Origin of the sequence: Chitinimonas sp. JJ19 (assembly GCF_036961565.1) — a bacterium.
GTDB lineage: Bacteria > Pseudomonadota > Gammaproteobacteria > Burkholderiales > Chitinimonadaceae > Chitinimonas.
The window spans coordinates 339693-397363 of record NZ_JBAMDD010000001.1; the positions used below are offsets into that span (position 1 = coordinate 339693).

The window sequence follows — 57671 nt, forward strand, 5'->3', positions numbered from 1 at the left end:
CAAACCCTGCCAGCCAGCCCGGCCCACTACCTGCCGCTCAAGGCACCCATGCGCACGCGAGGCGTGCTGGCACTGCAGGCGACCGATCCCACGCTGCTGGACGAACCCGAGGACAGGCGGCTGTTGGAAGCCTGTGCCGCCCAGGTGGCATTGGCGCTGGAGCGGGTACATTTCGTGGAAGTGGCGCAGGATGCGCTGGTCAGTATGGAAGGCGAGCGCCTGCGCAATGGCCTGCTGACCGCCGTCTCGCATGATTTACGCACCCCCCTGACGGCATTGGTGGGGCTGGCCGATACCTTGGGGCGCGAGGGACTGAGCGAGGCCAGCCGCCAGGAGCTGACGCTGGCGGTGGGCGACAAGGCCAGGGGCATGGCCGAACTGGTAGGCAAGCTGCTGGACATGGCGCGTTTGCAATCAGGCGCGGTAGAGCTGCGGCGGGATTGGCACTCGCTGGAAGAAGTGCTGGGTTCTGCACGGCGCCAGCTGGACGTGGTGCTGGCAGACCACAGGGTCGTGAGCCAGTTGCCGCCTGATCTGCCGCTGTGCGAGTTCGACCCGGTATTGCTGGAGCGGGTGCTGGTGAACTTGCTGGACAATGCCGCCAAGTACACCCCTGCCGGCAGCGAAATCTGCATACGGGCGCAGCACCGTGGCGATCTGTTGCGGGTGGTGGTGGAAGACAACGGCCCAGGTCTGCCTGATGGGCGTGAGGAGCGCTTGTTCGGCAAGTTCGAGCGTGGCGACAATGAGTCGGCACTGCCTGGTGTGGGGCTGGGTCTCGCCATATGCCGCGCCATCATTGAAGCACATGGCGGCCGCATCCATGCTGAGAACCGCTCGGAAGGCGGTGCCCGTTTTGTTTTCACCTTGCCGCTGGGCACGCCGCCATCGATGGCGGAGGCCGAGCTGGCACCCAATTGAGCTGCCTATGAGTGCGCAACGTCTGCTGATTGTTGAAGATGATCCCCATATCCGGCGCTTTGTCCGTACCGCGCTGGAAACCGAAGGTTTTACCGTGTTTGAGGCAGAGACCGTGGCCAGGGCGCTGATCGAGGCTGCCAGCCGCCAGCCCGAGCTGTTTATCGTAGACCTTGGCCTGCCCGACCGTGACGGCCGCGAACTGATACGCGAACTGCGCAACTGGACGCAAGCGCCGGTTATCGTGTTGTCGGCACGCGACCGCGAAGAAGAAAAAGTAGCGGCGCTGGACGCTGGCGCCGACGACTACCTGGTAAAACCTTTTGGTGTACCGGAACTGCTGGCCCGCGTGCGGGCGCAACTGCGCCGTAACAGCGCCAATATCCAGCCCAGCATCCCTGTGGTGTGCTTTGGCGAGATCAGCGTGGATCTGGCCGGCCGCGAAGTCAGCCGTGGCGGCACGGCCGTTCACCTTACGCCCATCGAGTACCGCTTGTTATCGGCCCTGATCAAAAGCCATGGCCGGGTCATGACCCATCACCAACTCCTGATGGCGGTATGGGGGCCTAACGCCAGTGGGCGCGATCACTATCTGCGCGTCTATATGGGCAATCTAAGGCAGAAACTGGAAGCGGACCCCAGCCAGCCCAGGCATTTTGTGACTGAGCTGGGGGTGGGGTACAGGCTGGTGGGGGTAGGGCATGAAGGCACGGGCGCCCACGGTGTCTCTCGCTCTCAAGCAGGCTAGCCGCAGCCGCTACCTGGCGGGTTTGGCGCACCGCGGCGCGCTTGCCGTGGATGCGCCATCGGACAGCAGGATCAAACCCGCTTTACGCAATCTTTAGCTGCGCTGCACCGTTCTATATGCCTTCTTTACGTCCAGCCACATAAACTTTCCTGGCGATACCGGATGTCGCAACGCTCGCAAGCATAAGCGCAATCCACGCACTTCCATCATCCGGTATCGCCCCGCTGTGGCCTCAGGGCGCGGGTTTGCAAGCCCCGGCCGGACGTAGGGAATAAGCATGAATACCTTGGCCCGAATGTGTCCTGTAGAGGACATCCTGCTTGATGCGAAGGTGCAGAACAGGCACCAGTTGTTTGAGTATGTGGCGCGGCACCTGCAGCGGCGCTATGGCCTGGCAGCCGAGCCCATCATCGGTAGCCTGGAAGCGCGGGAGCGCATGGGTTCGACCGCATTGGGGCAGGGGGTAGCCATACCCCACGCCCGCTTGTCCGGCCTCTCCGCCCCGCTGGCGGTGTTCATCCGCCCCGAACAGCCCATTGCCTTTGATGCGCCAGACGGCAAACCTGTCGGCGAGCTCATCCTCTTGCTGGTTCCCCAGCATGCCAGCCAGGACCACCTGCAAATTCTCGCCGATGCCGCCCGGCTGTTCTGCGAGCGATCATTCCGCGCCCTGCTGCGCGCGGCCGCCACTCCCTTCGATGTGCGTCGTATCCTGCTCGAAAGCCAAGCATCATGACCCCCAATGTCCGTCATTTCACTGGTATGGCGACACCTGCCAAGGTAAACGCCCAGCACTGTCTGCAAGGCCTTGATGCCGATCTGCTGGCGGGATCGCTGCCGTTTGTCCAGGCATTACAGCGGCAGACAGTGGTGGTGGTCTTTACAGGTACGGCCAGCTACGACCCCGCCATACGGCATACCTTTGCGCAGGACATCAGCCTGCTCGCCATGATGGGCGCCCAGGCCGTACTGATACATGGTGGTGCCCCTGCCTTCCATGCTGCCGGGGGCGCCAGCCTGGTCGAACGGGTAGCGACCCAGGTGACGAGGACGGCCCTGGCTGAAATCAATCTGGAACTGGTGCGGCTGATCAATCAGCACGGCCCGAGGGCAATCGGGCTTGCCGGGCAGGATGGCCAATTGCTGCGCGCCAACCCGCCCACTACGGCTGGCCGGGCCGCGGAAGTTGCCGCGCTGGATGCAAGCCTGCTGCAGACCATGCAGGCCAATGGCTTGTTGCCTGTGATCATGCCGATGGCGCCCGACGCGGATGGCAATGATCAATTGCTGTTGCCGGAAACAATCGGCAGCCTGCTGGCGCAACGCTTGAAGGCCAACACACTGGTACTGATGGTGAACGGTGATGTGCTGCATGCGGTGGATAGCCACGACGGCTTGAACAGCCGTGCCCAGTTGGAGGTCTGGTTGGGCGAGCACTCGGAAGCCCTTGGTGCCACCACGGTACGCGCTGCCCTGGATGCGCTGGACCATGGGGTGAGTACTGTGCACTTGGTGGAGGCAGGTGTACCGCATGCGCTGCTTAGCCAGCTGTTGACGGAAGAGGGCTGTGGCATGGCCTTATGCCGCCGCAGCGGTGCCAGCCTGTTGGCGGACAGCTCGCGATACTTTCACGATTGCGACAGCTTGCTGCGGCCGGATTTCCAGGTTGAGCGCAAGCGTGTTGTGCGCTTCTGAGGTGCTGGGCATGGACAGACCATGGATGCCCCCAGTCTTGCTGCGGCCTTGGCAGGGCAAGGACTCTGCCGAGGTACTGACGGGACTTTTGCACCGTGCTTTCGCCCCTATGGCGCGTATGGGCCTGGATTGTGCCAGCGCTCGGCAACGGCCAGCCGCTACCGAAGCACGCCTGGCGCGTGGGCAAGGCTTTGTGGCGGAAGTGAACGGCCAACTGGTCGGCACACTGACGGTATATGGGACTTTGCCCCATAGTGATGCCGATGCCTACCGGGAGCCCGGTGTGGCCAGCGTACACCAGTTTGCGGTGGAGCCAGACTGGCAACGCCGCGGGGTAGGGGATGCCTTGCTGCGCATGGCAGAGCGATGGGCACAGGGACAGGGCTGCCATGCCCTGGCACTGGATACACCCCAGCAGGCGCGCCACTTGCTGGCCTACTACCTGCGCAAGGGCTACATCCTGGCCGAGTCACTGCGCTTTACCGGCCGCAGCTATCAGAGCCTGGTTCTACGCAAGTCCATTGCGCCGGCGATCCAAACGGTGAAAGCTGGCCACCCGCCAGAGAGTGTTCATGCCGTGGCTTGCAAGAGCGACATGCGACACGGCTAGAAATAGCCATGCCTGCCCAGCACCGAGCTGGGTAGGCGCAGAAGTTTGCCGCTTGGGAAGGTGACTGATTTGGCTTGGCGGTGTCCGCTAAATCCTGGAGCTTGCCGAAGAGGCGGTCTAGCTGAAACGCTTACTTGCTTGTTTTTGGCAACTGGGTTTCATAGTAGAAATCCATCTGGCAGGGCTTGCCTGAACATTTGGCCGGCTTGAAGCGGGTTTTCATCAACAGGCCTACCACAAAGTTGCTGACTGGTATGTCGGGGGCCTTATAGATACTGACGGCGAGCGGCATACCTTTGCTATCGACCTGTACTGTGGCGATTATCTGACCATCCTTGCTCTGGCCCAGTTCGTCCTCCTGAATTGAGAGCAACTGTATCCGAGCATTGATGTCTTTCATGCCATAGAGCGGGTATGGAGGCTCGTCACCAGGTTGGATGGATTCATAATTGGCGTGCAGCGCTTTTTTCTCTGCCACCGACAATTCGGCGTAGGCCTTGACTTGGCTCACACTTGTTTGCGGGTCGGTATGGGTTGGTGCGGCAGTCGCTGGCACGTTGGCCATGGCAAGGCTACCCAGCAGTATCCAGGAGATCAGGGGAAGGAGGGTGGAGCGTTTCACTGGCTTCCTGTCTAAGTAAGGGCGAGTAGGAATCTAGGGTAGGCTGGCTGCGCGAGATTATCAGCCGCAGTCTTGCTCAATGCCAAGCTGGGGGTTAGTAGGCCATCGCTGACGTTGTAAAAACAACCGTATCAGCTTGCTAGGATTAAAAGTAGTCACGCAGCCTGTACCAAGCCATGCCCAGCACCAAGCTGGGCATGCGCAGCAGTTTGCCGCCAGGAAAGGGGTGGTGGTTGATCTGGCTAAACAGGTCCAGGCGCTCATTCTGGCCGGCAATGGCCTCGGCGATCAGCCGGCCAGCGAGGCCGGTCACGGCAACGCCGTGGCCGGAGAAACCCTGGCAGAAATAGACATTGGGAGACAGCCTGCCCCAGTGCGGCGCCCGGCTCATGGTGATATCGACAAAGCCACCCCATGCATGGTCTATCCGCACATCGGCGAGTTGGGGGAATACCCGCAGCATGTCGCTGCGCATGGCACTGGCCAGGTTGGGTGGGGGCAGGCCGGAGTAGCTGACCTTGCCGCCAAACAGCAGTCTATGGTCGCGGGTGAGGCGGTAGTAATCCAGTACGAACTGGGTGTCGGCGACGGCAAAATTCGGGTTGATCAATGATTGCGCACGGGCTTCACCTAGTGGCTCGGTGGTGATGACATAGGTGCCCACCGGCATGATCTTGTTGCCCAAGGCGGGCGCCAGATCACCCATGGAGACATTGGCCGCCAGGATCAGTTGCTTGCAGCTCACTACACCGCTGGCGGTGTGGACCTTGGCCTGGGCACCTTGCTCGATACGGGTAACGGGGGTGTTCTCGTACAGACGGGCGCCAGCAGCATGCGCTGCACGGGCCAGCCCCAGGGCGTATTTGAGCGGGTGGATGTGGCCGCCGAGGGCGTCGTACAGCCCACCGCAGTAGCGTGGGCTATCCAGATGCTGGCGCAGCTCGGCTTTGTCCCACAGCGTGTAGTGGCGGTAGCCAAAGCGGCGTTCTGCCTCGGCCTGCCATTGCACCAGTTCTTCGAACTTGGCGGGTTTGACGGCGGCCAGGGTGTGGCCGCGCTCCCAGTCGCAATCAATCTGATGGCGCTGTATGCGCTCTTCAATAATGTCTATGGCCTCCAGCGACATGTCCCACATGGCCTTGGCGGCAGTCTCGCCGGCGGCCCGGCTGAGGGTATCCATATCGCAGGCATAGCCGTTGATGACCTGGCCGCCATTACGGCCTGATGCGCCATGGCTGAGGCGGGAGCCCTCCAGCAGCACCACGCTGTAGCCACGCTCGGCCAGATTCAAGGCGCTGGACAGCCCTGCCAGGCCACCGCCGACCACGCAGATATCGCACTGTGTGCTGCCGTCGAGTGCGGGGTAGCTGGGGATGTCGGGGGTGCTGGCGACGTAGTAGGAGTCGATATGCGGCTGGCGATCGTACTTCAGCATGGCGGGTTTCCGGACGTGGTCGAGGTACTGGCAGCAAGCTAGCACTGTTGAATATGCTTTACAAGCCGATGCGGATATTGCACGGCCGGCAAAACGGATTGCGCTTATCTACACTGTTTGCACAAGCACAAACCCGGAGGTCTCCATGAGCAAGGCAACACGCGCCATCCCTGATGGCTATTACAGCATCACGCCCTACATCACCGTCCATGACGGCCATGCAGCCTTGGATTTTTATCAGCGTGCCTTTGGTGCAACAGTGGTACTGACCATGCCGGACGAAGCCGGCAAGATTGCGCATGCCGAGATACAGTTGGGCAATTCCAGGGTGATGCTGTCGGATGAGTTCCCCGCTTGGGGCGCCATCAGCCCGCATACCCTCAAGGGCCGCACCAGCACCCTGATGTTTTATGTGGAGGACGTGGATGCCGTGGTGGCGCAGGCAGTGGCTGCCGGAGGCAAGCTGGACCGGCCGGTGGCCGACCAGTTCTATGGCGACCGGGTGGGTAGCGTGTCCGATCCGTTTGGGCATAGCTGGCATATCGCCACCCATCTGGAAGACCTGACCGAGGCCGAGCTGCAGGAACGCATGAAAACCTGGTCTGCCGAGAACCCATAGCCACGAGCATCACGATGTCCGGAGCGCCCTACCTTGCCCAAACGATTTCTATCTTTGCTGATTGTCGCCATGAGCCCGACCATGAGTATGACCGCTGCCGCCGCTGAATTGGACCACAAGGTGGACCCCAAGGTGGACCACGTTGCCTTGCAAGCGCAGGTGGCTGATGCAGAACGGTCTTTTGCCAAATCTATGGCAGATCGCGATCACGCGGCGTTCTCCCGTTTCTTGTCGGACGAGGCTGTGTTTTTCGGGGGCGGCAAGGTGCTGCACGGCAAGGCAGAGGTGGCTGCGGGGTGGAAGGGGTTCTTCGAGGGCGCGGCTGCGCCTTTCTCCTGGGAACCCCAATCGGTGGAAGTGCTGGCCTCGGGCACACTGGCGCATAGCAGCGGGCCGGTGCGCGACCCTGCCGGCAAGATCGTGGCGACCTTCAATTCAGTCTGGCGGCAGGAGGCACCAGGCGTTTGGAAGGTGGTGTTCGATAAGGGCAACCCAGCATGCGATTGCGCCAAACCATAGAGTAGGGTGGACACCATGAAATTGTTGCCGTTGCTAAGGGGCTGCCTGCTGGTGCTGCCATTGCTGAGCTGGGCGGGTGATGCCAAGCAGACGCCTGCCGATACGACCAGCGCTGTCGATGGCTTGGCCTGGCTCAGTGGCTGCTGGCAGCACAGCCAGCGCGAGCCGGGTTCGGTCGAGATATGGTCACAGCCCGCTGGCGGCATGCTGCTGGGCGTATCGCGTATTGTGGTCAAGGGCCAGACGCGGGAGTTCGAATACCTGCGCATCCATGTGGCGGATGGTCAGCTGGCTTATACCGCCAAACCTTCCGGCCAGGCGGAGGCCACGTTCAAGTTGCTGAGGGCGGAAGGGCGTTCGCTGGTGTTCGAGAATCTGGCGCATGATTTTCCGCAGCGCATCCTGTACCGCCTGCAGCCTGATGGCAGTTTGCTGGCCCGGATAGAGGGCCAGATCAAGGGGCAGGCAAAGTCGCGGGATTTCCCCATGGTCCGTACGAGCTGTGAGGCGCCATCAGCGCCTTGAGCCGCTTGGCTTACCCCCATTTTTCTGGCTGGACGGTGCGCCGCACAGGCCAGGTGGTATTGCTACTGCTGCGTTATCGTTTCTAGCTTGCCTCGCTGGGCCGGGCGATGACCAGTTGGTCGCGACCCTGCTGCTTGGCCCGATACATGGCGGCATCTGCGCGCCGCATCAGGCGCTCGAAGCTTTCGCCGGGCTGGGCCTCGGCTGCGCCCATGCTGAAGGCGATGACCAGCTCGGCAGGCAGGTCTTCTTGTGGCGCCTGCAGGTGTTGACGCATGCGCTCGAACACCAGGGGGACTTCGCTGCTATGGGTAGCGGGCATGATCAGCAGCCATTCTTCGCCGCCTACCCGGCCCAGCCTATCGCCGCGCCTTAGCGTGGGCTGGCAAACCTGGGCGAAGCGCCGCAGCACGGTGTCACCGACTTCATGGCCGTAGCGGTCATTGATGGACTTGAAATGGTCCAGATCAATCACCGCCAATGAGAATCGCAGGCCTTCTTCGCGGCAGGCCTGCAATTGTCGCTGGCCATACGCCAGGATATGCCGGCGATTCGGGGCGCCAGTCAGTTCGTCATGCATGGCGAGGGCCGCATAGCGCTGCTTCTGCCTGACCTGCCGCAGCAATACAAAGGCCAGTGTGGCAATGGCGATGACGCTGCATAGCAGGCCCAACAGCAATAGCAGGCGGCGGCTTTTGCCGGCTTCCAGTTCGGCCGCTTGGCGGCGGCGTTCGGATTTCAGCAGCGCGTTGTCAGCTTCCTTGCGCTCGCTGTCAAACCGGGCTTGCATCTCGGTGGTGAGCTTACGGTTGAACTGTTCGTCATTGGCCTTGTTCGCCTGTACCCAGGCTTCCAGCTCGGCCAGCGCCTCCCGGTAGCGGCTTTGTTGCTTGTAGACCAGGCTGCTGGTTTTGTGCAGCATCAGCTTGCGGGGGGCGGTGGGGTTCTGCTTGAAGATGGCCTCGGCCTCGGCCATCGCCGCCATGGCGGCACGGACATCACGCCCGGCCAGTGCCTCGGCTCGCGCCAACTGCGTGCCAAACAGCATGTCTTGAAGATGGGTGCGGCGGAACTCCTGCAAGGCGAGATCAAGCTGCTGCAAGGCGGCATCAGTTCGCCCTTGCTTCAGGTCGATGGCACCCAACCTGAAGCGGGCATAGGCTACGCCGGTCGCGTCGTTCAGCGCTTCGGAGTGGGCCAGCGCTTCGCGCAAGGTGTCGCCAGCCTCTTGCCACCGCTCCAGGCGCGACAGGCTGACGCCAATATTGTATTGCCGTACCGACAAGGCGTGGCGATCCCGCGCCGGGTTCAGGCCCACCAGGCTGCGGCGGTAATAGTCCACCGCCTGGCCTTCATCCCCCAACGTGCTGTAGGCATTGCCAATGTCGTTGAGCACGCCGCTGACATCTGCCGTCAGCTTGAGGCTATCGAACAGGGCGTGGGCGCGAAACAGCAGCGGCAATACCTCGTTGAACCGACTCTCACCTTGCAGCAAGCGGGCTTTTTCCTGCAGGGCGGAGGCCAGTTCGCGCTGTCGCTTGTTACGTTCGGCCAGGCTGATGGCGGCGTCCAGGTCTCGCATGGCCTCGGCTTGTTTGCCGCTTTGTGCCAGCAAGCGCCCACGTAGCGACAGCAGGGTGGACTCACTGCCGGGCTGCTTCAGCTCCCGTGCCAGCATCAGGCCGCGCGCCAGGATAATGTCCAGATCGGCGTAGTGCTCCATCTGGGCAGAGGTGATGGCCAATAGGCGCAGCGCTGCCAGCTCCTCCTGCTTGTCGCCATTGGCCTGCAGCTCACGGCTGAGCTTGAGTGTTTCCTCGCGCACCTTGATGGGGTCGTCGGCCGCCCGTTGTTCCATGGCGGTCCAATCCACACCGCCTTGTACCCCAAGGCTGGCAAGGGCAAGCAGGCCGGCTAGGAAGTAGTCCAGACGGTGTTGGCTGCGTTGATTGGGCATGGTTGCAGGGTGAGGGGGCACACACTAACCATATGACACTCAATGCGGGCTTGCTGGTTCGAATCGGTTTGTCATGCCAGCGCGGTATGCGTGCCGATGCCGATCAGGGAAATTGAGCTTTCGGGGCATAGCCTTTAAGCTTCGCCTGCGGGCCTTGTGGGCCTGCGCAGCCTTCACGCGTCGGCTGTTGAAAGATGGATGGGAGCCGTCGGCGGAGTGCCAAGCACTCGTGCGGCGCATGGGTGCTGCCAGTGTCAGCTTCCCTTTGCACAGGACCGGCAATACCCTTATCGGAGAGATGTTGCATGACCCAACCGATCTACGGCGACGGCGCTATCCGTCGCGATGGCCTTTATGGTTCCAGTATCGAGAATACCTATGCAGGCGTGCTCAGCTTCATGCGCCGCAAATACACCCGCGATCTGACTGGTGCGGATGTGGTGATCAGCGGCGTGCCGCTGGATCTGGCGGTGACCTTCCGCCCCGGCGCCCGGCTTGGGCCAGCGGCGGTGCGTGCCGCCAGCGTACAACTGGCCGAGCTCAAGCCTTTTCCATGGGGTTTTGACCCGTTCGACGACCTGGCCGTGATTGACTACGGTGATTGCTGGTTTGATGCCCACAACCCGCTCACCATCACACCCAGCATCGTCGAGCATGCCCGTACCATATTGGCCAGCGGTGCCAAGATGCTGACCTTTGGCGGCGACCACTACATCACCTACCCCTTGCTGAAGGCCCATGCCGAGAAGTTTGGCAAACCGCTGAGCCTGATCCATTTCGATGCCCATTGCGATACCTGGGCGGACGACAGCCCGGACAGCCTGAACCACGGCACCATGTTCTACAAGGCGATCAAGGACGGCCTGATCGACCCCAAGCGTTCGGTACAGGTGGGCATACGGACCTGGAATGATGACTTCATGGGCATGAACGTGCTGGATGCACCCTGGGTGCATGCCAACGGCGCGCAGGCCACCCTGGAGCGCATTATCGAGATCGTAGGCGACAACCCGACCTATCTGACCTTTGATATCGACTGCCTGGACCCGGCCTTTGCACCGGGCACTGGCACCCCGGTGCCGGCAGGCCTCAGCAGTGCCCAGGCCCTGCACATCATTCGTGGCATGGAGCCGGTCAGGCTGATAGGCATGGATGTGGTAGAGGTCTCGCCGCCGTTTGACCAGAGCGAAATCACGGCATTGGCAGCAGCCCATATTGCCGCTGATCTGCTGTGCGTGCTACGCAATCAGAAGCTCAAGGGCCACCTCTAAGCACTGGGGTGGTTGATATGACAAGAGGGCAGCCTAGGGCTGCCCTTTTTTGTTGCGCCGCGACTTGACGGTAAGGGTATTGACAGAAGGGCTTGACTCCAAGCCTCTGTATTCAAAACAAAATTCAGTATTGTAATCTGCGTGTTTTTTGCAACATTTTATGAGTGGCGCATTTTTGCAACGATTTGGCCATTTTAGAGTGAACGCTTTAATTCAAGTGATTGAAATAAAATAGATTTTTTAAATTTTTCGGCGTGCTTTCATGCGACGCGGGTAAGTGCGCCTAGGTTCGGGCGATAAGCTTATGCGGAAATGAAGTGATTTTGTAACAAATGGTAACCAGAATGCCGGGGTCTCGCCGCGATAAGCTTACACGAAACTTTCGTGTGAGTGCGGCTGCTATTTTTTAAACCAGGGCTAGAACATGTTTCCTTTCAACAATTTCTCGCGTACCGCCGTCAGTCTGGCAGTTGCCGTGTTGGTAGCGCCAGCATTGGCGCAGAATACCTCTTCTTCGGTGACCGGTCTGGTAACCGGGGCCGATGGCAAGCCGGTTGCCGGCGCACAGGTGGTGATCAAGCACATGGAGTCGGGCTCCACTGCGACGGCCACCTCCGGCGCGGATGGCCGCTATGTGGCGCGTGGTCTGCGTGTGGGCGGTCCCTACACCATCGTCATCAGCAAGGACGGCGCCAGCGAGAAGGCGGACGATATCGTGCTGCCCCTGGCCGAGACCTTTAACCACAGCGTTACCCTGGGCAAATCGGGCGCCGAAGAAATCAAGGTGACTGGCCGTAGCCGCTCCAGCAAGTTCAGCTCGTCCTCCATGGGTGCGACCACCAATATCAGCCGCCGCGATCTGGAAGCCCAGGCCTCCATCCAGCGCAACCTGCAAGACTATGCCCGGGCCGACCCACGCCTGTCGCAGTCCGACAAGGAGCGCGGCGAGATTTCGGCCGGTGGCCAGAACAGCCGCTACAACTCGGTGACCATTGATGGCGTGACCATCAACGACACTTTTGGCCTTGAGGCCAACAATATGCCGACGGCCAAGCAGCCGATCTCGATCGATGCCATCCAGTCGGTGCAGGTCAATATCTCCAACTACGATGTGTCGCAGACCGGTTATACCGGTGCCAACATCAATGCTGTGACCAAGTCGGGCACCAACGAGTTCCACGGCAGCGCCTACTATGTGTACCGTGACGAGAACGGCGCTGGCGATCGTTACAACCGCAGCAGCGACAGCTATACCAAGGCACCGGGCTTTGATGAAACCACTACCGGCTTTACCTTGGGCGGCCCCATCATCAAGGACAAGCTGTTCTTCTTCGCCAACTACGAAGAGATGGAAAGCAGCCGTTCCTCGCCCGACTTCGGCCCACTGGGTAGCAGCCTGACCAACGTCGGCATCTCCCCGGCCACCATCAATGCAGTGCAGGAACTGAGCCGCAGCCAGTACGGCATGGAGATCGGCGGCTGGGAAGCCCCCACCGATACCAAGCTGAAGGTCAAGGACAGCCTGCTGAAGCTGGACTGGAATATCAACGACGACCACCGTGCCAGCTTCCGCTATACCAAGACCGAACAGAGTGAGCCGTTCTACAACAATTTCGGCACCCGTTCGCTGTCGCTGTCCTCGCACTGGTATACCCAAGAGAAAGTGATTGAGACCACGGTGGGCCAATGGTTCGCCAAGTGGACGCCGGATTTCTCCACCGAGTTCAAGCTGTCGCAGCGCGACTATGACAGCGTGCCCAACAAGAACAGCGAACTGCCCGCCATCAAGCTGGATTACGCTGGTGCCCTGCCGGCCGGTTCGCCTGAGGGCGTAATGGGTGGTACCCGCTCGCTCAACTTCGGTACCGAGCGCAGCCGCCAGTTCAACGAACTGCGTACCAAGACCCTGGATACCTATGTAGGCGCCAACTGGCAGCTGGGTGAGCATGAAGTCAAGTTCGGTATGGACTACACCGATAACGACATCTTCAATGCCTTCCTGCAAAACGTGAATGGCGATTACACCTTTGCCTGTGTGAACAGCAGCGCCACCTATACCTATAGCTTGGGTGCAGTCAACTGCTCGCGCGATTCGGCTGAGCGCGTTGCCGCAGCCGTGCTGGAGAACTACCGTATAGGCCGCCCAAGCTCTTATCAGGTGCAGGCCCCATTGGCTGGCCGTACTCGTGCTGATGGTGCCGCCAAGTTCACCGTGCAGAACACTGGTGTGTTTGCCCAGGATACCTGGAAGATAGACCGCAACCTGAGCTTGATGTACGGCCTGCGCCTTGACCGGCAGGGCCTGCCTGATACACCGCTGGCTAACGCTGAAGTAGCCAAGCCTATGGTCGCAGGCAATGTCGTTGGCAACGTGCGCCAAACTGGCGGTTTCGGTGTAGACAATACTTACACCATGGACGGTGAAGTGCTGGTGCAACCACGCGTCGGTTTCAACCTGAAGATAGATAGCGCTCGTTCCACTCAGTTGCGTGGCGGTTTTGGTCTGTTCCAGGGTGCTGCAGCCAATGTGTGGATGGGTAACCCCTATGCCAATAGCGGTATGGCAACCCAGATTGTCGGTTGTGGTATCTCCGGCTTTGCTGCCTGCCCGACCACCGGTGGTGTGTTCAGTGCGGACCCCAACAACCAGCGCACCAACTTCACGGGTGCCGTGCCGGCAGTCAACGTGGATCTGATCGAAGACGGGCTGACCCAGCCTTCGGTGTGGAAAGCCAACCTGGCGTTTGATCACGAATTGCCATGGGGCGGTCTGGTGCTGGGCGCTGAATGGGTCTACACCAATACCCGTACCGGTATCTACTACCGCAACCTGAACCTGGGTGCGCCTACCGCCACCGGTAAGGATGGCCGTGAGTTGTACTACAACGCACAGGGCTACAACCCCAACTGCTGGCGTGATGACGGTAGCAGCAATACTTCGGCGACGGGCTGTAATGGCCTGCGTGCCAAGGCGCTGAGCAATGAGAAGTTCAACAATGTGCTGATGGCCAGCAGCACCAGCAAGGGTAGCGGAAACGCGACCACGCTGTCGCTGAGCCAGCCGGCACGTGGTGGCCTGGGTTGGTCGCTGGCCTTCACCCGTACTTCCGCCACTGAAGTGAGCCCGCTGAATTCGTCCACCTCGGGCTCGAACTTTGCTGGCCGTTCCATCTTCAACCCGAACGAAGAAGTGGCTGCCAACTCGGCCTACCTGACCCGTGACCGTGTCAATGCCTCGCTGAACTGGGAACGCAGCCTGTTTGGCGGCCTCAAGACCAGCGTGGGCCTGTTCTACGAAGGCCGCAAGGGCAAGCCCTACAGCTGGACCTTCAAGAATGACTTGAACGGTGATGGCCTGGCCGGTAACGACCTGATGTACATTCCTTCGCGCCCCGGTTCGGGTGAAGTGGTGTTCCTTGGTGACACGGCCACGAGCCACACCAATGAAGAGCGCTTCTGGGAGGTGGTGAACCAGCACCAGGAGCTGCGCAATTCGGCCGGCAAGGCCACCCGCCGTAACGGCAGCTTCTCGCCCTTCGTTAACAGCTTTGATATCCGTATCAAGCAGGAGCTGTTTGCCTTCAGCAAGCACCACAAGGCTTCGCTGACGCTGGACTTCCTCAACGTGGCCAATATGCTGAACAAGCGTTGGGGCCATATCGATGAAGTGGGTTTCCAGACCAATGGCGGCCAGGCACGTAGCTTCGTCAACTATGTGGGTATGGATGCGCAAGGCCGCTACGTCTACGCCATGGACAGCGTCGAGAACCTGGTGACTCGCCAATCCAAGGGTGAGTCGCAGTGGGCGGTACAGGGCACGCTGCGCTACGAGTTCTAATCGTCGCAGCAAAGCCTACGCTGGCGCCGCAGACCGCAAGGTCTGTGGCGCCTGTTCCATTTATGGGGGCTTCCATCCAGCCCATTTTTGTTCCACGCTGCAGGCCTGTAAAAGACTGTTCACGATGTTTTCGCCACGGCGTTCCGGGCAGTGCCGGATAGCGGACAAGGCGCAAGCCGCGCCGCGGTACGGGTACCGCAAGCGGCTTGTAACGCCGACCGCTGCCGGCAATGCCCGGAACCCGAAGGGCCGGACCGGCGGCGGGGTGAAAACATCGTGAACAGGCTCTAAGGCAGTGAGCAAGGCAGGCCGTGCTGCCGTATGTCCCCTTTAGGCACCCGCAGCGCGTTGCGCTGCCCTTGGTATGAGGTAGAAACACATGCTGAAATCCCTGTATTCCCTGGCACTGGCCAGCCTGCTGGCAGCACCTGCCTACGCAGCCGAACTGACCGCCGGACCCATGGCCGGGCCGCCCACGTTGCGCGGTGTGACGCTCTGGTTGCAAGCCGATGGCGCCAGCCGTGCCACCGTAGAGTACTGGCCTGAGGGCACCCAGGCCGCCAAGCGCCGTACTGCACCACTGGCACTGACAGCCGAGGCACAATACGCTGGCCATATCACCGTGTTCGGGCTGGAACCGGGCCGCCGCTACAGCTACCGGGTGGTGCTGAACGACAAGCCTGCGGCGGGTGGCAAGGTCTATAGTTTTGCCACCCAGGCGCTGTGGCAGTGGCGCACCGATGCGCCGGATTTCACCGTGCTGGCGGGCTCCTGCAACTATGGCAATGAGCCAGGCTACGACCGGCCGGGCAAGCCCTATGGCGATCGCCACCTGAGCATCTTCAAGACCATGGCAGCGCAAAAGCCGGATCTGACCGTGTGGTTGGGCGACAATCTGTATTACCGCGAGGTTGATTACGATAGCCCGGCGGGTATGGCCTATCGCTGGCAGCGTGACCGCAGCCAGGGTTATCTGCAGGAAATCCTGCAGGTGGGCGGCCATGCTGCCATCTGGGATGACCATGACTACGGCCCCAATGACAGCAACAAGAGCTTTGTCTTCAAGGGCGAGGCGCTCAAGCTGCAACAGCGCTACTGGGCCAACCCCAGCTACGGCCTGCCCGATGTGCCGGGGGCTTTCAGTACCTTCAGCTACAACGACGCTGACTTCTTTTTGTTGGATAACCGTTGGTATCGCGACGACTATCGCCTGACCGACAGCAACCGCGCCATGTTCGGCCCAGCCCAGATGAACTGGTTGAAGAATGCCCTGCTGGCCTCTACTGCGCCTTTCAAGGTGATTGCTGGCGGTAGCCAGATGCTGGGCAGGAGCCCGCGTGGGGATAGCTGGGTGGACTACCCGGCCGAGCGGGAGGACTTCCTGAAGTTTCTGGCGGATGCCAAGATAGACGGCGTGATCTTTCTGTCCGGCGATGTCCATCGTAGCGAGCTGGGTAAGTTGGAGCGGCCGGGCAGCTATCCGCTGCATGATTTGACCTGCTCTGCATTGACCTCGGGCGTGTATGCCGACGAGAAGCTGCGTAACCGGCCTGGTGTGGTGCAGGGTACCGTGGTCATGGGCGAGCGTAACTTCTGCCAGCTGCGCTTTGAGGGCAACAAGAAGGAGCGCCGGCTGGTGCTGAAGGTGATCAACGACTTGGGCGAGCAGAAGTGGGAGCAGGTGCTGGAAGCACAGGCCCTGCGCCATCCCAAGCCCTGATGGTCTAGTGGCATGAATAAGCAAACAGCCGGGGCTATGCCCTGGCTGTTTGCTTATGGGTACACTATGCCGGTGGGTCCAATTCTGTCCCGTAGGCGCGGTCCACCCTTGCAACCCGCACGCTGAATGCAGCGTACCATTGCGCCCGGCCACGTTGCCGTGCCTGGGTATGCTCGGCGTTTCGGCGCCAGGCGGCGATGGCGGCCTCGCTCTCCCAGTACGACACGGTGATGCCGTTACCATCGGCATCACGTACTGATTCCAGCCCCAGAAAGCCTGCTTGCTGGCTGGCGAGCCTGACCATGGCCTCGGCTGTGGCAGCGTAGTCATAGTCGCCATCGGTGCGCCGGCTGGTGAAGATCACCGCGTAGTAGGATGGGGTAGGGGTAGCGGTAGCGGTGATCATGCGGGTTGCACCGTGTACTTTGCCTGCTTGAGCTGGCAGGCACGCACAAAGGCGGCGACCAGCGCTGGCAGGCGTCCTTGCAGTGCGCCACGCTCGGCCTGGAACAGGGTAGCAATATAGAAGGGATGATTGGTCAATTCGACGGCCCGTACCTCGCCCGCCGTATCATGCGCGACAGCGGTCAGCGGCCCCGCTAGCAGGCTGGCTTGCAGGGCCGGGTTGATGCCATAGCGGCAGTGGTAACCTTCCAGTGCATGGGTGGTGCCGTATGCAGCAGCCAGCCGGCTGCCGGCCCGCAGTTCTACCAGGCCGGTTTCTTCTACTAAGGCGCAGCTCAAGAGGCTGATGACCGGCAGCTCAGCCATGGGGGCCGTCTCGGCGTGGTCTGCCGCATGCCAGCCCAATACATGCCGGGCGTACTCCAGCACGGCGTGTTGAAAGCCGCCACAGCTACCGAGAAATGGGGTGCCGGTTTCGCGAGCATGGCGTATTGCGGTCAGGGCGCCTGCGGTGCTGCGGTAGGGGCTGGCGGGTACGCACCAGATGCCGGCATAACCATCCAGATCACTGGCCTGACGTAGTGTGTCGGTGGGCAACCAGACGGGAGCCAGATCACAGTCCAGTGCCAGTGCGGCCAATTCAAGCGCTCGGGGAATGGCTTGGTGGGCGAGAACCTGGCCTTGGTAGTCGCCTACCAGGGCAATGCGGAGGGGCGGGGTGTGCAACATGGCTGGTCCTTGAGGAAACGCCGCTTGCTGGCGTGATGCAGTCCACTCTATATTTGCGTAGGTGCAATGAATATTGGCATATATGCAAAAAGAGATTGCGACTGTGCAATGCAAGTGAGCCATGACGACTTGATGCTGGTGTTGGCGCTGGTGCGTGGCGGCACCTTGGCCAGGGCGGCAGTGTTGCTGCAGGTGGATGTGACCACGGTGTTCCGGGGTATACGCCGGCTGGAGCAAGGCTTGGGTAGCAGCTTGTTCGAGAAAGGCCGATCGGGCTACCTGCCGGGGCAGATGGCCCTGCGTTTGGCCGAGCAGGCAGAGCGGGCCGAGCAGGCGTTGGCGGCGGCCCAGCTGGCGGTGCTGCAGGAGGGGGATGTCGTCAGTGGTACGGTGCGGCTGACCTGTACCGATACTGTCTTGCATGGATTGCTACAAGCCGCCCTGGCGCGCTTTATGCCGAAGTATCCGGCGCTGAGGCTGGAGTTGATAGCCTCCAACGATTTTGCCAATCTGAGCCGACACGAGGCGGATGTGGCGCTACGCCTGACCCGTACACCCCCCGAGCATCTGGTTGGCCGCTGCCTGGGCGAGGTGCCCTACCAGCTATGTGGTCATGCCGACTATCTGCGTGCCCAGGGAGACAGGCCTTGGTCGGAGATGGACTGGATAGCACCGGATGATTTCTTGCCTGATCACGCGTCCGTCCGATGGCGGCGCCAGCATTACCCAGGGGTGGAACCGCGATTTCACTGTAACAGCCTGCTGTCGGCCGCCAGTCTGGCGCGCGCAGGCTTGGGCCTGACCGTGCTGCCCGATTTTCTGATCGTACAAGACCTGCAAGCACTGACGCCGCCATTGCCCGGCTGCACGACTCAGCTCTGGTTGCTGACGCGGCCGGATTGCCGGGCGCTGCGCTCGGTATCGGTGCTGATGGAGGCCTTGGCGGGACATATGGAATTGCTGGTGCCTTCGTGACCACGTGCCTGGCTTGCTGTATCTGAACGACACAGTGCCGTCGCTTCACGGCAGGTGCTACGCTAAAGGCTTGTGATGGACGGAGCCTCTCATGAATCACCCCCACCCGCTGATCAGCCGTGGCCTGCTTTTGGCGGGCGCGTACAACATACTGGGCGTTCTGGTTTTCTCTGCAGGGTTTAGCAACGCCGGCTTGAGCGAGCCAGACCCTGAGGTGTTCTCCACCCTGGGGCTCTTTGCCATCATGCTGTGGGGGGCGGCCTATGCGTCCATCTGGCGCCAGTATGGGCAGGTTCCCTGGCTGCTGCTGGTGTTTGGCGTCGAGAAGCTGCTTTATCTGGGCAACTGGCTGCTGTGGCTGTCGAACAATGGGGCAGATTTGCCGGTACTGTTTGCCCAGGCGCCGCTGACCGGGATGTTCTATGCGGTCTATGGTGCGGGGGATGGCCTGTTCGCCGTGTTCTTCTTCTATGCGGCTTATCTGGTGTTGCGCGGCGCCAAGCGGGCTGGATGATGCTTAGGATGGTTTGTCAGTCAGCTTGAAGCGCAGCAGCAAGGCATGCAGGTCGTCTGCACGCGCATGCAACTGATGGGCAATGGCAGAGAGTTCTTCCGAGGCTGAGGCGTTTTGCTGCGCGCCTTGTGACAGCTGACCCAGGGCCGTTTGTGTCTGTTGCAGGCTGCCGCGCTGCTCGCTGGTGTCCTGGGCAATGGCGGCAACCAGCTTGGCGGTCTCCTGGCTTTCTGGCACCAGTTCGTCCAGCACCTTGCCGGCGGATGCTGCCTGCTCCACGCTATGTTCTGCCAGCTCTCCTATCTCGCGGGCAGCCTTCTGGCTGTGCTCGGCCAGCCGGCGTACTTCACCGGCAACGACGGCAAAGCCCTTGCCCGCTGTACCGGCGCGGGCGGCCTCTATCGCGGCATTCAGGGCCAGCATATTGGTCTGGTAGGCAATCTCGTCGATAACCTTGATCCTGTCGGCTATGGCGCGGATGGCATCCAGGCTTTGCCGCACGGCATCACCCCCGCTCTGTGCTACCTCGGCGGTGCGCAGGCCGATACGAGCGGCCATCTGGGCCTGGTCATCGCTGTGCTGTGAGGTGCTGCCGATCTCGGCGATGGCTGCGCTGGTCTGCTCCAGGCTGGCAGCCTGCTCGCTGGTAGCGCTGCCTACCATGCTGGCGGCTGCCCCCACCTGGCTGGCGGCATCAGCCAGCTGCTCGGCTGATTCCCTGACCTCCAGCAGCAGGCCGTTGAGCGTCGTCTGCATGTCCTGCATGGCCGCCAGCAGGCTGGAGCCCAGTCGCTGCCCGGGCGAGCCGATCTGCTGGCTCAGGTCGCCTGCGGCGATGGCATGCGCCACCCGGGTAGCATAGGCGGGCTCGCCACCCAATAGCTGAAACAGCCAGCGACCTATCCAGACCAGCAACAGGCTGATGCCCGCCGCACCCAGCAGTGCCCACCAAAGATATTGCGTCCTGGCCGATGCCGCGCTGCCGGCGATATCCCGCCGACCCTGCTCAAGTTGCTGGTTGAAGCGGGCTTCCTCCTTGCTGACCAGTTCAAACAAACGCTGGGTCAGGGCACGGTCAACTCCGACCAGTTGTTGATCCAGCAGCTGGCCATTGAATGGCAGGGTGGGGTCCTGGGCTTGCAAGGCCTGCAGGTAGCGTGCCTCTACGCTGCGCTGGCTGCTGATCAGCTGCTGGATGGTGGCGGCCTCGCGTCCCTGGTTGCGCCAACGTTCCTCTAGTAGTGCCAGCAGCGTGCGGGTCTGCTCGCCTTCCTGCATCAGTTGGCGGCGGTAACGTTCCAGCATCTGTGGGTCGCTGCCCCTGAGCAGGATGTTTTTCCACTCCTGTACTTGTATCTTGAAGTGAACATGGGCGTTCTCGAGCAGCAGCAAGCTTTCGTTGGCGGCCAGATTGCGGGCCAGGCTGGCATCGATGGTGGCGGACAGCCCGCGCATATGCCATAGGGCGAGGGCTAGCAGGCCGCAGGCCAGCAGGCTGACACAAAGGCCAACCAGCCAGAAGCGCCGGCGTAAGGAGGGAGATTGCATAATGGCAACTGGGGCGGGAATATTTAATCAGTCTGGCAAACGCTGGCGCGAAGGCAAGGCTTTCCTGTTCTTTGCATGCATGCAACACCTTGTGACATTGCGATAGGACTTTGTGTCGGAAGGCACTGAAAAACCAGCAAAAAATTAATCCTCGCGCATGCTGATTTGATAACCAAATCGGCCGTGCAGGCAGCGGCTTACCGTACTTGTGCCGGGCAATCCTGATCCGGGTTGGCGTGGCGGCAAGCAGGGTGCCAGGAAGGACCTTCTCTGGTGCTACTTACGTAGTGCAAACAACAAAGGAGAAACGCAATGTCGTATAAGAAAATTGCATGTGTCGCTGCTGTCCTTGCCTGTGCTGCGCCGCTGGCTTCGGCGCATGACTCGGCTGCCATGGGGCAGGGCTTGCGCGTGCTGGACATGCTGGAGGAGGACAAATCTGCCGGTAATGTCTATGAGGCCCACTTTCCTTCGCTGGACTTGGCACGCAAGGCGGCCATCACCTTTCACCATGCGGTACTGGAGGCCAACTACGAGAGCGGCTACCTGGTGATGGAGCTTAACCGTGAGGACATGGGCAAGCTGCGGCAGTTTGGCTTCCGTATCAAGCCGGCCGAGCGGTTCATGTCGCAGCGCAAGCAGGTGCTGGGGCAGGTGCAGAACCTGATGCGCCAGCGCCTGACCAAAGGGCAGCCTATCGATGATGTGAACCTGTATTCGATACCCGGCTACAGCTGTTATGAGACGGTAGAGGAAACCTTTACCGCAGCGCAGGGCTTTGTGGCTAGCAAGCCTGCCCTGGCCAGCTGGAGCGATATCGGTGATTCCTGGCAGAAGAAGAATGGGCTGGGTGGTTACGATATGCGGGTGCTGAAGCTGACCAATAGTGCCGTGACGGGCAGCAAGCCCAAGCTGTTCATCAATTCGGCCATCCATGCCCGTGAATACACCACGGCACCGCTGGTGCTGGAATTCGCCCGCTGGCTGGTCAATGGCTATGGCACCAATGCGGATGCCACCTGGCTGCTGGACCACCACGAGATACATATGCTGCTGCATACCAACCCCGACGGCCGCAAGCGGGCGGAGACGGGTTTGTCCTGGCGCAAGAACACCAACCAGGCTTATTGCGGGGCGACCAGCAACAGCCGTGGGGCCGACCTGAACCGTAATTTCACCCACAGTTGGAACTCCACCGGCGGTACGGGATCCAGTGGTAGTCAATGCAACGCTACCTATCGTGGGCCTGCACCTGCCTCCGAGCCGGAGACCCAGGCGATCGAGGCCTATGTGCGCACGCTCTGGCCTGATTCGCGTGGCCCCAATGTGGGCGATGCCGCACCTGCCACCACCAGCGGTATCCACCTGGATATTCACAGCTACAGCCAACTGGTGCTATGGCCATGGGGTGATCGCTCCAGCGCTGCCCCTAATGGCACGGCCTTGCAGACGCTCGGGCGCAAATTTGCCTACTTCAATAACTACACGCCGCAGCAGTCGGTGGGTCTCTATCCCACGGACGGTACCAGCGATGCCGTCAGCTACGGTGAGCTGGGTGTGGCGGCGTATACGTTTGAGCTGGGTACATCGTTCTTCCAGAGCTGCACGTCCTACAACAGCACCATCAAACCGCAGAACCTGCAGGCTTTGATATATGCCGCCAAGGTAGTGCGTACGCCTTACATCACCCCGGCTGGGCCGGATGTGACTACGGTGGCGCTGAGCGGTACGGCGGCGACTACCGGGGTGCCGCGAGGTACCCAGGTGACCTTGACGGGTTCGGCGACGGATACCCGCTTCAATAACAGCAATGGCACCGAGGCCACCCAGAACATTGCGGCGGCCGAATATTACATCGACACCCCGCCTTGGGCGCCAGGTGCCGTGCCCTGGGCCATGACGGCTACGGACGGCAGTTTCAATGCCAAGACCGAGGGTATACGCGCCACCATCAGTACCAGCAGCCTGAGCCTGGGCAAACATATGGTGTATGTACGGTCGCGTGATGCTTCGGGTAACTGGGGGGCGGTGACCGCGACCTTCCTGCAATTGAACTGATCAGGGAGTAGTCTGGACATGCCCGCTGTGTGAACAGCGGGCATTTTTTACAGCTTGCTGGCTGCTGCTTTGCCGGGTAGCAGGGTCTCGGCTTTTTATGGCGGGATATGGATGGTGCCTGATTCCTTGACCTCTTCCATCACGGCATAGGTATGCGTCTCGCGCACACCGGGCAGGCTGAGCAGGGTGCCGGCCAGGAAATCCCGGTAAGCCTTCATGTCGCGCACCCGTGCCTTGACCAGGTAGTCGAATCCGCCTGCCACCAGGTGGCATTCCTGCACCTCTGGCCGGTCTGTCACCGCCAGCTTGAAGCGTTCGAACACCTCCGGGGTGGTGCGGTCCAGTAGCACTTCTACAAAGACCAGTAGCCCGGCGCTGAGTTTTTCCGGATTAAGGCGGGCACCGTAGCCCAGGATGTAGCCGTCGCGTGTCAGCCGCTTTACCCGCTCCAGGCAGGCGGTGGGCGACAGGCCAATTCGCTTGGCAAGGTCTACATTGGCAATGCGGCCGTCATCCTGCAGCTCGCGCAGTATTTTGCGGTCAATCCGGTCGATATCAAGGTTCAATGGTGGTTTATCCGGTGAAGAGCTATATGGCCGGATTTTATGCGGATTTATGCATTAAAAATAGTGGCACATTTGGTCGGTAGCTCAGTACGATGCGCTTCGTTCTTCTTGCCCCTTGCCAGCCAGCGAGGGGTAGCAGGGACAGGCAGCGTATCCACAAGAACGCGAGACCCACCGGTCTCCGCCCGTGCCCAAGCCGACCCGCGTACCGAGACCACGGTGCGCGGGTCTTTTCAAAGGCAGACAGGTTCCGTTTCCATGACCCCACTTTATTCCGATCTTCCCCAGAGCCTGCCCAGCTTCGCTGGCATACGCGACAATCTGTTCCGCGACGAGGCCGAGGCCATCAACAGCCTGCTGCCCTTGGCGCGGCTGGATGAGCAGGGTGAAAAGGCGGTGCATGTGCGCACCCTGTCGCTGGCCCAGGGTGTACGCCAGGCGGTGAGCAAGAATCATTTCGAGGCTTTCTTGCAGAGCTATGGCCTGGGCAGTGAAGAGGGCGTGGCGCTGATGGCGCTGGCAGAAGCCCTGCTGCGCATACCGGATACCAATACCCAGGACGTGCTGATACGCGACTTGCTGGAAAGCCGCGACTGGCGTCGCTCGCAAACGGCGACCTGGTTGGTGAGCGCCGCCAGCCGGGCGCTGCTGTTTACCGACAGCTGGATCGAGGCCAGCGAGGGCCGCCATTGGTTTGACCGGTTGTTGCGCAAGATGGGCGAGCCTGTGCTGCGCAGCGCCATGAAGGCTGGCATGAAGGTCATGGCCAACCACTTTGTGGTGGGCGAGACCATAGATGAGGCACTGGATAACGCCGACAAGCGCTGGCGCTATTCCTACGACATGCTGGGCGAAGCCGCGCTGACCAATGCCGATGCGGAAGCCTATTTCAAGGCCTACCATGAGGCCATTGCTGCCCTGGGGCGCCGCAACGATCCCGAGACCGGCTTTGCCCGGCAATCGATCTCGGTCAAGCTGTCAGCCATTCATCCCCGGTACGAGTTTGCCCAGCTGGACAGGGTGCAGAACGAGCTGTACGGCCGGCTGCTGGACCTGGCCCAGGCGGCCGCCAAGGCTGATCTGGTATTCAGCATCGATGCCGAGGAAAGCGAGCGGCTGGAGATATCGCTATGGCTGTATGAGCGCCTGCTGCGCGAACCCAGCCTGAAGGACTGGCGTGGTCTGGGCCTAGTGGTGCAGGCCTACCAGAAGCGCGCACCTTTTGTCATAGACTGGCTGGCCGAGTTGGCGGCTGATACCGGCAGGGTATTGCCCATCCGCCTGGTAAAGGGCGCTTATTGGGATAGCGAGATCAAGCGTGCCCAGCAAAATGGCCTGCCTGGCTACCCGGTCTATACCCGCAAGCACCATACCGATGTGGCTTACCTGGCCTGTGCCCGTAAGCTGCTCAAGCACGGCCCCGAGCGCTTCTATCCGCAGTTTGCCAGCCACAATGCCCAGACCTTGTCATGGATCATGGAGGCGACCCGCAATACCACGCGGCAGTTCGAGATACAGCGTTTGCATGGCATGGGTGAGGCCCTGCACACCCAGTTGCATGAGCGCGAAGGGGTGGCCAGCCGGGTGTACGCGCCGGTAGGCCGCTTCCATGCGCTGCTGCCTTACCTGGTGCGCCGCCTGCTGGAAAACGGCGCCAATTCCTCTTTCGTGCACCAGTTGGCCGATACCCGCGTGCCGCTGGAAAGCATAGCCGACAACCCGGCTCAGACCGTTGCCCGCCAGCCCGTAACGCCTGGTGTAAAGGCACCCAGCGAAGTCTTTGCCCCCCGCCGCAACAGCCAAGGATTTGCCATGACCGATATCGTCGCCCTCGAACCGCTGCGCCAACGCTTGGCTGCATTGGAAACCCAGTCGTTCACCGCTGCCGCCATTGTCGGTGGCGAACGCCGCCAGGGCACTGCTCAGGCCCGGTTCAGCCCGATAGACCTGAAGCGTCAGATAGGCACGCTGGTAGCGAGCGATGCTGCTGCGGTCGAGCAGGCCTTGAACCTGGCCGATGCGGCCCAGGATGAGTGGGCCGCCACCACGGCAGCCAGCCGTGCAAGCCTGATGGATAAGGCAGCCGACCTGTTGGAGGCCCGGCAGGATGAGTTCCTCTGGTTGCTGAGCCGTGAGGCAGGCAAGACCCTGCCCGATGCCCTGGGCGAATTGCGCGAGGCGGTGGACTACTGCCGCTTCTACGCCCACGAGGCGCGCCGCCTGATGGGTACTGCGATTGCGCTGCCGGGCGTGACGGGTGAATCGAACGAGCTGCGCCTGACCGGCCGCGGCCCCTTTATTGCCATTGCTCCCTGGAACTTCCCGCTGGCCATCTTCCTGGGCCAGGTGACGGCCGCGCTGGCTGCAGGCAACACCGTTATCGCCAAGCCTTCGCGCCGCACGCCACTGATCGGCATGCGGGCCATCGAGGCCTTGCTGGATGCCGGCGTGCCAGCCAATGTGTTGCATTACCTGCCGGGCGAGTCGGGCGGCCTGTCCGACAAGCTGCTGGGCGATCACCGTGTTGCTGGTGTGGCCTTTACTGGTTCGACCGGCGCTGCCTGGAAGATCAACCGCACCTTGGCTGGTCGGGATTCCTCCATCGCCAGCCTGATTGCCGAGACCGGCGGCCTCAATGCCATGATTGCCGACAGCTCTGCCCATGTGGAACAACTGATCATCGATGTACTGATGAGTGCCTTCAATTCGGCCGGCCAGCGCTGCTCAGCACTGCGTATCCTGCTGGTGCAGGACGATATCGCCGATCAGGTGATCAGCCGCCTGGGTCTGGCCATGCAGGAGCTGCGCATGGGTGATCCGCTGCAGCTGTCGACCGATGTCGGCCCTACCATTGATACCCTGTCGCAGCGCGACCTGAAGGCTTATTGCGACAAGCTGGCCGGTACGGCCAGATTGATTGCCACCACGCCCCTGCCGGCCGAGCTGGCTGGCGGTTGCTACTTTGCACCGCATGCCTTCGAGGTGTCGCTGGATCAACTGCCTACGGTGGAAACCTTTGGCCCGGTACTGCATGTGGCGCGCTTCAAGGGTGAAGAGTTGGCGGACGCAGTGCATCGCGTCAACAAGCTGGGTTTTGGCCTGACCATGGGCGTGCACACGCGGCTGGACAGCACGGTGGATGTGGTGCGCAAGCTGGCCAAGGTGGGCAATCTCTATATCAACCGCAACCAGATCGGCGCTGTGGTCGGTTCGCAGCCTTTCGGCGGCGAAGGCCTCTCCGGCACCGGTTTCAAGGCAGGCGGCCCACACTACCTGCTGCGCTTTGCCTGTGAACGTACCCTCACCATCAATACGGCAGCGGTGGGTGGTAATGTGAAGCTGATGGCAGGTGGCGAGGGCGAACACGCCTGATAGCTAAGTGCCACGAACAAAACCCTTCGGGCGTTGTTGTGCGAGCTTGCCGTGGCCACGTATTGTCTGCTGCGCACGCTTAGCCAGAACCAGCTACGCTGGGTGTTGTTTGCGGCGCTAAGTGATAGTCGAACCCGTAGTACCCAAGCGTTAGAAAAGCCCTAGAGGCGAATAAGGAAATAGGCGTGGTGCGCGTCCTGGTTGATCAATCAGGGCGTGCCCGCGCCTTATTTCTTCTGCTGTCGCGGCTCGCCAACCCGGCATGCATCGTTGTTTCAGGCAGCATAGCTAGTGGGCAGCGTGCATTTATATTTGGCAGGCAACGTGCTTAGGCTAGGATGAAGCATTATCCGTCGTTACTCAGGGCCGCTTCGTGTTCGATTTCAAAAGCATCAGTCTCAAGCTGAACCTGATCTTTGTCGCCATCGTCACGCTGGTGCTGGCGGCATCGGGTGCCTACAACTACCAGCAAACCCGCAAGGAACTGCTGGGGCAGCGGCAGGTGGCCATTGCCAGCATACTGGATAGGCTGTCGCTATCCCTGCCGGTAGCGGTTTGGAACTTCGATGCGACCCAGGCGGAAAGCATCGTGCGCTCCGAGATCAATCGGGGCTTTGTGCGGGGCATTGCTGTCAGCGCCGAAGACAAGGTGTTCCTGAGCCTGCGGCACGATATGGCTGGCAAGATAGAGCAGGGGGCCATCAAGCCTGCGGATGACGATGTGCGGCGTGTGGGTGACCTGCGTTATACCGCCAATGGGGCTACCCGTACCGTGGGCAAGGTGGAGCTGGTGATCTCGAATGCCGATATCGTCGAGCAGTTGAATTCCCGCATGTTGTTCATCATCGGCCAGATCGTGGTGCTGGATTTCCTCATGGTGATGGCCTTGCTGTTCACCTTGCGCCGTTACGTCATACACCCCTTGCAGAAGGTTAATACCGCCTTGTCGGCGATTGCGCAGGGGCAGCTCAAGACCAATCCGGGGGTAAACAGTCGTGATGAGATAGGCCAGTTGGCCGCTGCGGTAAGCCATATGAGCGATACGCTGGCGACCGTGATAGGCAAGGTACGCAATTCGACCGAGTTGGTCAGCGATGCTGCGGCACAGATCAGCGGCGCGGCCATGTCGCTATCGGCGTCGAGTAGCAGCCAGGCTGCCAGTGTGGAGGAAACCAGCGCCTCCATGGAGCAGGTGACTGCCTCGGTTGCGCAGAATACCGACAATGCCCGGGCTACGGATGGCATTGCCATGCAGAACGTGGAGCAGGCTGAATCGGGTGGTGATGCGGTGCGGCGCACGGTGACGGCCATGAACCAGATTGCCCAGAAGATAGGGGTGATAGACGAGATCGCCTACCAGACCAATATGCTGGCGCTGAATGCCGCCATTGAGGCTGCCCGGGCAGGCCAGCATGGCAAGGGCTTTGCTGTGGTGGCGCAGGAGGTGCGCAAGCTGGCCGAACGTAGCCAGAATGCGGCGCGTGAGATTGGTGAGCTGGCCAATGAAAGCGTGGGATTGGCCAACCAGGCCGGTGAGCTGTTTGTGGTGATGGTGCCCAGCATACGGCGCACGGCCGCGCTGGTGCAGGAAATATCGGCGGCCTCCAGCGATCAGACCAATGGTATCGAACAGATACATTCGGGTATTTCGCAGATCAGTCTCTCCATGCAATCCAATGCGGCAGCGGCCGAGGAATTGTCTGCCACGGCGACTGCCATGACAGACCAGGCAGCGGAGTTGCGCGAGATGGTGGCTTACTTCAAGACGTGATGTGCTTATCCAATCAGGCCCGTGCCCAGGCACGGGCCTTTTGCTTTTGAGGTGGAAGATGGCGGTCGCAATACAGTTCAAGCAGGTAGGCGGTCCCGAGGTGCTGAGCCTGGCCGAGGTGACCGTAGGCGAACCCGGTCCAGGTCAGGCCAGGGTCAGGCACCATGCCATCGGCCTCAATTTCATTGATACCTACCACCGCTCAGGCCTTTATCCACTGAGCCTGCCATCGGGGCTGGGCATGGAAGCGGCGGGCGTGGTGGAAGCGCTGGGCGCTGGCGTGGATTACCTTAGCGTGGGCGACCGGGTTGCCTACGCGGGCGGCCCCTTGGGTGCCTATGCGAGTGTACGCATCATGCCGGCCGACAAGCTGGTGCGCCTGCCAGACAGCATCAGCTTTGAGACAGCCGCAGCCATGATGTTGCAGGGGCTGACCGCTGAGTACCTGCTACGCCGTACCTATACGGTGCAGCCGGGTGACGCCGTGCTGATTCATGCGGCGGCCGGTGGTGTGGGGCAGATTGCTGTCCAGTGGGCCAAGGCGCTGGGGGCTTTTGTCATTGGCACGGCAGGCGGGCCGGACAAGGTAGCCTTGGCTGGCAGCCTGGGTTGCGATGTGGCGATAGACTATCGCAGCGAGGATTTCGTTGCTGCGACACGCGCAGCCACCAAGGGTTGGGGCGTGCGGGTGGTGTATGACGGCGTGGGCAAGGATACCTTCATGGGCTCGCTCGATTGCCTGGCACCACGAGGCATGATGGTGACCTATGGCAATGCTTCTGGCCCGGTGCCCGACATAGCGCCTTTGCTGCTGTCGCAAAAGGGCTCGTTGTTCCTGACGCGACCTACCCTGGGCCACTATACGGCGACCCGCGCTGAACTGGTGGCCGCCGCCGAAGCCTTGTTTGCGGTGGTGGCGGGTGGACAGGTTCGCATCCAGATTGCACAGCGCTATGCCTTGGCAGATGCCGCACAGGCCCACCGTGACCTGGAGGCCCGCAAGACAGTGGGCTCGACCATATTGTTGCCCTGAGCCAGCTACCAGCAGGTGTGCAGGTGCACGCCTGCCGTACGGCTTACTGCTTGGTAGCGGGCATCTTGATTGCACTAGTTGCTTGAGGTGCTTAATGACTCGCTCAATCGACTGTTCCTCTGCATCTCGCCAACTGTGCCGGGCTGTTGTGCCGGAGGGCCGGTACACTGTCTGACTTTGCCAACCAGGCTGTCTCACCATGTCGTCCACCCATACCGAACCGTCGCGTGCGGGCTTTGTGCTGCTATTGGCAGGGCTGGCCATGTTCGGCCCGTTCAGCATCGACACCGTGTTCCCCATGTTCCCGCAGATGCAAAGCGCGCTGCATGTCGGCCCGGTACAGATGCAGCAGACCATCAGCGTCTACCTGCTGGCCTATGCCCTGATGTCCTTGCTGCACGGCCCGCTGTCCGATGCGTTGGGACGGCGCTCGGTCGTCATGGCTGGGGTGGCTGTGTTCGTACTGGCCTCCATAGGCTGTGCCTTGTCCACTTCGATCTGGCAACTGCTGTTTTTCCGAGCCTTGCAGGGGGTGTCGGCGGGCTCGGGCCTGATAGTCGGCCGGGCCATCATACGTGATCGTTTTCACGGGCCGGAGGCGCAGCGCGTCATGTCGCGCATCACCATGGTGTTTGGCGTGGCGCCGGCTATTGCCCCCATCATAGGCGGCATCATAGGCACCCGTTTCGGCTGGGAGGCTATCTTCTGGTTCCTGGCCGTGTTTGCCCTGGTGTTGCTGGCCACCTGCTGGCGCTGGCTACCAGAGACCCATCCTAAGGAAGCGCGCCTGCCGCTGGAGCCCATCCCCCTGTTCAGCCGCTATCTCGACATGCTGCGCAACCCACGCTTTGTGTGGCTGTGCCTGTCCGGTTCGTTCAACTTCTCGGCGCTGTTCATCTATATCGCCTCGGCACCCGCCTTTGTGCTCACCCATCTCAAGCTGGGTGCCACTGATTTCGGGTACTTCTTTGTGCCGGCCATCATGGGCATGATGACGGGTGCCTATCTGTCGGGCCGCCGTGCTGGCCGCCACACCCCGGAATCAAACGTCAAACTGGCGTACGCGGTGATGTTGCTGGCCGGGCTGGGAAATGTGGTCTACTGCCTGCTGGCGCCAGCTGTTGCCTGGCCTTGGGCGGTGATACCCATCATGATCAACGGCGCTGGCATCTCACTGGCTTTCCCTACACTGACGCTGCTGGTGCTGGATATCTACCCACAGGAAAGAGGTACGGCGTCATCGTTGCAGGCCTTTATCCAGCTGACGTTCAGCGCCATTGTGGCCGGCGCGATCTCGCCTTGGCTGTCGCTGCGGCCATCTGGCCTGGCCATGGGCGCTGTGGCAGCCTCATTGCTGGGCCTGGTGGCCTGGAAGCTGGCGCAAAGGGCGGGAGTCAAGTCCTCGCCCGAGATGATGGTGGGTTGATGCGCAACATGCCCTAGGCCGACGGTTCGTCGCCCGTCTTGGGTTTGTCCCGTGGTTTGAGCGCCGCCAGACTGGCCTGCTGCAATTCCAATGCCTTGATGCTCATCTGTAGCATGCCCACCTGCATGGCCAGCCACTGCTCCACCGTGCGTAGCTCGGCTATCTTGCGCGCGCATTCCTCCTCTGTCATGGGCGGCATGAAGGCCTGCATGCCTTCCATGGGCTTGAAGAACTGCTTGAACATGGCAAACGGGTCGGGTGGGGTATGGGCTTCGCTCATGGGGGCTCCGGTTGGTTTGGCATAGCGGCGTGTTGGCCTGATTTTGCCCAAGCCTGTGACAAGGACTACAGGCACCTTGATGTGCCCAGAAGCATATAACACGACAGGCTGAAGTTCTGCGCCATTCCTAGCCAGTTAGGGCGTGGGTGCTATGCAAAATCAGTGGTTTGTATGTTGCCTGCTGCCCGGATACTTTGTATATTCGCGGCCCTGTTCGAGAGACCCTGCAGCAACGATAAGGCAGGGCGGGCAGGTAAGGGTGTAGGGAGAATATGTTTTGTCTTCGGCGTCCGCGCCGAGCGCCACCGTGGCCTTGAGCCACTCTCCACAGGATGGCGGCAGGTATGGGCAATATGCCCCTGCCGCACCTGCTCAGTAAGTTACTGCTTCCATCTCCATCACGCTGTTAGCCAGCATAGGCTGCCGGCTTTTGTACTGCATTGTTCCTGAGCCATTGCGCGAGCCCCGCTGCTGCAGGGCCGGGTAATGACCTCAAACAACCTATTTCATATCGATCAAGACCATGACACAGCAACAAATAGACCATTCCTCCCATGCGAAGCGCACCTTGAGTGTGCAAGATGACCCCGTTGTTGCATTGGCGAGCAGCCATAATGACCCCCTGTTGGGTGGCGCAGGTGACGATATCCTGACGGGCGGCGATGAAAGCGATGTGATGAGGGGGGACGATGGCAACGATACCCTGATCGGTGGTGCGGGAGCGGACTACCTGTATGGTGGTGCAGGTAACGATACCTATGTGCTCAATTGGGACTCATCCTACGATACGCTGTTCGATTCCGGTGTGGCGGGTCAGCAAAATGTCCTGCAATTTGGCCAGGGTATCAGTCCAGCACATATCCGCATTGAACGCAGGGGCCTGGATCTGATCGTGCATTATGAACGGTCCAAATCGGCTAATGGGGTAACCGTGCAGGGCTTTTACGCCGATATGAATGACCAGGTCGGCAATGGCGCTATCAGCGCATTGGTGTTTGAATCCGGCGAGCGCTATACGCTGGCCGACTTTTTGCCCACGGCACCCGTGCTGACCGGCACGATTGCTGATGTGGTGGTGGATACCAACAATGTGAACGAAGGCCAAAGCTTTAGCTGGGTGGTACCAGAAGGCTTGTTTACCACGGCTCCCGGTAGCGCACTCAGCTATAGCTTTGCGCTGGCTGATGGCAGCCCACTACCGTCCTGGCTGATTTACGATTCACACCAAGGTCGCTTGCTAGGCAATCCCTACGATGCGCAGGTGGGTGATCTGGCGATCGTAGTTACTGCAACGAATAGCGCTGGGCTGAGTACACAGACCAGCTTCCAATTGCAGGGGCGTGATATCAACGATGCGCCCAAAGCGTACGACGTATCGTTTACAGCAGTCTGCTTTGTCAACGAGCCGTTTGGCACGGGTCATGGCGGCCTTATCCGAGATCGCGATGAAGGCGACGCATTGACTTTTTCCGCCACTCTAGCTGATGGTAGCCCGCTACCGGCTTGGCTAAGTTTAACTCAAGCTGATGCGCTGACGTTTCTATTCAGTGGTACGCCTGTGGTGGAATCCGTGGGCATGCTGGATATTCTGCTGACTGCGACCGACCAGCACGGAGCCAGCGTGCAGATGCCTGTGCATCTGGAAGTGGTAGGCGCTCGCACTCCGATATTAGGGACGGAGGGTGACGACGAACTGATGGGTACTCGCCATGGCGATACCCTGCAGGGGCAGGCAGGTAACGATATGCTCTCCGGCTTAGAGGGATTCGATACTCTGATCGGTGATGCGGGCGACGATACCTTGATAGGCGGTGAATTTGTAGACTATCTATACGGTGGCGAGGGTAACGATACCTATGTGCTTAATGGTGGGGACAACTTCGATTATTTGTCAGATTCCGGTGTGGCGGGCGAGCAGAATGTCTTGCAGTTTGGTCAAGGAATCAGCGCAGCCCATATCCGTCTTGAGCGCAGTGGCCTGGATTTGATTGTGCGTTGCGAGCAGTCCCATTTGGCCAATGGGGTAGTCGTGGAGGGCTTTTACGCCGATATGAGTGACCGCGTGGGTAATGGCGCGATCAGTGCATTGGTGTTCGAAAATGGCCAGCGTCTTACCTTGGCGGACTTTGGTTTGAATGAGCTGGACCCGATTGTCAAAGGCACTGCCGGTGATGATCTGCTGGCTGGAGCGGTTATTGGCGATACGATAGAGGGTTATGCTGGTAATGACTCACTTTCTGGAAATAACGGCAACGATATCCTGATTGGTGATCTTGGGAATGACACACTCAATGGTGGCATGGATCGCGATACCTTGATTGGTGGCTTGGGAAATGACACGTATGCGCTAGGAAGATGGTCTGGCGAAGATACGGTGATCGAATCTGGCGCCGAAGGCGAACAGAATGTTCTCCAGTTTGCTCAGGGCGTCAATCCCGATCAAATCAGGCTTGAGCGCGTGGGCAACCATCTGATCGTTCATTACGATCAATCGAAGGTAACCAGCGCAGTGACGCTGCAGGACTACTACACGACTGCGCAAGATAGCGTAGGCAAGGGCTATATCAGCGAGCTGGTGTTTGATACCGGGCGCTACACCCTTAGCCATTTCGGTCTGGAAGCACTCAGCACGTCAACAGTAGGCACCGATGGCAATGATGTGTTGTCGGGTTCCAATTCGAATGACACGCTGGAAGGCCATGCCGGTAACGATACGCTGGTGGGTAAGGCCGGTAACGACACCTTGAACGGTGGTCTGGGTGATGACACCTATGAGCTGTATTCCGGCTCGGGTCACGATACGGTGATCGAATCCGGTGTGGCGGGTGAGCAGAATATCCTCAAGTTCGGCCCCGGCACTCATCCGGCCAACCTGCGGTTGGAGCGTGTCGGCAACAGCCTGGTCGTTCACTACGATCAGTCCAAGGTGGCCAACTCGGTCACGCTGCAGGATTACTACACTGGCGCCGACGATAGTTCGGGCAAGGGCTATATCAGCCAACTGGTGTTTGAATCGGGCGAGCGCTATACACTGGCTGACTTTCTGCCCCAGGCACCGGTGCTGACCGGCACGATTGCTGATGTGGTGGTGGATACCAACAATGTGAACGAAGGGCAAAGCTTTAGCTGGGTGGTGCCAGAAGGCTTGTTTACCAAGGCTCCCGGTACCGCACTCAGCTATAGCTTTGCGCTGGCTGATGGCAACCCACTACCGTCCTGGCTGACTTACGATTCACACCAAGGCCGTTTGCTAGGCAATCCTTACGATGTACAGGTGGGCGATCTGGCGATAGTGCTTACAGTGACGAATAGCCTTGGGCTGAGCACACAGACCAGCTTTCAATTGCAGGGGCGCGATATCAACGATGCGCCTACAGCGTACGACGCATCGTTGACAGCGGTTTGCTTTGTCAACGAGCCCTTTGGCACGGGTTATGGTGGCTATTTTCGAGATCGTGATGAAGGCGATGCATTGACCTATTCCGCCACTCTGGTCGATGGTAGCCCGCTACCGGCTTGGCTTAGCTTTACTCAAACTGATGCCTTGACGTTCCAATTCAATGGTACGCCTGCGGTGGAATCCGTGGGCATGCTGGATATCGTGGTGACCGCGACCGATAAGCAGGGTGCCAGTTTGCAGCGATTGATGCAGCTGGAAGTGGTGGGCGTGCGCACGCCCATTATCGGGACGGAGGGTAACGACAACCTATCGGGTACTCGCCATGGCGATACTCTGCAAGGCAATGCGGGCAACGATACCTTGATCGGTGGTGAGGACTACGACCACCTGCACGGTGGCGAGGGTAGCGATACCTATGTGCTCAATTGGGATTCATCCCACGATACCCTGTTCGATACCGGTAGGGCGGGCGAGCAGAATATCCTGCAGTTTGGCCTGGGGATCAGCCCAACGAATATCCGCCTTGAGCGCAAGGGCCTGGATTTGGTGGTGCATTACGAGCAGTCCAAATCGGCCAATTCGGTAACCGTGCAGGGCTTCTACACGGATATGAATGACCGCGTGGGTAATGGCGCGATCAGTGCATTGGTGTTCGAAAATGGCCAACGCCTTACCTTGGCGGACTTTGGTTTGGATGCGCTGGACCCCGCGATAAAGGGAACGGCTGACCACGATTGGTTGTCTGGGAGCTTAAACGACGACAAGATAGAGGGTTATGACGGTAATGACGCACTTTATGGGAGTAGCGGCAACGATATTCTGATTGGCGATCTTGGCAATGACACACTCAATGGCGGCATGGATCGCGATACCTTGATCGGTGGCTTGGGTAATGACACCTATGAATTGGGTGCTTGGACTGGCGAAGATACGGTGATTGAGTCTGGCGCCGAAGGTGAGCAGAATATTCTCCAGTTTGCTCAGGGCGTTAATCCCGATCAAATCCGGCTTGAGCGCGTAGATAACCATCTGATTGTTCATTACGATCAGTCCAAGGCTGCCAACTCGGTGACGCTGCAGGACTACTACACCAGTGCACAAGATAGCGTAGGCAAGGGCTATATCACCGAGCTGGTGTTTGATACTGGGCGCTATACCCTTAGCCATTTCGGTCTGGAAGCACTCAGCACAGCCATTGCCGGCACCGATGGCAATGATGTGTTGTCGGGTTTCAATTCGAACGACACGCTGGAAGGCCATGCCGGTAACGATACGCTGGTGGGTAAGGCGGGCAACGACACTTTGAACGGTGGTCTGGGTGACGACACCTATGAGCTGTATTCCGGTTCTGGTCACGATACGGTGATCGAATCAGGGGTGGCGGGTGAGCAGAATATCCTCAAGTTCGGCCCAGGTACCCATCCGGCCCACCTGCGGTTGGAGCGTGTGGGCAACAGTCTGGTTGTTCACTACGATCAGTCCAAGGTGGCCAACTCGGTGACGCTGCAGGATTACTATGCCGGTGCTGATGACAGTACAGGCAAGGCTTATATCAGCGCATTGGTGTTTGAATCAGGCGAGCGCTATACGCTGGCTGATTTCCTGCCCAAGGCCCCCGAATTGAACGGCACCATCGCCGATGTGGTGGTAGATACCAACAATATTGACCAGGGTGACAGCTTTATCTGGGCTGTGCCACAAGGCTTGTTCAGCACCAAGCCCGGTAGCTATCTTAGCTATAGCTTTGCGCTGGCTGATGGTAGCCCCCTTCCGTCTTGGCTGACTTACGAGCCTGGCCAGGCGTATTTGCGAGGCAATCCTTACCAAGCCCAGGTGGGTGACCTTACGATAGTGCTCACTGCGACAGATAGCAGCGGACTGAGCACCCAAACCAGCTTTCAACTGCAGGGTCGTGAGATCAACGATACCCCAAGCCTATTTGTACTTCCCGCAATCCCGGCTTTCTTCGCTGGTGAATTTTCTAGCTATGGGCCAGGCTGCGCTTTCGATATCGATGTAGGCGATATGATCACCTACACAGCCACACTGGCGGACGGCAGCACGCTGCCTTCCTGGCTCAATTTTGGTCAATCTGATCCAAAAGGCACTACGGGATTCCAACTCTCGGGTATACCGACAGGGGATTTTGTCGGCATGCTGGATATCTTGGTGACTGCAACGGATATACAGGGCGCCAGTGTGCAGCAGCTTATGCAGGTGGAGGTGACAGGAGTGCGGACGCCGATTGTGGGGACCGATGGTAACGACGATCTATCGGGAACCCGTCACGGCGATACCTTGCAGGGTAATGCGGGTAACGACCAGCTGTCTGGCTTGTCGGAGCGCGATACCCTGATCGGGGGAGCGGGCAACGACACCCTGATTGGTGGTGATTCTGACGACCACCTTGACGGCGGCGAGGGTAACGATACCTATGTGTTCAACAAGGGTTTTTCCCGCGATACCTTGATCGATTCGGGTGCTGAGGGGCAGCTGAATGTGCTGCAGTTCGGTGAAGGCATCAGCCCGGCGCATATCAGGCTTGAGCGCAAGGGATTGGATCTGATTGTTCATTTTGAGCAGTCCAAATCTGCCGATGCGATTACTGTACAAGGCTTTTATGCGGATATGAATGACCTGGTAGGTAAGGGTGCCATCAGTGAATTGGTGTTTGAGAATGGTGAGCGCTACACCCTGGCTGACTTTGGACTGAACGCATTAGACCCGGTAATCAAGGGTACGGCCGGTGATGATCAACTGTCGGGTGAGAGTATTGACGACAAGATAGAGGGTTATGCCGGTAATGACGCACTTTATGGGAATAGCGGCAACGATATTCTGATCGGTGAGCTTGGCAATGACACACTCAATGGTGGCATGGATCGCGATACCCTGATAGGTGGCTTGGGTGACGATACTTATGAATTAGGTAATTGGGCTGGTCATGATACGGTGATCGAGTCAGGCGTTGAGGGCGAACAAAACATTCTCCAGTTTGCTCAGGGCATCCGTCCTGACCAGATCAGGCTGGAACGCGTGGGCAACCATCTGGTCGTTCATTACGATCAGTCCAAGGCTGCCAACTCGGTGACGCTGCAGGACTATTACACTAGTGCGCAAGATAGCGTAGGCAAGGGCTATATCAGCGAGCTGGTGTTTGATAACGGGCGCTATACCCTTAGCCATTTCGGCCTGGAAGCACTTAGCACAGCCATTGCCGGCACCGATGGCAATGATGTGTTGTCTGGTTTCAATTCAAACGACACGCTGGAAGGCCATGCCGGCAACGATACGCTGGCGGGTAAGGCCGGTAACGACACCTTGAACGGCGGTCTAGGCGATGACACCTATGAGCTGTATTCCGGTTCGGGTCACGATACGGTGATCGAATCCGGCGCGGCGGGTGAGCAGAATGTCCTCAGGTTTGGCCCTGGCACCCATCCGGCCCATCTGCGGTTGGAGCGTGTGGGCAACAGTCTGGTCGTTCACTACGATCAGTCCAAGGTGGCCAACTCGGTGACGCTGCAGGATTACTACCATGGCGTGGATGACAAGATCGGCAAGGGCCTGATAGGCGCCGTGCAGTTTGATGGCACGGGTGAAACGTTTGCCTTCAGCCATTTCCTCAGCCAGCTTAACCAGGCGCCTGTGGTGGCGGGGGAAGTCGTTGATCAGTTGGCGACAGCCGAGAGCCTCTTTAGCTGGCAGCTTCCTGCTGGCCTGTTTGCGGATGCGGATGGCGACAAGCTGGCGTACACCGTGTCGCAGGCCGATGGCAGCGCACTACCGGACTGGCTGAAATTTGATGCCACTACGGGTTTGCTGAGCGGCACACCCGTCAATAGTCAGGCTGGTGTGCTGGCGCTGCGTGTGACGGCGACGGACCCTGGCAACTTGAGCACGCATCTTGATTTTGCGCTGCAAGTGCGGGCCATCAACCATGCACCCGAGGCGGTTGGGGCGTTGGAAAAGCAAACCACGCGTGTCGGTCAGCCGTTTGAGTTCTATTTGCCGGAAGGTATGTTCCGCGATGTGGATAGCGAGGCAGGTGATAGCCTGACATTGAGCTTTACCCTGGCAGACGGCAGCCCCTTGCCGGCCTGGCTAAGCTTTGATGCGGCTACCCGCAAACTGTCCGGCATCCCTGGTGCGGCCAGTGTGGGCGAGTTGCAGCTTGTGGTCGTGGCGCAAGATACGGCGGGCGCCAGTGCAAAACTGGGCTTGGGCCTGACTGTTACTGCGCCAGCTGGCACCGTGCTGACTGGTGGTACGGGCGCCGATAATCTGCAGGGTACCGCCGGGGCAGACAGCCTGAGCGGCATGGCGGGTAACGACAAGCTGTACGGCAACGACGGTAACGATACCTTGCGTGGTGATGCCGGCAACGACCTGCTGGATGGCGGTGAAGGTGACAACCTGCTGGACGGCGGCGATGGCAATGACAAGCTCTACGGCGGCAGCGGTCATGAAACCCTGTTGGGTGGGGTGGGTAACGACCAACTGTATGGTTGGTCGGGTAACGACCAGCTTGATGGCGGCTTGGGTAATGACACCCTGACTGGCGACGAAGGCCACGATCTGCTGCAAGGCGGCGCAGGCCGTGACGAGCTGTTTGGCGGTGTTGGCAATGACACCCTGATCAGCGGTGCAGGGGCAGACTGGCTGGAAGGGGGGCAGGGCGACGATACCTATCGCTTCCTGCGCGGAGATGGTTTTGATGTCATTACCGAGCTGGCAGGCGAGGGGAGCGATACGATCCACTTTGGCGCTGGTATTGCCGCCAACCAGCTGAAGGTGAGCCGCGCTGGCAACGATCTGGAAGTCCGCCTGGTCGGGTCTGGCGATGGTATGACAATACGCGGCTGGTTTGCTGCCGAGGGCAACCGCGTGGAGCAGTTCCTGTTCGACGACGGCCAAGTGCTGACGGCCAGCCAGCTGGAAGCCTTGCTGCCTGCTGCCAAGCTATCGGCGAGGACACAGGCGCAACCGGTCGAATCGTTCGGGCCTATCGTACTGCCATCGGCAGGTGTGGATGGCCGGGACTTCCAGCGCCCGGCGCCGCTGCACGATACGGAGATAGTTGGCCGTAGCGATGCGGGTGTTGCCCAGCAAGTCAGCTCGCTGGTTGACGCCATGGCGAGCTTTGCACCGAGCAGCATGGGTAATCTGGCGGCGAGTATGCCAACCCAGGAGATCTATACCCCGCTTCTGACCAAGCCGCGCTAGTAAGTTGTATTGGTGCGACAAGGACGGGCCGTGAGAGCGGCCCGTTTGTTTTTGCCAAGGCTGGTGCGAGTTTGAGAGTAATCTAATAAAAATCAGTAATTTACTGATTGCCATCGGCAGTGAATTTTTGTATATTCCGCGCCTTTCGCCCGAGCTAACCCTGTTCGGGTAGTGGTTTTTGAAAGGTGATTCATTGACAAGCGGTGACTTATTTGGTTTAGAGCGGCAGGCGCGTGGTGCTGAGCGCTCTGCAGGGGGAATGCGGGTACTTTTCCTGCACCAGAACTTCCCAGGACAGTTCCGGCATCTGGCGCGCGCCATGGCCGCCGACCCAGCCAACCAGGTCATCGCCCTAGGCCAGCAGAAAGCCCCCGGCATGCCCGGCGTGCGTATGCTGCGCTACCAGCCCAAGCGGCAAGCCCACCCCAGTACCCATCGCTACCTGCACGGCATGGAAAACGCCGTCCTGGCGGGCCAGGCGGTGGCCGAAGTGCTGGCCCAACTCAAGCGGCAGGGCTTCAGCCCCGATGTGGTTATCGCCCACCCAGGCTGGGGCGAAGCGCTCTACGTCAAGGACATCTACCCAGAGGCCCGCGTCATCCACTTCTGCGAGTATTACTACCACGCCGAAGGAGCCGATGCCGGCTTTGACCCGGCTTTCCCCCTCAGCCTGGACGACCGCGCCCGCATACGCAGCCGCAACGCACTACACCTGCTCAATCTCGAGCAATGCGACCTCGCCGTGGCCCCCACTGCCTGGCAGAAATCACTGCACCCCCAGGCCTACCACGACAAGATTCAGGTTATCCACGAAGGCGTGGATACCGATGTCGCCAAGCCCGACTCCGATGCCCGCTTCACCCTGCCTGATGGCCGGGTACTCAGCCGGCACGACAAGATCATTACCTACGTTGCCCGCAACCTCGAACCCTATCGAGGTTACCCCCAGTTCATCCATGCCCTGGCACAACTGCAGCGGCAGCGCGGCGATGTGCATGCACTGATCGTGGGTGGCGACGACGTCAGCTACGGCAGCAAGCCCAAGGACGCCGCCAACTGGCGCACCAAGCTGGCCGCCGAAGTGGCGCTCGACCCCAGCCGCACCCACCACCTGGGCAAGCTGCCCTACCAGGACTATCTCAAGGTACTGCAGATCAGCAGTGCCCATGCCTACCTCACCTACCCGTTTGTACTGAGCTGGTCCCTGCTGGAAGCCATGGCCGTCGGCTGCTGCGTGGTGGGTTCCCACACTGCACCGGTAGCCGAAGTGCTGCGGCATGGCGAGAACGGCTGGCTGGTGGACTTCTTCGACCGCGACGCGCTTGTCGATCAGCTGCAAACCGTATTGGACGACCCCCAGGCCCAAATAGCCCTGCGTCACCAAGCCCGTGCCGAGGTGGTGGCGGGGTATGGGATAGGGGCGGGGAATGCGGCTTGGTTGGGGTTGCTGGCATGACACAGGTGGCCGAAGTATCTATCGCCTGACGGGTAACGCGACCACTACTGATTGGCTAACCGCAGCATGCTAGGCACCAAGTAAGTCAACCATTCCTGGTTTTAGACTTGGGGCGACCGCTGCTGGAATAGCCGGACGAATAACCGAACATTGAATTTAAATCTAACAGGAATAAGCAAGCATGACCGATAAGACTGTTCTGTCCGCCTTTGACATTTTTAAATATGCCAACCTGCAAATGGCTGCGGAGGCTGTTTTTAACTCTGATGCCAATAAAAACGCCAATGTAGTGCCGGGTGCAGTGTATTCTGGTGATCTAAGCGTGGATTATTTAAAGGCGGGCAATCGACATGCCAGCCGATTTACAGCGACGCAGGCCGAGGAATTTAGTAAAGAATGGACCGTGGTTGAGCACAAGGCAAATACCGCTACGGGCTTTTCAGGAACGTTATTTAAGAATAAAGATGGCGAACTGGTTATGAGCTTCCGTAGTACGGAGTTCATGGACGATGCCGCGCGTGATAATTTGGCAAGCAATACATTGGAAATCAGTGAGTACGGTTGGGCACTGGGTCAGATCGCGGATATGGTGGATTGGTATGAGTCGGTTAAAAGTAAGATTGATAGGCCACTCACGGTAACGGGTTATAGTTTGGGTGGTCATCTTGCTACGGCTTTTAACTTGATGTACGCGAATGAAGGGCGCATCGGGCATGGTGTAATCGCAAAGGTGGTTACTTTCAATGGTGCTGGCGTCGGGGGCATGCATGGTGAAGAAGCCGTGAATGGTGATCATCTAAAAGATATGGTAGCTAGTTTCAATTCATTAAGAAAACAGTCGCAGTATTTTTCTAGTGCTTCGGCTTGGAACTCTGTGCTTGCAGCGGAGAGCTTTGCCAAGCTGGATGCTGAGATTAAAAAAATAGTGCAGTCGGATTCGGCTGACTTTTCTGCTGCCGATCTTTGGCTTAAGGCAATTAATTTAATACCTGACCCGGATTCAGATTTTCTTATGCTTAAGGAAGCATATGCTAGGGTGAAGAGTATTGCTGAAGAGGCGATTAGGGTACGTAATTTATCGGCGGGATCGGCTGGGGGCAGTGGTGCGCCAAGCACCCCTGCGGATATACCACTGCGTAATATAGAGGCTGTTAGCCTTAGTTATCAGCTTGCTTATTTGACTGTGGCAAAAAAATATGAAATTGAGGCGGCCAGCTACTTTCAAGGTACTCGGGCGATGCTGGGTGCGCGATTCTACGGCGCTGGTCAACCATTTTCTAATCAATTTGATGTCCAAGGTGTTGAAACATCAGGGTCTGCTGAGTTTATGGTGTCGAACTCACAGTACCGCTATGGCTCACCAGTAGGCGTATTTATTGAAGATCAACCGTTGGTTCGCGGTGATGCCCCTTGGGAATCTGCGCAAGCTTCTTGGAAACATGGAGAGGTGAAGCTGCTTGTTAATAACTATAATCTGAATGACTTTGGTGATAATCATAGTCTGGTTTTGATAATTGATTCTCTTAAGGTTCAAACGACAATACTGAGTCTTTTCCCAAAGGATAAAAGAGACATTGCTCAAGCCGATTTGCACAATGCCCTGCTACAGGCCTCTTACAAGCAGTCCATTACGGCAATTAATGATGGTGATGGCCAGGGGCTTGCAGAGGGGGATGTACTAGAAAATATTGTGAATGGACTGGCGCAGTATTGCTTTGGTCTTGTGTTGTCAGAAAACCTGCTCAATGGTAATTCTAATGGCAATACCTGGGCTGATATTAGACCTCAAGGGGCGGTCAAGGGGGAGTATACGGATCGTGAGGATTTACATGAGTTATTGAAGGACATAGTTAACTCCGATCAATACAAGGCTATGGTGGGGAAGGTTGAGCTGGGTGATGTCACGGCAGAAAATGCTCGGTCGGATTTCGGTGCTTTCATAGCCCTGTTGACGCTTAGCCCAATTGCATTGATGTTTGGCCAGGGAAATCCTATTGGTGGTGTGTGGGATAATATCTATTCACTTTGGCAAGCGGATCAGGCAGCCATTCGCTCTGGTCTGGTGGCGTCGTTGAATTTCTCCAACGAATTCGTGGAGGATCGCGCCGACTTTTTATCGAGAAAGAATTGGTTTAATTGGAAAAATTATGCTCCGGATCAACTTAATGCTGAGCATAACGATAATTCATATTCTCCATGGGATATGGTTCACCCTTATGTTACTGAGTCGGCACTGTACTTTGATCAGCAATCGGATTATTTGATATCTCAAGGTGCTGGTGCACCAAGCGACAAGAAACAGTACTACTTTGGCAGCGAGAAAGCAGATGTTCATTTGGCGAATAATTATGGTGCCCATCTCTATGGGATGGGTGGAAATGATGCACTGAAAGGGGGGGGGGGCGCTGATCATATTGAGGGTGGGAGTGGCAATGACGCACTCGACGGTGGCGCCGGCAACGATTCGATGCTCGGCGGCGTAGGTGCTGATTTCATGCTGGGTGACTCTGGTGCCGACACTATGCGTGGCGGTGCGGGGGACGACCGATTGCTGGGCGGTGGCCAAAACGATGCACTCTACGGCGACGCTGGCAACGATGATATCCAAGGCGGCGAGCAGAACGACTGGCTGGAAGGTGGCGAGGGTAACGACGCGCTTGACGGCGGCGAAGGGAATGACCATCTGCGGGGCGATGGCGACGGCGACATATTGAATGGTGGTGACGGCGTCGATGCATTGGAAGGTGGCGACGGCGAGGATATGCTGACCGGCGGCAAGGGTGATGATTTGCTCATCGGCGGCAAGGACCGTGACACCTATCTGCTGGTCAAGGGCGATGGCGCCGATATTGTGCTGGATGAAGACGGCGATGGTGTGCTGCTGGTCGACAACAAGGCCCTGGATGGCGGTGCGCAGATAGAGGAAATGCCGAATGTCTGGCTGAGTGCTGACCGTGAAACCCGCTATGTGTGGGAGCCAGACAATAAGGGCATTGGCGCCCTGATGATCTTCCGCAAGGGTAACCATGTGGTGATACCGAATTTTCAGAACGGCAAGTTCGGTATCAAGCTACAAGGCTCCACCTCGCTTTATCTCAATAAGCTGGATGGCAGTGCCGTCGTAAACGAATGGCCGTTGGTCAATTCCACGGGTGTGCAGGCGGAGTTTGGCAATAAGTCCAATGTGATTCTCTCGCCATTTGGTGACGACGAGATTGTGACGGGTGAGGGGGCCGATCACTTTACGCTGGGCCTGGGGCTGGATCTGGTCAATGCCGGGGAAGGTAGTGATGTTTTCAATCTGTACTTTGATCACGACAACAGCGGCAAACACGATACGGTTCAATTCAGCAATGGGTACGATGAAGAGAAGAACAAACTTGTAGGTTGGAAGTGGGAGCTGCACAAGGACAACGTGTACGCCCACCCCGATGGCTATATGACCTTCTTTGCCCGCATTAGCCAGGACGAGGGCGGGCTGCTGGAGCTTGCTTACCATACTCCGACGTTCTCCGAGCTCTGGAACAAGCGCCTTGATGATGCGCGCAAGCAGAGTTCAGAAGTCATGGATTCGCAGATACTGCACGGTGGCGGCGGGGATGACCTGGTGCAGGGCGATTTTGGCAATGACGCACTGTTTGGTGACAACGGCAACGATCTTCTCAACGGCAGCCTGGGGAACGACTTCCTCTCGGGCGGCGTGGGTAGTGACAGCCTGATCGGCGGCAATGGCCGCGATGTGCTGCTGGGCGGTGTGGGTGGCGATACCCTGTGGGGCGAATGGGGTGAAGATAGCCTGCGCGGCGGCAAGGATAACGACCGGCTTTATGGCGATGCCGAGTACCAGACCCAGGAAGCCCGCTTCTATGGCAATGATGTGCTGGATGGCGAAGAGGGCGACGATACCCTGGTGGGGGGCGGCGGCGATGACACCCTGAACGGGGGCGACAATGCTGATCTGATGTTTGGCGACTTCGGCACCATGGCGCCCAGCGAGTTCGAGGGCAATGACTCGCTGGTGGGCGGCAAGGGCAAGGATACCCTGCAAGGTGCAGGCGGCAACGATACCCTGCTGGGTGGCGAGGACAACGACACCCTCTATGGCGGTGTCGGCAACGATTCGATGGATGGCGGGGAGGGGCAGGATGCGCTAGACGGCGAAGCCGACGACGATACCCTGCGCGGCGGCGATGAGAACGACACCCTGCTGGGCGGCGATGGCGCGGATATTCTGGTTGGTGGCGATGGCATAGACAGCCTGGTTGGCGGCAACCACAACGATGTGCTGATGGGCGACGACGGTGCCGATATCCTGCGTGGCGGCGAGGGTGACGACAAGCTGCAAGGCGGCGCAGGCGCCGACAAGCTGTACGGCGATGGTGGCAACGACGAACTGTATGGCGGTGAAGGCGACCAGTTGTATGGTGGCACCGGCACGGATATCTATTACGTGACCAAGGGCCAATCGGCCGGGGTGTCCGACGCGGACAGCGACAGCATACTGATCATACAAAGCGCCGGCTCGCCTGCAGCCAGTACGGCCCGTGCCATGCGCCAGGCCAGGAATGCCGATGCAGGTGCGGCCATCGGCCTGGGCTGGGTGGATATGCCCCAGCCGGGCGAGCCGGATGTCTACCTGCAGGTGGGTGATACCCAGGTTTACTTCCACTCCAATGGCACACGCTTCAGCAGCATCATGCTGGACGATAAGGTGCTGATTTCGGGCGAGGAACTGGCGGCCTTCTACAAGCGCGAGATTGACGACGTATTGCTGCTGCGCGGCGACGCAGGCGACAACGTGCTGGTCGGCGACCACCGTTACAACCGCCTGCTGGGCCTGGGCGGCAACGACACCTTGCAGGCAGGCGCTGGCGATGATGTGCTTATTGGCGGCAGTGGCGATGACTTGCTGCAGGGCGAAGAGGGCTATGACCTGCTGCGTGGTGATGCCGGCAACGATACGCTGGAGGCCAGCAACGGCGATGACTTGCTGCTGGGTGGTGACGGCGACGACGAACTGAAGGGCGGCGATGGTGCCGATACCCTGCGCGGCGACGCGGGTGCCGACACCCTGCTGGGCGGGACGGGCGACGACCTGCTGCAAGGCGGTGATAGTGACCTGCTGGCGGGCGGCCAAGGGGTGGATACCTATGAGATCGAGCAAGGCAGTACGGTAAAACTGCTGGACGGCGATGGCGGCAGCGTGGTGGTGATCACTGGCGCAGCCCCGCTGGCCGCCGGCGAGACCGTGCCCGTGCTGGTCAAACGCGCGGAGGAGGTGGTGGAGGGGGAACCGGATATCTACCTGGAAGTGGCCGGTACCCGTATTTACCTGGAGTCGGATGCACCCTTGCTGGCCGGCATCATGCTGGGCGATCGCGTCATCATGGAGGGTGAGGCGCTGCGTGACCTGCTGTTTACCGAGATTAGCAAGATCGTGATGCCGGTGGGCGATGCGGGTGCCAATACATTGTTTGGCACCAGTGGGAACAATCTTCTTGATGCAGTGGCCGGTAACGACACCTTGCACGGGTATGGTGGCGACGATGTGCTCAAGGGCGGGGACGGCGACGACCTACTCATTGGTGGCGTAGGCAATGACATCTTGTCAGGTGGCGATGGCAACGATATCTACCGCATCGGACAAGGTGAGGGGAATGATCAGCTTATTGATGGGGATGGCCGTAACCGGGTGATCTTCGGCGAAGGCATCAGTGCCGATTCGGTCAGCTTCCGTTTTGATGAGCGCCGCTACAGCATTGTGATGGATTACACGGGTGGTAGCCTGGCGCTGGGCGCCGAGGTCAAGGGCATGCTGGAGTTTGCCTTTGCCGATGGTACGCTCAAGACCTTCGATGAACTGGCTGACAGCTTCCTAACACAGCTACGCACCCGCCGAGGTACGGAGCAGGCCGATTGGTTGGTGGGCACGGCAGACAAGAACCTGATCGAGGGTTTGGCGGGCGATGACGGCCTGTACAGCCTGGAAGGCGACGACACCCTGGCAGGCGGGCAGGGCCGCGACACCATGGATGGTGGCGAAGGCCGGGACACCTACCGCTTTGGCTTGGGCGATGGCGTTGACACGGTGGCCGACGCCGATGGCAATTTACAGATCGAGCTGGACGCATCGGTGGACAAGGCGACGGTACGCCTGGAGCGGGTAAGCAACAAGGGTAGCTTCGATCTGCTGCTCAAGTATGGCAGCGACGATGTTGTGGTGGTGCGCAATGGCCTGCTGGCCAGCCAATTGACGGTCCGTTTTGCCGATGGTAGTGCCTGGAGCTTGGCTGATATCGAGGCTACCCTGGGTACCCAGGTCAACCATCAGGTCAATCCATTTGGTAATGGTGTGGATTACTGGACGGGTACGGCGGCGGGTGAAGTGATTGCGGCGGATGCAGGCCGTGATGAGCTTTATGGCCGTGGCGGCAACGATACGCTGGATGGTGGATCAGGTAACGATCTGCTGGCCGGCGAGCAGGGCAACGACACTTATCTGGTTTACAGCGGTATGGGCCGCGACCAGGTGATCGACAGTGGCGTCAATACCCTCAAGCTGGATGCCAGCCTTTCCGGCGCCGATGTGCAGTTTGCCCTACGTGGTGATGACCTGGTGGTGCAGCTGCGGCAGAGCACGGATTCGGTGGTGTTGCGCGACTTTGTCAAGCAGAAGGGGGCTGGCTGGCAGATACAGTTTGGCGAGCAGGACCCGGCAGAAATGAAGGCCTGGGTGCTGGCAGCGCTGGTGCAGCAAGACAAGGATGACAAGATTTCAGGCAACAGCCAGCGGCTGCGGCAAGACTTTCTTGCGCGCCTGCTGGGTGAACAAGAAGAACTGGCGACCGAGGGTGAATTGGATGTGCAACATGATGTGAATGTGCGTATTCAGCGCGTTGATGTGACCGGTGAGACGGCAGAGGTGTCTTCTACCCACGAGCGCACCGAACAGACAGAAACCACAACGGTTATTACGCCTACGCGTACTGACCATATCCTTGAGCAAGGCCGTGAAGAAATCAAAGTGCTGCGCTTTATAAAGCATTCGGATATGTCCGGCCCGATAGATCCAAACCGATACCGCCCCGCTACGCGCACGGAACAAGTATTGGTACATCCAGGCTATCGTCATGGCCTTGTTGATGGGCCAGGTCAAGGTCAGGATGGAGATGGCATCGATGGGCTTGCACCTGTTTATATCACCCAGGTGGTAGAAGGCTATGAAGAGATCACGCGTATAACGATACCAGCCAAGATATCCACTACGGTCGAAAACATTACCGAGGAGAAAACTCGTGTTATTTCGACTGAAACCAAGGTCGGCATTATGGATGTCTATGGATCTGCGGGTGATCAGTCTATTTTTGGTTCGCTGGGCGCGATTAGCGGCGGTGATGGAAACGATACCTTGGGTGGCGGCTGGGCTTGGAAGACGTTTGTGGAAAACCATAGCAAGGACATGGGCCTGTTCTTGGACGGTGAAGCTGGGAATGATGTACTGGTTGGCACCGACGGTGAAGATCTGTTGGTAGCTAGTACTGGGAACGATACCTTGGCTGGAGGAGGAGGGGGAGATACATACTCAGTTCAAGCGAGCAGTAATTACAGCTTGATACTGGATGCTGGTATTACCCCATCCTTCGATTACTACAATGATTTAATGAAGGCTGGTGGTGGTTTTGGTTTTGGCTTCTATGCAGGATGGGCGGATGCTATAGAAAGCGGTGGCAGTTATTCCAGCAGGTCTCTATCTGGGCATGAGGTGGCTTCGCTCTATATGGGAGCTGTTCTTACGGAGTTAATGAATGGGATGGTATTTACGACATATCACCCTGATGATACTGAGGCAGAGGCAACTTACAGAACTGAGGAGTATTCATTGATAACCTTGAGTGTAAGAATGCTTGGTAAGAAGTTGAGGTTTGAGAATATCCCAACACTGGCAGCGCATCCAAGCAATCCATTCAACGGTGACGATGGATCTGCCGAAACAGAGGAATTAATAACTACTTCTATTGCTCCGCTTTACGAGTTGGCGCAGGCGGGATTATTGAATGTTGCAATGACCTCTGCTGAAGCATTCAATCGGCTCTCACGGCAAGTATTAGGTCTGGATGGTGAGTACGCCAAGGATATCCTACGCTTTGAAGGCAACGTCCGCCTCAGCGACCTGACCGCCAGCATGGGCAGCATCATGCTGCATGACAAGTCATATAAGACAGTACGTATCCAGCAGCCCGACGGTAAGATCACCGAGGTGGTATTGCCCAATCCGGATACCCCTGCCGGTTTTGGTATTGAGCTGCTGCAGTTTAGCGATGGTTCCCGTGCCACCATAGGGCAGCTGATGCAGTTGAACAATCTGCTGGATGATAAGCAGGAGAATCAAGCCCCAGTGCCCGTTGGCGAGATCAATGCGCCCACCGCCTCGGTAGACAGCCTGTTCAGCTGGACTTTGCCTGCAGGCCTGTTCAGCGACCCGGATGGGGACAAGCTGAAGATCGCGGTATCGCTGGCTGATGGTAGCCCCTTGCCGGCTTGGCTGAGCTTTGATGTGGAGACGGGTACTTTGTCGGGCACGCCTGCGGCGGCGCACCAGGGTAGCTTGGCTTTGCGCCTGACGGCGACGGATGCGGGTGGCCTGGAGGCCAAGGCCGAGTTTGCCTTGAACGTGATGCCTATTAACCGTGCACCCACGGTGGCGGGTGCCGTGAATGGGCAGACGGCCACGGCTGATACGCCGTTTGCCTTGCCCTTGCTGGCTGGCTTGTTCAGCGACCCGGATGGCGATGTGCTGAGCCATGCGGTGACCCTGGCCGACGGCAGCCCCTTGCCGGCCTGGCTGAGCTTTGATGCGGTGACCGGGGTGTTGAGCGGCACGCCAGGTAATGCCCAGGCGGGGGAGCTGGCCTTGCTGGTGGTGGCAACCGATACCGCCGGCCTGCGCGCTACCGTGCCATTCAGCCTGCAGGTGCTGGCGGTCAACCATGCGCCGGCGGTGGCGGGCAAGGTGGATGCGCAAGTGCTGATGGTGGGCAAGCCCTACAGCCTGCAACTGCCGCAAGACCTGTTTACTGATGCCGATGCAGAAGACAGCCTGAACGTGACCTTCAAGCTGGCCGATGGCGGCGACCTGCCGGCCTGGCTGGTCTACGATGCTGCCAGCCGCACGCTGGCCGGTACGCCCATGGGCCAGCCCGGTAGCTTGCAGCTGCTGGTAATTGCTAGTGATAACCATGGCGCCAAGGTGCAGATGCCGTTGGAAATGACGATAGCAGCCAACCCCTATATGCAGTTGGGGGCAGGTGCTGCCGATAATCTGGCGGGCTCGGCACAGGATGACAGCCTGTTTGGCCTGGCGGGCAATGACACGCTCAATGGCGCTGCCGGTGCGGATGCGCTGGTAGGTGGCGCGGGCAACGACAGCCTGTTGGGTGGTGCCGGCAAGGACACCTATCTGTTCGGCCTGGGCGACGGCCTGGACGTGGTGAACGAGCATTACAACGCCAGCGGCGACAGCTTTGTATTCGGCAGCGGCATTGCACAGGCAGATATTGTGCTGCAGCGTGGTAGTGGTGCGGCGGTCAACGATCTGGTCATCAAGTACAGCGCCCAGGATGCCATTACCCTGCAGAGCTTCTTTACCAATGCCACCTGGTACGAGCCCTTGAAGCTGGAGACGCTGCGCTTTGGCGATGGCAGCAGCGTTACCCTGCAAGACCTGCTGCAAAAGCATGGCCTGATGGGTAGCGCTGTAGCGGACGATTTGTCGGTGGCATCGGTGGTGACCACGGAGGGCTTTGCGTTGAATGGCCTGGCGGGTAACGATACCCTGACCGGCAGCCAGGGTACCGATAGTCTGGAAGGCGGCTTGGGTAACGATAGCTTGGTAGGCGGCCTGGGCAACGATACCCTGATTGGCGGTGTAGGTAACGACACGCTGAAGGGCGATGCGGGCAACAACAGCTATCTGTTCAGGCTGGGCGATGGTCTGGACGTGGTGGCGGAGCAGTACAACAGCGCGGCCGACAGTCTGAATTTCGGCAACGGCATTGCGCAGGCCGATATCGTGTTGCGGCGTGGCAGCGGTGCGGCGGTGAATGACCTGGTTGTCCACTACAGTGCGGCCGATGCCTTCACCTTGCCCAGCTTCTTTACCAATACCGCTTGGTTCGATGGCCTGAAGGGCGAGACTCTGCAGTTTGCTGATGGCAGCAGCACGAGCCTGAAGCAGATGCTGGCGCAGGCAGGCCTGCTGGGCACGGCCGATGCCAACGATCTCAGCATATTGAGTGCGGCCACCAACGATGGCATGACGCTGCACGGTCTGGGCGGCAACGATACCCTGACCGGCAGCCTAGGCGCTGATACCCTGGTGGGCGGTACAGGCAGCGATATGCTCAAGGGTGGCGGTGGCAGTAACAGCTATGTGTTCAACCTGGGAGATGGTGTCGATGTCATCAGCGAGCAGTACAACAGTGTTGCCGATACGGTGATATTCGGCAGCGGCATTCTGCCGGCTGATGTTGTGCTGCAGCGCGGTACAGGGGCTAACGAGAACGATCTGGTCATCAAGTACAGCGCAACGGACGCCGTGACCTTGCCGGGGGTGTTCAGCAATGTGACCTGGTTTGACGGCCTGAAGGGGCAGGTCTTCCGCTTTGCCGATGGCACCAGCCTGACCCTGAAACAGGCCCTGGCGCTGGCTGGGCTGGCTGGCTCGGCAGGGGCCGACAGCATCAGCATCGTGAGTGCTGCGACAACCGACGGCATGACCCTGAATGGCCTGGCCGGCAACGATACCCTGACGGGCAGCTTGGGTGCAGACACGCTGGTAGGCGGCGCGGGCAACGATAGCCTGGTGGGCGGGCAAGGCAGCAATGCCTATGTCTTCAACCTGGGCGATGGCCATGATGTGGTGAACGAGCATTACGCCAGCGCGGCGGATACCTTGCAGTTTGGTCCGGGCACTACGCTATCTGGCCTGAGCCTGCGCCAAGGAGTGTCGGGCGGTAGCCCCAATAACGATCTGGTCATACAGTACGGCGCCAATGAGAGCGTAACCCTGCTGAGCATGCTGACCAACGCGCCGTGGTATGACGGCCTGAAGCAGCAAACCCTGAAGTTTGCCGATGGCAGCAGCATTACCCTGCAATCCCTGATGAGCCAGCAGGGCCTGATGGGTTCGGCGGGCAATGACACCATGAGTGTGGCTGGGACCGGCACGCAGGATGGCCTGCGGTTGAACGGTCTGGAAGGGGCCGATACGCTCACCGGTGGCCTGGGTGCCGATATCTTGTTGGGTGGCGCGGGCAATGACAGCCTAAGCGGCGGTGCAGGCGCTGATGTGCTGGCGGGCGGTACAGGCGACGATATCCTGATCGGTGCTGGCGGCAGCGATGTCTATCAGGTTGCGCTGGGTGGCGGCAAGGACGCGATACGCGAGAATGATGCGGTTGCGGGTAACAGCGATACGCTGCAGTTCCTTGATGTGGCGTCTACCGCTATCACATCGATACAGAAGGTGGGCCAGAACCTGGTGTTCCAGTATGGCAATGGCGATCAGGTCACTATCGAGGGGCAGTATTACTCGGTTGACCCAACCCGTTTCCGGGTTGAGCTGTTCAGCTTCAGCGATAACGTGACCTGGACTGATGCCCAGGTGCAGGCCAAGCTGACGCCGGTAGCCGGCTTGTCGGTGAACGCCTTGCTGCGTCCGCAGGAGCAGGTGGTGCACAGTGGGCTGGACCTGGATGGTGTGCCACCACCGAGTGCCAACTTGAACCAACGCTTGGGCCAACGGGCCAACCAGGAATTCGGCCCATTGGCGGCAGGTCTGTCGCTGGCTATGGAGCGCAACCCGGAGGAACAGGTCAGGCGCAATGGCCTGGATCTGGACGGCGTGCCACCGCCCAGCGCCAACCTGAACAAGCGGGTTGGGTACACACTGTCACCTTACCTGAGTCGCCCAGTGGCGGGGTTGTCGGTGGATATGACGCTGCGCCCGCAGGAGCAAGTGGTGCGTGCAGGTCTGGATCTGGACGGTGTACCACCGCCTAGCGCCAGCCTGAACAATCGCACGGGCCACACGGCTGATCAGCAGCTGAATCTGTTGGTCGATGCCATGGCGAGCTTCGCACCGAGTGCCATGGGCAACCTGGGTGCGGTGGCGCAGGATGCCGATATGTACCGGCCTGTGCTGGCGGTATCCCACCACTAAGCTGGATAGCCCAGGTTGGCATGTTGAAACCAGGCCGCAAGCACGGCCTGGTTTTCTCCATTTTTATTTAGAATCAATAGCTTATTGTCTTGTCATGAGGCTGGGGAACGGGTATATTCCGCGCCCCTGCCCAGTTTGGGTAGAGCTTGCCTGCCTTGGCGTCGGCTCGCTGCCAGCCATGGCATGGGGCAATGGCTATAGTGCCTGTATGGATGGCCTACATCCGGGCATGGGCATTGGTTTTGCCTAAGTATTTGTATGCAATAGAAGGCGTTGCCGTGATGGCTCGGCTTGTGTTGCAGATGTTTCGATATTGAACGAGTCAGAAAATAACTGTGCGACAGGAATGACAGATAAATTACCCACCGCTCCGGAAGCGGAATTGATACAACCCGATACCGAGCAGACCAGCGTCGTGGATAGCGGTCTGGTCGGCCTGGTCATGCTGGCCCGGTTTCATGCCGTGGCAGCCGAGCCCGCGCAACTTGCCCACCAGTTTGGTGGCGGCGTGGCTTTCGATGAAACGCGTATTTTGCTGGCGGCCAAGCAACTGGGCCTGAAGGCCCGTGCAGTCAATGCCAGGGTAGATAGATTAGACACCTTGCCGCTACCGGCCTTGGCCGAGGATGTGGGTGGGGGCTATTTCATCATTGCCCGTGTCTCGGACGATCAGGTACTGATACAGGATCCACGCCTGGGCCGCCCCGAGACGCTGAGCCGCGATCAACTGGTCAGCCGCTGGAGCGGCAGGCTGCTGCTGTTTGCCTCGCGTGCCTCCTTGGCTGGCGAGCTGTCCAAGTTTGATTTCACCTGGTTTATTCCGGCGGTGGTCAAATACCGCAAGCTGCTGGGCGAAGTGCTGTTCGTCTCCTTCATCCTGCAGTTGATCGCCCTGTTGACCCCCTTGTTCTTCCAGGTGGTCATGGACAAGGTGCTGGTACACCGTGGGTTCTCGACGCTGGACGTGATTGCCGTCGGCCTCTTGGTGGTATCCATCTTTGAGGTCGTGCTGACAGGTTTGCGTACCTGGCTGTTCTCGCACACCACCAACCGTATCGACGTTGAGCTGGGTGCCAGGCTGTTCCGTCACCTATTGAACCTGCCGCTGGCGTATTTCCAAGCGCGCCGGGTGGGGGATTCGGTGGCCCGAGTGCGGGAGCTGGAAAACATCCGCCAGTTTCTCACTGGTAATGCCATCACGCTGGTGATGGACCTGCTGTTCTCGGTGGTGTTCATCGCCGTGATGTTCTATTACAGCGGCTGGCTGACGCTGATCGTGCTGCTGAGCCTGCCGTGCTATGCCTTGCTGTCGTTCCTGATCACCCCGGTGCTGCGCGCAAGGCTGGACCAGAAGTTCGCCCGTGGTGCCGAGAACCAGGCTTTTCTGGTGGAGGCGGTCAATGGCGTGGAGACCATCAAATCCATGGCGGTGGAGCCGCGTGTGATCGAGCGGTGGGACAACCAGTTGGCAGCCTATGTGGCGGCCAGCTTCAAGGTTGGCCAGCTGGGCAATATCGCCAGCCAGGTGGTTTCGCTGATTGGCAAGCTGGTGACAGTGGCCACCCTGTGGCTGGGCGCCAAACTGGTGATCGAGGGCGAACTGACGGTGGGCCAGCTGATTGCCTTCAATATGCTGGCCGGCCGCGTTGCTGGGCCCATCATGCGCTTGGCGCAGCTGTGGCAGGATTTCCAGCAGACTGGTATCTCCATGCAGCGCCTGGGAGATATCCTCAATACCCGTACCGAGGTCGCCCAGGCCAGTCGCGCTGCCTTGCCGGCGATTGTGGGGGCCATCGAGTTCGATCAAGTGGGCTTTCGTTACCGTCCTGATGGGCCGGAGATACTGCGTGGTATCTCGCTGCAGATCAAGCCTGGGGAGGTAATCGGCATTGTCGGCCGATCTGGTTCGGGCAAGAGTACCTTGACCAAGCTGGTGCAACGATTATTTGTACCCGAGCGTGGCCGCGTGCTGGTGGATGGCGTGGACCTGGCCCTGGCCGACCCGGTGTGGCTGCGGCGCCAGGTGGGTGTGGTCCTGCAGGAGAACCTGCTGTTCAACCGCTCCATCCGCGACAATATTGCCCTGGCCGACCCTGGCATGCCGATGGAGGCGGTGATACATGCCGCCAAGCTGGCGGGGGCGCATGAGTTTATCGTGGAGCTGCCCGAGGGGTATGACACGGTGGTGGGTGAACATGGTACAGGCCTGTCTGGCGGCCAGCGCCAGCGTGTGGCCATTGCCCGCGCCCTGGCGACCAATCCCCGTATCCTGATACTGGACGAGGCGACCAGCGCGCTGGACTATGAGTCGGAGCGGGTGATACGGGACAATATGCGCGCCATCTGCCAGGGGCGGACGGTGATCGTGATTGCCCACCGCCTTTCTACTGTAAGGATGTCGGACCGGATTATCGCCGTAGACAAGGGGCAGATTGTCGAGGAGGGCCAGCATGATGAGCTGGTCAACCGCCCAGGTGGGTACTACGCCCATCTTTACAGTCTGCAGCAGGGGTAAGCCAGATGATATTCGAAGCCACAAAAGCCCTGTTACAGCGCTATGCAACGGTATGGAAAGCTGCTTGGGAAGTCCGTGATCAACTGGCGCCCAAGGCCAAGCTGAGTTACGAGGCGCAGTTTCTGCCAGCTGCGCTGGAACTGCAGGAGACACCGCCTTCGCCTGTTCCCCGCTTGACCATGAAGATATTGATGGCCTTGTTCCTGATTGCGCTGGCCTGGAGCATCTTCGGCAAGATCGATGTGGTGGCGGTGGCCCAGGGCAAGATTATTCCTGATGACCGCACCAAGGTCATACAGACGCCTGAGTTGGCCGTGGTGCGGCGCATATTGGTGCGTGATGGCCAGCATGTGAAAGCCGGGCAGGTGCTGATAGAACTGGATGCCACCAGCGCCGGCGCTGATAAATCACGCGCCGGCAGTGAGCTGGGCGCGGCAGAGCTGGAAGCGGCACGCAGCAAGGCTCTGGCGGATGCGCTGGAGCGTGGCCATCTGCCGCAGCTGACTTCGCCAGGCAATGTGGAAGCCAGCGCGCTGGCCAGCGAGAAGCGGCTGCTGATAGGCGAGTATGCCGAAATACAGGCGCGCCTGGCCGCGCTCGATGAAGAGACCGAACGCCGTCGGGCGGAGCTGGAGACCAGCCGGCAGATTGCCGCCAAGTTGTCCGAGACCCTGCCCATTGTGCGGCAGCGTACTGAGGACTATCGCGGCCTGGCCGAGAAGAACTTTATCGCCAAGCACGCCCTGCTGGAGAAGGAACAAGCACTGGTCGAGACGCAACGCGACCTTGCGGCAGAGCAGAGCCGTACCAGGCAGCTGGAGCATGCCATCTCGCAGAACCAGCGTGAGCGTGCGAGCTTGCTGGCACAAACCCGCCGAGCAGCGCTGGACCAATTGAACCAGGCACAGGACAGGGCCAGCTCGCTGCGCCAGGAACTGGTCAAGGCGGAGCAACGTAACCGGCTGTTGACCCTGGTGGCGCCTGTGGACGGGGTGGTGCAGCAATTGTCGGTGCATACGGTGGGCGGGGTGGTGAAGGAGGCCGACCCGCTGCTGCAGGTGGTGCCGCAGAACGACAGGCTGGTGGTGGAGGCGCAGATCGAGAACAAGGATATTGGTTTCGTGGTGGCGGGCCAGCAGGCCGAGGTCAAGGTGGAGACCTTCAGCTTTACCAAGTACGGCACCCTGCCGGGCAAGGTGCTGACCGTGTCGAACGACGCGGTGCAGGACGAGAAGCGTGGCCTGATCTATCCGGCCCGGGTGGAACTGATGCGCTCGTCAGTGCAGGTGGAGAACAAGCGGGTCAACCTGAGCCCCGGCATGGCGGTAACGGCCGAGATCAAGATAGGCAAGCGACGGGTGATTGAATACTTCTTGAGCCCGCTAAGCGAGCATGTGCAGGAGAGCTTGCGCGAGCGCTAAGCCTATCGACCTGTGTGTATTGCAGAACGGCACCCTTATGTAGGGTGCCGTTCTGCTTTTGCGGGGCTGCCAGCTGACTTGCGCGTGTTCTTGAAGTTGCAAACTAGCTGTATGAATGCGGAATAGCCGGATTGATGAACAGCTGCCGTTGAGGCTGGAGTATTCAAGCGATCGATTAACAAGGTGGGGGCGCTGGACGGTTAATTTCATGAATGTTAGGCTGGAAATAGTCCCATCTATATAAATAGCAGATGGTGGCATTAACCGGCCTTTTCGATG

Annotated in this window: 33 protein-coding genes and 1 pseudogene (2 of these 34 cut by a window edge); 25 read left to right on the top strand and 9 right to left on the bottom strand. The window is 59.4% G+C overall.

All coding sequences use genetic code 11. The features are described from left to right. From V7714_RS01545 to V7714_RS01565, 5 genes are all read left to right on the top strand, one after another. On the top strand, positions 1–921 hold the 3' end of the coding sequence (locus V7714_RS01545; RefSeq protein ID WP_335387496.1) for a DUF4118 domain-containing protein. The gene continues 1782 nt to the left of window position 1, outside the view; the window shows 921 of its 2703 coding nt (coding positions 1783–2703); its start codon lies beyond the left edge, outside the window; its stop codon occupies positions 919–921. Between the two features lie 7 nt (positions 922–928). Next, the gene (gene kdpE, locus V7714_RS01550) at positions 929–1666 is read left to right on the top strand and encodes a two-component system response regulator KdpE (RefSeq protein ID WP_335387497.1); all 738 of its coding nucleotides are present in this window, start codon (positions 929–931) and stop codon (positions 1664–1666) included. Positions 1667–1943: 277 nt separating this feature from the next. Beyond that, entirely contained in the window at positions 1944–2402 is a 459-nt protein-coding gene (locus V7714_RS01555; protein WP_335387498.1) for a PTS sugar transporter subunit IIA, read from the top strand. Beyond that, the gene (locus V7714_RS01560) at positions 2399–3361 is read left to right on the top strand and encodes an amino acid kinase family protein (RefSeq protein ID WP_335387499.1); all 963 of its coding nucleotides are present in this window, start codon (positions 2399–2401) and stop codon (positions 3359–3361) included. Before V7714_RS01555 ends, V7714_RS01560 begins: the two co-directional genes overlap by 4 nt. Positions 3362–3386: 25 nt before the next feature. Next, complete coding sequence (locus tag V7714_RS01565) at positions 3387–3971, top strand: GNAT family N-acetyltransferase (RefSeq protein WP_335387500.1); 585 nt, start codon at positions 3387–3389, stop codon at positions 3969–3971. A 130-nt stretch (positions 3972–4101) separates the two neighbouring features. Here V7714_RS01565 and V7714_RS01570 read toward each other — a convergent pair whose 3' ends face one another. Further along, complete coding sequence (locus V7714_RS01570; RefSeq protein WP_335387501.1) at positions 4102–4593, bottom strand: hypothetical protein; 492 nt, start codon at positions 4591–4593, stop codon at positions 4102–4104. 145 nt (positions 4594–4738) lie between these two features. After that, positions 4739–6028, bottom strand: coding sequence for an NAD(P)/FAD-dependent oxidoreductase (locus tag V7714_RS01575; protein WP_335387502.1), 1290 nt, complete (start codon positions 6026–6028; stop codon positions 4739–4741). Between the two features lie 145 nt (positions 6029–6173). Here V7714_RS01575 and V7714_RS01580 point away from each other — a divergent pair, with 145 nt between their 5' ends. The 3 genes from V7714_RS01580 to V7714_RS01590 all read left to right on the top strand — a co-directional run bounded on the left by V7714_RS01580 (position 6174) and on the right by V7714_RS01590 (position 7691). Beyond that, positions 6174–6647, top strand: coding sequence for a VOC family protein (locus V7714_RS01580; RefSeq protein ID WP_335387503.1), 474 nt, complete (start codon positions 6174–6176; stop codon positions 6645–6647). Between the two features lie 81 nt (positions 6648–6728). Further along, positions 6729–7166 (top strand): YybH family protein, encoded by a 438-nt coding sequence (locus tag V7714_RS01585; RefSeq protein WP_335387504.1) that lies wholly within the window; start codon positions 6729–6731, stop codon positions 7164–7166. A gap of 15 nt (positions 7167–7181) precedes the next feature. Further along, positions 7182–7691: a DUF6265 family protein gene (locus tag V7714_RS01590; protein ID WP_335387505.1), complete on the top strand. Its 510-nt coding sequence runs from the start codon at positions 7182–7184 to the stop codon at positions 7689–7691. A gap of 82 nt (positions 7692–7773) precedes the next feature. Here the strand turns inward: V7714_RS01590 and V7714_RS01595 are convergent, their stop codons facing one another. Further along, the gene (locus tag V7714_RS01595) at positions 7774–9648 is read right to left on the bottom strand and encodes a GGDEF domain-containing protein (protein ID WP_335387506.1); all 1875 of its coding nucleotides are present in this window, start codon (positions 9646–9648) and stop codon (positions 7774–7776) included. A gap of 305 nt (positions 9649–9953) precedes the next feature. Here V7714_RS01595 and speB point away from each other — a divergent pair, with 305 nt between their 5' ends. From speB to V7714_RS01610, 3 genes are all read left to right on the top strand, one after another. After that, positions 9954–10919: an agmatinase gene (gene speB, locus V7714_RS01600; RefSeq protein ID WP_335387507.1), complete on the top strand. Its 966-nt coding sequence runs from the start codon at positions 9954–9956 to the stop codon at positions 10917–10919. Between the two features lie 424 nt (positions 10920–11343). Further along, the gene (locus V7714_RS01605; protein ID WP_335387508.1) at positions 11344–14757 is read left to right on the top strand and encodes a TonB-dependent receptor; all 3414 of its coding nucleotides are present in this window, start codon (positions 11344–11346) and stop codon (positions 14755–14757) included. 379 nt (positions 14758–15136) lie between these two features. Beyond that, complete coding sequence (locus V7714_RS01610) at positions 15137–16477, top strand: alkaline phosphatase D family protein (RefSeq protein WP_335387509.1); 1341 nt, start codon at positions 15137–15139, stop codon at positions 16475–16477. A gap of 64 nt (positions 16478–16541) precedes the next feature. Here the strand turns inward: V7714_RS01610 and V7714_RS01615 are convergent, their stop codons facing one another. Next, positions 16542–16883, bottom strand: coding sequence for an antibiotic biosynthesis monooxygenase family protein (locus tag V7714_RS01615; RefSeq protein ID WP_335387510.1), 342 nt, complete (start codon positions 16881–16883; stop codon positions 16542–16544). Further along, a complete protein-coding gene (locus V7714_RS01620) occupies positions 16880–17611 on the bottom strand; it encodes a CTP synthase C-terminal region-related (seleno)protein (protein ID WP_335387511.1) in 732 nt (243 codons plus the stop codon). Before V7714_RS01620 ends, V7714_RS01615 begins: the two co-directional genes overlap by 4 nt. A 114-nt stretch (positions 17612–17725) precedes the next feature. Here V7714_RS01620 and V7714_RS01625 point away from each other — a divergent pair, with 114 nt between their 5' ends. Together V7714_RS01625 and V7714_RS01630 are read left to right on the top strand one after the other, a co-directional pair. Continuing rightward, the gene (locus V7714_RS01625) at positions 17726–18586 is read left to right on the top strand and encodes a LysR family transcriptional regulator (RefSeq protein WP_335387512.1); all 861 of its coding nucleotides are present in this window, start codon (positions 17726–17728) and stop codon (positions 18584–18586) included. Between the two features lie 91 nt (positions 18587–18677). Continuing rightward, complete coding sequence (locus V7714_RS01630; RefSeq protein WP_335387513.1) at positions 18678–19100, top strand: hypothetical protein; 423 nt, start codon at positions 18678–18680, stop codon at positions 19098–19100. A gap of 3 nt (positions 19101–19103) precedes the next feature. Here the strand turns inward: V7714_RS01630 and V7714_RS01635 are convergent, their stop codons facing one another. After that, positions 19104–20648 (bottom strand): methyl-accepting chemotaxis protein, encoded by a 1545-nt coding sequence (locus V7714_RS01635; protein ID WP_335387514.1) that lies wholly within the window; start codon positions 20646–20648, stop codon positions 19104–19106. A 312-nt stretch (positions 20649–20960) separates the two neighbouring features. Here V7714_RS01635 and V7714_RS01640 point away from each other — a divergent pair, with 312 nt between their 5' ends. Beyond that, complete coding sequence (locus tag V7714_RS01640) at positions 20961–22706, top strand: M14 family metallopeptidase (RefSeq protein WP_335387515.1); 1746 nt, start codon at positions 20961–20963, stop codon at positions 22704–22706. A 95-nt stretch (positions 22707–22801) separates the two neighbouring features. Here V7714_RS01640 and V7714_RS01645 read toward each other — a convergent pair whose 3' ends face one another. After that, positions 22802–23272, bottom strand: coding sequence for an Lrp/AsnC ligand binding domain-containing protein (locus V7714_RS01645; protein ID WP_290332683.1), 471 nt, complete (start codon positions 23270–23272; stop codon positions 22802–22804). 258 nt (positions 23273–23530) lie between these two features. Here V7714_RS01645 and putA point away from each other — a divergent pair, with 258 nt between their 5' ends. The 4 genes from putA to V7714_RS01665 all read left to right on the top strand — a co-directional run bounded on the left by putA (position 23531) and on the right by V7714_RS01665 (position 30874). Further along, positions 23531–26644, top strand: coding sequence for a bifunctional proline dehydrogenase/L-glutamate gamma-semialdehyde dehydrogenase PutA (gene putA, locus V7714_RS01650; protein ID WP_335387516.1), 3114 nt, complete (start codon positions 23531–23533; stop codon positions 26642–26644). Between the two features lie 373 nt (positions 26645–27017). Then, positions 27018–28415 carry a methyl-accepting chemotaxis protein gene (locus tag V7714_RS01655; protein WP_335387517.1) on the top strand — a complete coding sequence of 466 codons (1398 nt, stop codon included), beginning with the start codon at positions 27018–27020 and terminating at the stop codon, positions 28413–28415. A gap of 58 nt (positions 28416–28473) precedes the next feature. Further along, positions 28474–29448 (top strand): quinone oxidoreductase family protein, encoded by a 975-nt coding sequence (locus V7714_RS01660; protein WP_335387518.1) that lies wholly within the window; start codon positions 28474–28476, stop codon positions 29446–29448. 199 nt (positions 29449–29647) lie between these two features. Continuing rightward, entirely contained in the window at positions 29648–30874 is a 1227-nt protein-coding gene (locus V7714_RS01665) for a multidrug effflux MFS transporter (RefSeq protein ID WP_335387519.1), read from the top strand. A gap of 13 nt (positions 30875–30887) precedes the next feature. Here V7714_RS01665 and V7714_RS01670 read toward each other — a convergent pair whose 3' ends face one another. Continuing rightward, complete coding sequence (locus V7714_RS01670) at positions 30888–31154, bottom strand: PhaM family polyhydroxyalkanoate granule multifunctional regulatory protein (protein ID WP_335387520.1); 267 nt, start codon at positions 31152–31154, stop codon at positions 30888–30890. Positions 31155–31677: 523 nt separating this feature from the next. Here V7714_RS01670 and V7714_RS01675 point away from each other — a divergent pair. After that, positions 31678–39780 carry a putative Ig domain-containing protein gene (locus V7714_RS01675; RefSeq protein ID WP_335387521.1) on the top strand — a complete coding sequence of 2701 codons (8103 nt, stop codon included), beginning with the start codon at positions 31678–31680 and terminating at the stop codon, positions 39778–39780. A gap of 259 nt (positions 39781–40039) precedes the next feature. Next, a complete protein-coding gene (locus V7714_RS01680) occupies positions 40040–41236 on the top strand; it encodes a glycosyltransferase family 4 protein (RefSeq protein WP_335387522.1) in 1197 nt (398 codons plus the stop codon). 448 nt (positions 41237–41684) lie between these two features. Here V7714_RS01680 and V7714_RS01685 read toward each other — a convergent pair whose 3' ends face one another. Further along, positions 41685–42032, bottom strand: coding sequence for a hypothetical protein (locus tag V7714_RS01685; protein ID WP_335387523.1), 348 nt, complete (start codon positions 42030–42032; stop codon positions 41685–41687). A gap of 1572 nt (positions 42033–43604) precedes the next feature. Here V7714_RS01685 and V7714_RS20590 point away from each other — a divergent pair. The 5 genes and pseudogenes from V7714_RS20590 to V7714_RS01705 form a co-directional block, all read left to right on the top strand. After that, positions 43605–43691, top strand: a pseudogene (locus tag V7714_RS20590) (calcium-binding protein); the annotation flags it as partial. A gap of 12 nt (positions 43692–43703) precedes the next feature. Beyond that, positions 43704–53456, top strand: coding sequence for a putative Ig domain-containing protein (locus V7714_RS01690; protein ID WP_335387524.1), 9753 nt, complete (start codon positions 43704–43706; stop codon positions 53454–53456). A gap of 346 nt (positions 53457–53802) precedes the next feature. Then, positions 53803–55971: a type I secretion system permease/ATPase gene (locus V7714_RS01695; RefSeq protein WP_335387525.1), complete on the top strand. Its 2169-nt coding sequence runs from the start codon at positions 53803–53805 to the stop codon at positions 55969–55971. Positions 55972–55976: 5 nt separating this feature from the next. After that, the gene (locus V7714_RS01700) at positions 55977–57392 is read left to right on the top strand and encodes an HlyD family type I secretion periplasmic adaptor subunit (RefSeq protein ID WP_335387526.1); all 1416 of its coding nucleotides are present in this window, start codon (positions 55977–55979) and stop codon (positions 57390–57392) included. 251 nt (positions 57393–57643) lie between these two features. After that, positions 57644–57671, top strand: the beginning of a protein-coding gene (locus V7714_RS01705; RefSeq protein WP_335387527.1) for a hypothetical protein. The gene runs 830 nt beyond the window's last position; the window shows 28 of its 858 coding nt (coding positions 1–28); the start codon lies at positions 57644–57646; its stop codon lies off the right edge, out of view.

Coding starts and splice junctions, on each gene's coding strand:
- V7714_RS01595 (WP_335387506.1), bottom strand. CDS start 9,648: ATGCCCAATCAACGCAGCCAACACCGTCTGGACTACTTCCTAGCCGGC.
- V7714_RS01615 (WP_335387510.1), bottom strand. CDS start 16,883: ATGATCACCGCTACCGCTACCCCTACCCCATCCTACTACGCGGTGATC.
- V7714_RS01585 (WP_335387504.1), top strand. CDS start 6,729: ATGAGTATGACCGCTGCCGCCGCTGAATTGGACCACAAGGTGGACCCC.
- V7714_RS01575 (WP_335387502.1), bottom strand. CDS start 6,028: ATGCTGAAGTACGATCGCCAGCCGCATATCGACTCCTACTACGTCGCC.
- V7714_RS01580 (WP_335387503.1), top strand. CDS start 6,174: ATGAGCAAGGCAACACGCGCCATCCCTGATGGCTATTACAGCATCACG.
- V7714_RS01610 (WP_335387509.1), top strand. CDS start 15,137: ATGCTGAAATCCCTGTATTCCCTGGCACTGGCCAGCCTGCTGGCAGCA.
- V7714_RS01685 (WP_335387523.1), bottom strand. CDS start 42,032: ATGATCACCATTCACGGCTTCTTCACCATGCATGCCCCCGACGCCAGC.
- speB (WP_335387507.1), top strand. CDS start 9,954: ATGACCCAACCGATCTACGGCGACGGCGCTATCCGTCGCGATGGCCTT.
- V7714_RS01605 (WP_335387508.1), top strand. CDS start 11,344: ATGTTTCCTTTCAACAATTTCTCGCGTACCGCCGTCAGTCTGGCAGTT.
- kdpE (WP_335387497.1), top strand. CDS start 929: ATGAGTGCGCAACGTCTGCTGATTGTTGAAGATGATCCCCATATCCGG.
- V7714_RS01560 (WP_335387499.1), top strand. CDS start 2,399: ATGACCCCCAATGTCCGTCATTTCACTGGTATGGCGACACCTGCCAAG.
- V7714_RS01660 (WP_335387518.1), top strand. CDS start 28,474: ATGGCGGTCGCAATACAGTTCAAGCAGGTAGGCGGTCCCGAGGTGCTG.
- putA (WP_335387516.1), top strand. CDS start 23,531: ATGACCCCACTTTATTCCGATCTTCCCCAGAGCCTGCCCAGCTTCGCT.
- V7714_RS01695 (WP_335387525.1), top strand. CDS start 53,803: ATGACAGATAAATTACCCACCGCTCCGGAAGCGGAATTGATACAACCC.
- V7714_RS01665 (WP_335387519.1), top strand. CDS start 29,648: ATGTCGTCCACCCATACCGAACCGTCGCGTGCGGGCTTTGTGCTGCTA.
- V7714_RS01555 (WP_335387498.1), top strand. CDS start 1,944: ATGAATACCTTGGCCCGAATGTGTCCTGTAGAGGACATCCTGCTTGAT.
- V7714_RS01635 (WP_335387514.1), bottom strand. CDS start 20,648: ATGCAATCTCCCTCCTTACGCCGGCGCTTCTGGCTGGTTGGCCTTTGT.
- V7714_RS01675 (WP_335387521.1), top strand. CDS start 31,678: ATGACACAGCAACAAATAGACCATTCCTCCCATGCGAAGCGCACCTTG.
- V7714_RS01700 (WP_335387526.1), top strand. CDS start 55,977: ATGATATTCGAAGCCACAAAAGCCCTGTTACAGCGCTATGCAACGGTA.
- V7714_RS01690 (WP_335387524.1), top strand. CDS start 43,704: ATGCTCGGCGGCGTAGGTGCTGATTTCATGCTGGGTGACTCTGGTGCC.
- V7714_RS01630 (WP_335387513.1), top strand. CDS start 18,678: ATGAATCACCCCCACCCGCTGATCAGCCGTGGCCTGCTTTTGGCGGGC.
- V7714_RS01680 (WP_335387522.1), top strand. CDS start 40,040: ATGCGGGTACTTTTCCTGCACCAGAACTTCCCAGGACAGTTCCGGCAT.
- V7714_RS01565 (WP_335387500.1), top strand. CDS start 3,387: ATGCCCCCAGTCTTGCTGCGGCCTTGGCAGGGCAAGGACTCTGCCGAG.
- V7714_RS01590 (WP_335387505.1), top strand. CDS start 7,182: ATGAAATTGTTGCCGTTGCTAAGGGGCTGCCTGCTGGTGCTGCCATTG.
- V7714_RS01640 (WP_335387515.1), top strand. CDS start 20,961: ATGTCGTATAAGAAAATTGCATGTGTCGCTGCTGTCCTTGCCTGTGCT.
- V7714_RS01670 (WP_335387520.1), bottom strand. CDS start 31,154: ATGAGCGAAGCCCATACCCCACCCGACCCGTTTGCCATGTTCAAGCAG.
- V7714_RS01620 (WP_335387511.1), bottom strand. CDS start 17,611: ATGTTGCACACCCCGCCCCTCCGCATTGCCCTGGTAGGCGACTACCAA.